Here is a 56,250-nt window from a genome sequence, read left to right on the forward strand (position 1 = left end):
TCGCCGGGCACGCCGCCCGTCGCCGTGCCCTTGACCTTGAGGTCGGGAGCGTACGAACCGTGCAGCTCCGCCGCCCACGACGTGGCCTGGCCGCCCTGCGAGTAGCCCATGATGCCCACCGGCGAGTCCTTCGACAGGCCCGCCTCGGGCAGCCGGATCGCGGCGCGCGCCGCGTCCAGGACCGCGTGGCCCGCCGACCGGCCCACCGTGTACGTGTGGTCGCCGGGCGTGCCGAGGCCCTCGTAGTCGGTGACGGCGACCGCCCAGCCGCGCAGCGTGAGCTGCTGGATGAGGTTCGCCTCCATGGTCGTGCCCCGGGGGAAGCCCGCGCTCGGCGCGCAGTGGTCGCCGACGCCGACCGTCCCGACGGCGTACGTGACCAGCGGGCGCGGGCCCGTGCGGCCGTCCTGCGGGACGATGACCGTGCCGGAGACCGTGTTCGGCGTGCCCTTCGCCGTGGTCGAGCGGTAGTGGATCTTCCAGGCCTTGGTGTTCGTGGGCTGGCCGGGCAGCGGGTGGAAGGCGCTCGGCTCGGAGCTGACGACGTCTCCGGGCGCGGCGGCCGCGACCCGGGCCCGCGCGTCCTTGCCGGCGCCGGTGTCCTCCGCGTGCGCGGCGGTCGTCAGCGTCGCGGCCGACAGGCCTGCCGCGGCCACCAGGGCGAGTGCTCTGAAGCTGGTGCGTACGTGCATGCGGCTCTCCCAACGGTTCATGGGGGATGGGAAGTTGGTGCGTGGGGATGGGACGTTCGGATGTACGGGGTGATGTGTGTACGGCGTGATGTCTGTACGCGATGACGTGCAGGCGTCGACCGTAGTGACTCGTGAGTAAGGTCCGTGCTGACGCGGATGCTCAGCTTTGTTGACCTGGTGTACCAGTCGCCGCCGAGCGGGGCGGTGAACCCGCGCCGCGTCCCTCCAACGAGTGGGCGCCCCGCCCGTCCGGCACCTCCGCCCGGTACGCCCCCGGCGTGGTCCCCGTCCACCTCCGGAACGCCCGGTGGAACGCCGTGTCCTCGGAGAACCCGAGCCGCGCGGCGAGCTGCGCGATCGGCTCGCGCCCCTCCGCGAGCCCCGCGATCGCCGCGTCCCGCCGCACCGCGTCCTTCAGCCGCTGGTACGACGTCGACTCCCGCGCGAGCCGCCGCCGCAACGTCGCCGGGCTCATCGCGAGCCGCGCCGCGATCTCCCCGAGCGACGGCAGCCGCGGCGAGTCCCGCAGCGCCACGGCAAGCGCCCGCCGCACCTGTTCGGCGACCGTCGTCCCGTACTCCCGCCGCGACAGCAGGTCGAACGGCGCCCGGCGCAGCATCGCCGCCAGCGCGTCCTCGTCGCGCACCAGCGGCGCCCGCAGCCAGTGCGGGTCGAGGCCGGCCCCGGTGCGCGCGGCGCCGAAGCGGACAGGGCAGCCGAAAAGCAGCTCGTACTCGTCCTTGTGCGGGGGCGGCGGATGGCCGAAGTCGGCCCAGCGCAGCGTGATGCGGCGGCCGATCAGCCAGCTGCACAGCCGGTGCCAGATGATGACCAGGCACTCCGCGAGGAAGAAGTCCTGATCGAGGTCGTTGCGTACGGTGAAGACGACGCCGTCGTCCGTGTGCTTGAGGACGAGGTCAGGGCCGCCGGGGAAGAGCCCGTAGAACGTCACCCCGCGCTCCATCGCCGCCCCCAGATCGCGGCAGCCGAGCACGGCGTAACACATCATCGCGAACGTCCCCGGCCTGCTCGGTGACGACCCGAGCCCGAGGAATTCGTCATCAGTCGCCCGATACAACTCCCTGAACAGCCGGGCGAACTGCGCCGCCGTGATGCGCGCCCGGTCGTCCCCGAGCAGCAGCGGCGGGATCTGCGCGGCCTGCAGCAACGGCACGGTGTCGACACCCCCGCGCTCCGCCCCGCGCAGCACCGCCCGCACATGCTGCACGGTGATCGTCCGCCTGGCCATGACCATGACGTTAGCCGCGCGTGGCGGCCACCTGAAGGGTGTGTCCGTAGCTGATCAGAGTTGGCCCAAAACACCGCGTGACAAGGGGCCTTGAGGCACTAGGGTCGTAATTCCGGCTTCTCGGGCCGGACATGTTGAATGCGGCACATCTGGTTCTTTCTCGTACCATCGAATGGAAGGCCGATATATGCCAGACATCAATCTCGACAAGGCAGTCAGCGGTCCCTACATGTTCGTGCACGAGGTCACGGGGACCTACCTCGAGACCGACAACTACGGCGACGCCGTCGAAATCTGCGTCCAGACCTGGAACCTCGACCCGACGCAGAAGGACAAGGGCTGGCTCGGCCACCTCTGGTACGTCGAGTCGACGTCCACCCCCGGGATCGCCCGCATCAAGAGCTACGAGAACGGCCGCTGTCTCACGGCGGGTTCGGACGCCAAGGACTACCCGCGCCTGAAGGAGCCGAACGACAGCCGCCTCCAGGAGTGGATCATCCGGCGGGTGCACGGAAGCGACACGGTCGCCCACGACGCGGACAGCTACGCCCTGATCCCCCGGGCCTACGACACCCACGCCCTCGCCATCCGCAGCAACTACGTCGGCAACGACGCGTACGTCGTCCCCATGTCGATGTGGGGCGGGCCGCCCTCCCTCTCCCAGTACTGGAAAGCCGTCCACCAGGGTGACGTGAAGGCGGGCGGCGGCGCGTAGCCGCTGAGCGCGGCGGCCAGCGGCGCTGACGTTTCGCGTCATCCCTCCCGGCCGCGGGCGCTGCCTAGCGTCGTACGCATGACGCAACGGCCAAGGACCCTGTCCGTTCTCGCGGAGTGGGCGGCGGACCGCCACGGCGAGCTGCCCGCTCTGCGCTTCAAGCGTGCCGAGAAGGACAAAGCCTGGCAGGAGGTGTCGTACGACGGTCTCCGCGCGGCGGTACGGGACGTGGGGTGCGCCCTCGTCCGGCTCGGCGTCGAGCCGGGCGACCGGGTGGCGATCCTCGGCGAGACCCGCGTGGAGTGGACGTACGCGCACTTCGGGGCCTTCGCGGCGGGCGCGGTGGTGGTGCCGGTCTATCCGACGGCCGGGGACGACGAAGTGGCCTGGGTGCTCGGCGACTCGGGCGCGTCGGTCGTGGTCTGCGAGGACGCGGCGCAGGCGGGGAAGGTGGAGCGGCTGCGGGGGAAGTTGCCGGGGGTGCGGCGGGTGGTGGTGATGACGGGGGCGGAGGCGTACGTCGACGTCGAGGCCGGGCCCGTCGCGGTCGACGCGCTGCTCGCGCGGGCAGCCGCCCGCGCCCCCGACGACCCCGCCACCATCATCTACACCTCCGGCACCACAGGCCCGCCCAAGGGCTGCGTCCTCACCCACGGCAACATCGGCGCCGTACAGGACGCCTCGCTGCCGCTGATCGAGGGCGGTCCGGGCGACGCCACGTACCTGTATCTGCCGCTCGCCCATCTCCTCGCGCAGCTCATCGAGTTCACCACCCTCATCGAGGGCGGCACGCTCGTGTACTTCGGCGGCCGGATCGAGAACGTCGTCGCCGAGCTGGCCGAGGCGCGCCCCACCCATCTGCCGTCCGTGCCGCGCCTGTTCGAGAAGGTGCACTCGGTGGTCCTTTCGCTCGCGGAGTCGCAAGAGGGCGGGCGCGAGCGCTTCGAGGAGGCGGTACGGATCGGGGTGCTCGCGGCCGACGGGGTGCTGCCGGACGAGCTGCGGGACGCGTACGAAGCCGCCGACAAGACGCTGTACGGGCCGGTCAGGCAGGCGCTCGGCGGGCGCGTGCGGTGGGCGCTCACCGGTGGCGCGCCGATCGCCCCGCACGTTCTGGACTTCCTGCGGGCCTGCGGGATCCAGGTCTTCGAGGGGTACGGAATGACCGAGTCCGGCGGCGTCATCAGCCTCAACCATCCGGGGGCCGTGCGGTACGGGACCGTGGGGCGGCCCATCGCGGGCTGCGAGGTGCGCGTCGCCGACGACGGCGAGGTCCTCGCGCGCGGCGCCAACGTCTTCCCCGGCTACCACGCCGACACCGCCGCGACCCGCGCCGCCCTCGACGACGACGGCTGGCTGCACACCGGCGACCTGGGCTCCCTCGACGAGGACGGCTACCTGCGCATCACCGGCCGCAAGAAGGACCTCATCATCACCTCGGCCGGCAAGAACCTGACCCCGTCCCTCTCCGAACTCGCCCTCCAGGCCTCACGGTTCGTCTCCCGCGCGGTGATGGTGGGCGACCGGCGGCCGCACCCCGTCGCGCTCATCACGCTCGACGCGGAGGAGGTCGCGGGGTGGGCGGCACGGGGCGGCCACGCCCTCACCGGGCCGGTGTCGGCGGACCCGCGCGTCCGCGCCCTCGTGCAGGAGGCGGTCGACGCGGCGAACGCGCAGGTCTCGCGCCCGGCCCGCATCCGCGCCTTCGCCGTCCTCGACGAGGACTTCACGGTGGAGGACGGGCTCCTGACGCCGAGCCTGAAGGTGCGGAGGCGGGCGGTCACGGAGCGGTATGCGGGGGTGGTGGAGGCGTTGTACGAGGAGGGCTCACCGGAGTGAGAGGGGTTAACTCGGCGAAATGGTCTGGGAGTTAGACCCTCTCACCCACGAAAGCCGCACCCTCCGACCCGCGAAAGTAAGCCCCTCTCACCTACGAAAGCCCCGCGAGCCGCAGCAATGCCGTCGCCCCCGCCGCCCCCACCACGACCACCGCGAACGGCGCCCGCCGCCACGCGAGCACCCCACCCACCAGCACACCCGCCGGACGGGACCAGCCCGCGAAGTCCTGCCCCTCCATGAGCGCGCCGGTGGCGAGCAGCGCGACGAGCAGGACGGTCGCGCCGACGGTCAGCAACTCCTGTACGCGGACGGTGAGTTCGACGCGCCCGTGCAGGAGGGGTCCGGCCAGGCGGAAGACGTAGGTGCCGGCGGCGAGGGCGAGGACACAGGCGAGGTAGGCGTTCATGAGGGGGTCCCGGGGGAGGCGGGGGTGTTGGCGGGGGCAGGGGCTTCGGCGGGCTCGGGGCCTTCGGCGGTCGTGGCGGCCGCCGCCGCGCCTTCGGCGCCCCGGCCCCGCACCGGCCGACGCCGCATCGCCACCAGACCGACCAGCGCGAGCAGCACCGGCGCCCCCGCCGGAAGGACCGGCGTGGCCGCCACCGCGACCACCGCGCCGAGGGCCCCGGCGCGACGGGCGTTCCCGTCGTCCCGTACGGCGGGCAGCACCAGTGCGAGCAGCACCGCGGGGAACGCGGCGTCGAGCCCGAAGCGTCCGGTGTCCCCGAGCGCCGACCCCGCAAGCGCCCCCGCCAGCACACTCACGTTCCACACGGCGAACAGCCCGATCCCGGATATCCAGAACGCGGCCTTCCGGCTCCTCCGATCCGGCTGGGCGAGCACGAACGCGGCGGTCTCGTCGGTGATCAGGTGCGCGCCGATGAGCCGCGCCGCCCACGACCGCCCGAGGCTGTCGGCGACGGCCAGACTGAACGCCGCCGTACGGGAGTTGAGCAGCAGCCCGGTCGCCGCAGCGGCCACGGCGCCGCCGCCCCCGGTGAGTACGGCGGCCGCGCTGAACTGGGCGGAGCCCGCGTACACGAGCAGGGACATGGTGACCGGCACCCAGAGCGGCAGCCCGCCCGCGACGGCGATCGCGCCGAACGAGACGCCGACGACGAGGTCGGCGGCCCAGACGAGCGCGATGTCGCGCAGGACGCCGGGGGGCAGGTCGGAGAGGCGGACAAACCCCGTCGTTCGGTCTGCGGGGTCATCCGTTCGGTGTGGCGAACGCATGGTCGTAGCATGGGCAGACCGTTCCGCGTTCGTCAAGTCGAACGATTGGTATCCTGTACCGAACGAATCGACTGGACCGCGAGCGCGGGAACCCGGAGCGCACCGCATGACCGAAGATGACGGCATGACCGAAGTCGACGCCAAGGCCACCCCCTCACGGTTGCCCCGCGAGTGGATCGCCGCCGCGCTGCGCCGTGAGCGCACCCGGGCCGGCCTCTCCCTCTCCGAGCTGGCCAAGCGCGCCGGTATCGCCAAGTCCACGCTGTCCCAGCTGGAGGCGGCGACGGGCAACCCGGGCATCGAGACGGTATGGGCGCTGGCCGTGGCGCTCGGCGTCCCGTTCAGCGTGCTCGTCGAGTCGCCGGACCCCGGGGTGACGGTGATCCGCGCGGGCGAGGGCCCGACGATGCGCGCCGAGCAGGCTTCGTACGCGGGCACGCTGCTGTCGGCGGGCCCGACCGGCGTGCGGCGCGACATCTATCACGGCGCCATGGAGCCGGGCTCTGTACGCGAGTCCGAGCCGCACATTCCCGGCTCGGTGGAGCACCTGGTCGTCAGCACGGGCCGCATGATCGCGGGCCCCGCCGGGGGGACGGTGGAGTTGGGCCCCGGTGACTACATGTCGTACCGGGGCGATGTCCCGCACTCGTACGAGGCGCTGTCACCGGGCACGACGTTCGTGCTGGTGATGCAGCACGTGTAGCCCGCCGCCCGCCCTGGTCAACACCCTTCTCCTGCCGGGCACTTGACCCGAACAGACAGGTCTGTCTAGTCTCATCCCTATGAGCAGACAGACCTGTCTGTTCGCCATTACGTCGGTACGCCGCCCAGTCGGTACGCCACTCCGGCCGAAGGAGCTCTTCGCGATGACACGCACCCTGGTCCTCCTCGCCCACCCCACGCTCCCCGAGTCCCGCATCAACTCCGCGCTCGTCGAGGGCATCCGCGACCTGCCCGGCGTCACCGTGCACGACCTCTACGCCGCCTACCCCGACTTCCGCATCGACGTGGCGCGCGAGCAGGAACTCCTTCGCACCCATGACCGGGTGGTGCTGCAGTTCCCCTTCTACTGGTACTCCGCGCCGCCGCTGCTCAAGAAGTGGCTCGACGACGTCCTGGAGTACGGCTTCGCGTACGGCTCGACCGGCAAGGCGCTGCACGGCAAGACCCTCACCGTCACCGCGACGGTCGGCGGCGCGGAGGAGCTCTACCGGCCCGGCGGCCTCAACCGCTTCCCCGTCCGCGACCTGCTGCTGCCCTTCGACGCCACCGCCCACCTGACCGGGATGAGCTATCAGCCGCCGTTCCTCGTGCACGGCACCCGCACCGTGAGCGGCGAACTCCTCGCCGATCACGTACGGCGCTACCGCGCGCTGGTCACCGGCGCCATGGAGGGCCAACTGGCCGCGGCCGCCTGACCGGAGGAAGGCTCAGCCCGCCGCCCATCGCACCCCGCCCACCACCCCGCACCCCCATCCCGCATCCCGCATCCGGCGAGGAGTCCCGCATGAAGATCGTCGTCATAGGCGCGACCGGCACCATCGGTTCCGCCGTCGCCGCCGCGCTGGAGAAGAACCACGAAGTCGTCCGTGCCTCGCGAAGCGGCCCCGTCCGGGTGGACATGGACGACCCGGCCTCCATCGAGGCGCTGTTCACGGCCGTGTCCGGCATCGACGCCGTCGTGTGCTGCGCGGCGAGCGGCAAGCTGACCCCGCTGGACTCCGACGACGACTACACCCAGGGACTGCAGGGCAAGCTGTTCGGCCAGCTGCACCTGGTGCGCCAGGCGATCGGCCGGCTGCGCGACGGCGGATCGATCACCCTGACCAGCGGCGTCTTCGAACGGCCCACCCCAGGAAGCTCGTTCGGCGCCCTCGTCAACGCGGGCCTCGACGCCTTCGTCGGTGCCGCCGCGATCGAGATGCCCCGCGGATTGCGGGTGAACACCGTCAGCCCCGGGTGGGTGGCCGAGACCCTGGAGGCCATGGGGCTCGACGGCGCCGAAGGGACCCCCGCGGCGGACGTGGCACTCGCCTACACGGAAGCCGTCGAGGGCGACGCGCAGGGCCGCACCCTGCGCCCGGCGCGGCGGCGGCGTCCGGGCGTTCCGGTGGGAGGATCGGTCTCATGACCCGTACCGCACAGGGCGCCGCCAAGGCTCCGCGCCCGCCCGCCCGCGAGCGGATCCTGTCCACCGCGACCACGCTCTTCTCCGAGTACGGGATCAGGGGCGTCGGCATCGACCGGATCATCGCCGAGTCGGGCGTGGCCAAGGCCACCCTGTACACCCACTTCAAGTCGAAGGACGCCCTGGCGCTCGCCTTCCTCGCGGGGGTGGACGTGGCCTGGCGCGAGATGCTCACCGACGCCGCGGCCGCCGCGGGGGACGACCCCGCGGACCAACTGGTCGGCCTGTTCGACGCGATCGACGCCGCGTCGGAGAACGGCCGCTTCCGCGGCTGCCCTTTCCTCAACACCGCGAGCGAGTCGGCGCCGGGCAGCCCGGCCCACCGGGCCACCGTGGAGCACAAGCGGGCGGTGCGCGCCTGGACGGGCGGACTCGCCGAGGCCGCGGGCGTGCGCGAACCGGCGCTCCTCGCACGGCAGTTGACCGTCCTGCTCGACGGCGCGATGGCCGCTGCCGCCCTGGAGCCCACCGACGACGTGCTGCCCGCGGTGCGCCAGGCGGCCCGGCACCTTGTCGAGGCGGCCCGCCCTTCCAGTGCGTCCGGCGATTGAACCCTCACCCCTTCCGCGGCCGAGCCCCACCCTTGGGCCCCAGCAACTGCTCCCGCAGAGCGGTGAGTTGATGCGACGTATCCACGGCCCGAGCCTCGTCCAGCGCAGTCAGTGCCAGCAACAGCACATCCGCGACCACAAGAGCCGTGAGCGCCTCGGTAGTTATCCCCGTGGGCGTATGCGGAGCAGTCAGCACCGCGTCCACCCGCCCCCCGTAAACCTCCGCCAACTCGTCCGTCACCAGCACGACCCGCGCCCCCACGGCCCGCGCCCGGTCGATGAGTACGGCCAGCTCCGGCAGGGCCCGCCCGGGCTGGAAGATGACCACCGCGTCCCCCCGCCGCAGGGCGAGCAGATCGTCGGCGAGGGCGAAGCCCGTCGCCCCCACATGCCGGGCCCGCCGCCCGATCCGGCCGAGCGCCAGCGTCAAGTGCCGTGCGGCCAGCTCGGACGCGGCCACCCCGAAGCAGTGGATCCCGTCGGCCCCGGCGAGCACGCCGACCGCCGTGCGCAACGCCTCGTCCGAGGTGAGGCGGCGGGCGTGCTCGATGCGCTCCTGCGCCTCGTCGAAGACCTCGTCCCAGATGCCGCCGAGGTCCCGCCCCACATGCGCGATGCGCTGGGCGAGCCGCACCTCCGGGGCGACGCTGGAGGTGAAGTCCGCCGTCAGGTCGCGCTTGAGCGCGGGCAGGCCCGCGTACCCCAGCCGCTGCAGGGCCCGGACGACCGTTGCGTTACTGGTCCCGCTCGCCGACCCCAGCTCCTGTGCGGACGCGAAAAGGAGGGACTCGGCGGGCGCCCCCGCCAGATACTGCGCCACCGCCCGCTCGGACGCTGACAACGTCTCCCACTGGTCCCGCACAGCGGCCCGCAGCCGCGCCAGGCCGCCCCCTGGCGCACCGTCCCCGCCCTCCGGCGGCTCTGAAATCTGCATTACAGCTATTGACTCCCGTGTGGTGCCCGTTACTCTCCTGGACAACGCATTCCAAGAGGAGAGAGTTCCGTAACCGACGTTACAGGAAGCCGGTCGCGGGGACCTCTCCATCGCGAGGAGAAGCATGGCACCGCGCACCAGAACCCTCCCGGTAGTCGAGATATCCGGCACCCCCACCGCCCGTGGACGCCAGTACGGCGAAGCCGTCCGCCCCCAACTGCACGCCGCCCTCGGCTACTACGAGGCCGCGTTCGGCCGGTCGGCCGGGCTGACCTGGGACCAGGTGACCGACCGCGCCGCCCGCTGGCTCAAGCCGGTCGAGGACTACGCGCCGCACCTCGTCGAGGAGATGACCGGCATCGCCGAGGGGGCGGGCGTGGGCCTGATGGACGTCCTCGCCCTGAACGCCCGCGGCGAGGTCATCTACGACCGGTCGTTCAAGGACATGGTCACCAGCGCCACGCCGCGAGCCACCCCGGAAGCCGCCCCACAAGTCACCGCACAAGCCACCGCCGAAGCCCCCGACGGCTGTACCTCCTTCGCCGCCTACGGCGAAGCCACCGGCGACGGCCACGTCTACGCGGGACAGAACTGGGACTGGCGCGCGGGCGTCGCCGACACCGTCGTCATGCTGCGCATCGTCCAGCCCCCGAAGCCCACCCTGATCATGCAGGTCGAAGCGGGCCAGGTCGGCCGCCAGGGCGCCAACTCCGCCGGGATCGCGCTCAACGCGAACGGTCTCGGCGGCCGCTTCAGCGACGCGGTCGGCCTGCCGCAGACCGTCGTACGCCGCAGCGTCCTGGACCAGCACGCGATCACCGACGCCGTGGACGTGCTCTGCCGCACCCGCGCCCACATCGCCTCCAACGCCCTGCTGACCTGCCGCGAAGGCTTCGCGCTCGACCTGGAGACGACGCCCGCCGGGCACGGCTGGATGTATCCGACCGACGGCCTCCTCGTGCACGGAAACCACTACCAGGCGGGCATCCCCGCCGCCCTCGCCGACGGCTACCGCCCGCTGTCCCCGGACTCCCTCGTCCGCGTCCCCCGCGCCGAACAGGGCCTGCGCGCCCTGCGCGCCGCCACCGGCCCCGACGAGTCCCTGAAGATCATCAAGCAGGCCATGTCCGACCACCTGGGCCACCCCGAGTCGCTGTGCACGCACCCCGACCCGCGCCGCCCCGACATCGAGCACTGGGCCACCCTCGTCTCCTCCTGCGTGGACCTGACGACCGGCGACTACCGCGTCACCGCGGGCACCCCCTGCGACCGCGACTACCAGCACCTTCCGTGGAACCTCTACGACGGCCCGTACGGAGACGCCAGATGACACGGACGCACCGGACGACCGGCACGGAACACCGGCGCCGCCGCGCCGCCGGAGCCGCCCTCACCGCCACCGCCCTCCTCGCCGCCGCCGGCTGCGCCGGAGCCGACACCTCCGCCCTCGGCGGCAAGCCCGCCGACGCCGCCAAACTCAAGCTGTCCCCGACCACGGCACCCGCCCGCGGCCAACTCGACCGCGCCGACTGGCTCCTGGAGGACGAGCCCGACTCCCTCGACCTCGACACCCAGGGCACCAGCGCGGGCCGCGTCGTCCTCACCAACGTCTGCGAGCGGCTCTACCAGCTGCAGCCCGACATGAGCGTCAAGCCCTTCCTCGCCGAGAAGGCCCGCACGCCCGACAGCCGCACCCTCGTCCTGACCGTCCGCGACGGCGTCACCTTCCACGACGGCTCCAAGCTCACCGCGGCCGACGTCCTGTGGAGCCTGAAGCGGCACGCCGACCCGGACATGGAACAGGCCGACGAGTTCGGCAACGTCATGAAGATGGAGAGGACCGGGCCGCGCGACATCACCGTCCGCTTCAAGCGGCCCGACGCCCTGTTCACCAAGGCGCTCGCCGGTGACGCGGGCATCGTCTGGAACCCGCGCCAAGTCAAGGCGGCGGGCAAGGAGTTCGGCACGCCGGGCCAGGGCGACGCCTGCTCGGGTCCGTACCGCCTGAAGAGCTGGAAGTCCGGTGATTCGATCGGCATCGAGGCGTACGAAGGGTATTGGGGCAAGCAGCCGCTGACCCGTCGCGTCGACTTCCGCTGGGCCTCCGACAGCGCGCTCGTCAACGCCCTGAAGACGGGCGCCGCCGACGGCGCGTACGCCGAATCGCCCAACACCGCCGCCGCCCTGCGCACCACCAAGGGCCTCAAGCAGTACTACGGCCCCTCCACCGCCTCCCTCGTCCTCATCCCGACCGCCCGCGGCGGCCTCAAGGACCCGGCGATCCGGCGCGCGCTGTCCCTCGCCCTGGACCGCAAGGGCATCGCCAACTCCGGTTACGGCGGGCTCGTGCAGCCGTGGGCCGCGCCGGTCGGCGCGGGCGCCTGGGGGTACGAGAAGCAGCACTTCGCCGCCGCCCAGCGGAAGTTGGCGTCGGTGGCGCCCGCCTCGCCCACCGCCGACGACATCGCCGAGGCCAGGAAGCTGGTCAAGGAGGCGGGCGCCCCGGGCGACCCGATCGTCATCGGCACCGACAGCAGCCAGGGCCGCACGGTCGTCGCCAACGCCACTCGCGCCGCGCTCCAGCGCATCGGCCTGAAGGCGCAGATCAAGACGGTCCCGCCCGCCCAGTTCGAGGAGTTCTACAGCGACCCCGGCGCCCGCGCCGACATCGACGCCCTCGTCGGCGACTGGTACATCTCCAAGTCCGACCCCATGGGCTTCTACGACAACGGCCTCTCCGACTCCCCCAACAACTGGGTCGGCTTCAAGGACGCGACGTACGACCGCCTGGTGGGCCGCGCCCTCGGCACGCTCGAAGACAAGCGCCGGGCCCGGCTCGCGACCGACATCCAGCGGCGCTTCGTGGCCGCCGCCGTCTGGATCCCGGTGGCGCAGGTCCCGACGGCCCTCGTCCTCAGCGACAAGCTGACGGGACCGCCCGCCTCGCAGGCGTACCTCTACTACCCGTGGGCGGCCCAGCTCGGCCCGCGAAAGGCCGGGTGAGCACCGTGACACGGGCAATATCGAGGGTCCCGCGGGCAGTGACGGCCGTACTGAGACGGCTCGCGGGCGTCCTCGCCACCCTCCTCGCCGCCTCCTTCGTCATCTTCGCCGCCGTGTACGCCGCGCCCGGCGACCCCGCCGTGTTCCTCGCGGGCGGCCGCGACAAGCTGACACCGGAACGCCTCGCCCAGGTGCGCGCCGAGTACCACCTGGACGAGCCCCTGTTCGAGCAGTACGGCCGCTGGCTGTGGGACTGCCTCCACCTCGACCTCGGCCGCTCCTTCAAGTACAGCGACCAGGTCGCCGACCTGGTGGCGGCCCGCTTCCCCACCACGCTCCAACTCGTCCTGTACGCCACGGTCCTGTTCGTCGTCCTCGGCGTCGGCGCGGGCATCCTGGCCGCCGTGAAGCGGTCCACGTGGGTGGACTCGGCGGTGGTGGGGGCGACGACCCTTGCCGCGTCGGTGCCGTCGTTCGTCGCGGCGATCGCGCTGGTGTCGTTCTTCGGGGTGCGGCTCGGCTGGTTCCCGGTGACGGGCAGCGGGTCCGGGTTCTTCGGCACGGTCCGCCATCTCACGCTGCCCGCCCTGTCGTTGGCGCTCGGCGCGCTCGCGCTCGTCAGCCGGGTCACCCGGCAGGCGATGGCGGACGCGGCGGCCTCCGACCACGTGGAGGCGGCGCGGGCCTCGGGCGTGCCCGAGCGCGACATCGTCCGCCGCCACGTCCTGCGCAACGCGCTCGGCCCCATCGTGACGATGTGCGGCCTTGTCATGGCGGGCATGCTCGCCGGCACCGTCGTCGTGGAGACCGCCTTCGGCCTCAGCGGCATCGGCTCGCTGCTCGTCGGCGCCATCAACACCCACGACTTCCCCGTCGCCCAGGCCGTCCTGCTGCTGATGGTCACCGGATACATCGTGGTCACGACGCTGGTGGACGCCGTCCACCCGCTCCTCGACCCACGCGTGAAGGGAGCGGCCCGATGACCGCGATCCTGACGGAGTCACCTTCTTCTCCTGCTTCTCTTGTACGCCCCCGACGCCGCCGACGCCCCGTAGGCGTCCTGGTGGCCGGCACCGTCCTCGGCCTGGTTGTCATGGCGGCCGTCTGCGCGCCCCTTCTCGCGCCGTACGCCCCCGACGCCATCGACCTGTCGTCCTCCCTCGTCGGCACCGGCCGCGACCACCTCCTCGGCACCGACTCCTCCGGGCAGGACCTGCTCTCGCGCGCCCTGTACGGAGCCCGCAGCAGCCTCATCGCCCCGCTGGCGCTGCTCGCCGTGGCCGCCGTCCTCGGCGTGACGCTCGGCGTGCTCGCGGCCTGGCGCGGCGGCTGGGTGGACGCCCTCGTGTCCCGCCTCACGGACGTGATGTACGCGTTCCCGGGCCTGCTGTTCACCGTCCTGATCATCGCCGTGTTCGGCGCGGGCATGACGACGTCGGTCCTGGCCCTGGGCCTCGCCTTCACCCCGACGATCGCCAAGTACACCCGCTCCCTGGCGATTTCGGAGGCCCGCAAGCCGTACGTCGACGCGTACCGGATCCAGGGCATGGGCGGCGTACGCATCTGCGCCCGGCACGTCGTCCCGAACCTGGCCCGCGCGATCCTCGGCTACCTGGTGGTCCTCTTCGGCGAGGCCCTGATGTCGCTCGCGACCCTCTCGTACCTGGGCTTCGGCGCCCAACCCCCGTCCTCCGACTGGGGACTGATGGTGCAGGAGGGGCAGGCGGCGATCGTGCAGGGCGCGATGCTGCCCGCCCTCGTGCCCGGTACGGCCATCGCCCTGGTGGTCGTGTGCTTCAACGTCGTCGGCGTCTGGGCCGCCGACCGCCTGGGGAGGCAGTGATGACCGAAGCACTCCTGGAAGTGGCGGACCTGAGCTTGCGGATACCGGGCGCCGCCCGCCCGCTCCTCGACTCGGTGTCGCTGAGCGTCGCCCCCGGCGAAGTCGTCGCCCTGGTGGGGGAGTCGGGCTCGGGCAAGTCCACGACGGCGAAGGCGGCACTCGGCCTCTTCCCGTCCGGAGCCTCGGTCTCCGGCTCCGTACGCTTCGACGGCACCGAAGTCCTCGGCCTCACCGGCGAACGGCTGCGCGCCCACCGCGCGGGCTCCGTCGCGATGGTCCACCAGGACCCGCGGGCCGCACTCAACCCGGTGCGCCGCGTCGGCGACTTCCTTGTCGAACGCGGCGCGAGCCGCTCCGGCGCGGTCGAACTCCTCGCCTCCGTGGGCCTGCCGGACCCCGAACGCCGCGTACGGCAGCGGCCGCACGAGCTGTCCGGCGGCATGCTCCAGCGCGTCGTCATCGCGGGCGCCCTCGCGGCCCGCCCGCGCCTCCTCCTCGCCGACGAGGCCACCAGCGCCCTGGACGTCACCACCCAGGCCGACATCCTCGCCCTGCTCCGCGACCTGCGCGCCGAGCACGGCCTCGGTCTCCTCTTCATCACCCACGACCTGCACCTGGCGGCGGCGTACTGCGATCGCGTGTACGTGATGTACGCGGGCCGGGTCGTCGAGTCCCGCACGGCCAAGGCCCTCTTCAGCACCCCCGCCCACCCCTACACCCAGGGCCTGTTGACCTGCTCGCCCACCCTCGACACCCACACCCCGCTCCACCCCATCCCCGGCCGCCCCCCGTCCCTGTCGGACACCCACCCGGGCTGCCCCTTCGCGACGCGCTGCGACCAGGCACTGCCGAGCTGCGAGACGTGGCACCCGGAGCAGATCCCGCTGCCGGACGGAGGCACGGCGGCGTGCGCGCTGCTGTCTTCCGAGGCGCCCTCAGAGGCGCCTTCAGAGGTGCCTTCCAAGGACGAGGTGAACCACGCATGACCACCGCTACTGCCCTGCTGGAAGCAGCGCACCTCAGCAAGACCTACGCCCTCCCGGGGGGCGGCGCCCACACCGCCGCGGGGGACGTGAGCTTCACGGTCCCCGAGGGCGGGGCCCTGGGCATAGTCGGCGAGTCCGGCTCGGGCAAGACGACGGTGGCCCGCATGCTCGTGGGCCTGGCCCGCCCGGACCGCGGCCGGATCACGGTGGCGGGCAGAGAACGCGAACCCCGCCCGCCAAGGGGCAAGAAGGCCCGCCTGACCAGGGCGAGGGAGATCCAGATGGTCTTCCAGGACCCCTACGTCTCCCTGGACCCACGCCTCACCGCGACCCAGTGCCTGCGTACGGCCCTGCGCCTGCACGGCAAGGAGGAGTCCACGGCCACGGACCTCCTGGACCGCGTGGGCCTGGGCAAACGGGAGGCCGACGCCCGCCCCAGGGACCTCTCAGGCGGCCAGCGCCAGCGCCTGGCGATAGCCCGAGCCCTGGCGGTGGACCCCAAGATCCTGGTCCTGGACGAGGCGGTGGCGGCCCTGGACGTATCGATCCAGGCCCAGATCCTGCAGCTCCTGGCAGAGATCAGAAGGGAGACAGGGGTGGCCCTGGTCTTCGTGAGCCACGACCTGGCAGTGGTCCAACACGTGACGGACGAGGTCCTGGTGATGCGCACGGGCAAGGTGATCGAACAAGGCGCCACGCGCAGGGTCCTGACGGCACCCACGGACCCGTACACCCGCAAGCTCCTGGCCTCCGTACCCACAGCAGACGGCTGGGACCCGGCAGCCGCAGCGGCCGTCTGAGCTCACCCGGCAGGCATCTTGAGCCCGTCCGGCGTTTGAGGACGAGGCCGAAGGCCGATAAAACCCACCCCCGGCGGAAAGCCAAAGAACAACGGAAAGCGACACAGACGGCACAAGGCGCCCACGCCAGGAAAAGGCAGGAGCCCCGCTGCCCCCGCGCATGATTGCGGGGGTGCGGGGCACCTTGGGTACTGCTTCCGTTCCGGATCAACCCCGTGTTATGCGGGGGTGACGTTCTCCGCCTGCGGGCCCTTCGGACCCTGCGTGACGTCGAAGGTCACGGCCTGGTTCTCCTCAAGGGAGCGGAAACCGCTGGCATTGATCGCGGAGTAGTGCACGAAGACGTCCGGGCCTCCGCCTTCCTGGGCGATGAATCCAAAGCCCTTTTCGGCGTTGAACCACTTCACGGTTCCGGTAGCCATAAGCCCTCCTTGGGCCAAAGGGTTGCCCTGCTCCAGAACCTGCGATTGTTGAAACAACTGCAAAAGTCTGAAAACGACGAGAGCCCGCGGGTCACATGCGCTCCGCAGGCTCTGTACTGCAAGGGAAACCAAACTGCAACTTGCGGCGAGCTTAGCACGCAGGCACCCGGAAGCAATAGGGATCAAGATCACGTCACCCGGAGGTTTGACGTGATCTTAAGGAGGGTTGACGGAAGGCCCTCCGAGGGCCCCGGCGCCCACGCCGTACCGCGACAGGTCTAGCCTCACCGATGTGGACAATTCTCCCGCAGACACCTCGGACGCCGCCGCCCAGGACGGGGCCGGCTCCGGCCGCACCGCACGGCCGCGCGTCGGCCACATCCAGTTCCTGAACTGCCTGCCTCTTTACTGGGGCCTCGCCCGCACGGGCACGCTGCTCGACTTCGAGCTCACGAAGGACACCCCGGAGAAGCTCAGCGAGCAGCTGGTGCGCGGCGAGCTGGACGTCGCGCCGGTCACCCTGGTCGAGTTCCTGAAGAACGCCGACGAGCTCGTCGCGTTCCCGGACCTCGCCGTGGGCTGCGACGGCCCGGTCATGTCGTGCGTGATCGTGTCGCAGGTCCCGCTCGACCGCCTCGACGGGGCGCGTGTGGCCCTTGGCTCCACCTCGCGCACCTCCGTACGCCTGGCGCAGCTCCTGCTGGCCGAGAAGATCGGCGTGCGGCCCGACTACTACACGTGTCCGCCCGACCTCGGCCTGATGATGCAGGAGGCGGACGCCGCCGTGCTCATCGGCGACGCGGCGCTGCGCGCGAACCTCATCGACGGCCCGCGGCTCGGCCTGGAGGTCCACGACCTGGGGCAGATGTGGAAGGACTGGACGGGTCTTCCGTTCGTCTTCGCGGTGTGGGCGGCGCGGCGCGACTACCTCGCGCGCGAGCCCGAGGTCGTACGCGAGGTGCACCAGGCGTTCCTGTCCTCGCGGGACCTGTCGCTCGACGAGGTCGCGAAGGTCTCCGAGCAGGCGGCGCGCTGGGAGGCCTTCGACGCGGGCGTCCTGGAGCGGTACTTCACGACGCTCGACTTCCGCTTCGGCGGCGCGCAGCTCGCGGGCGTGGCGGAGTTCGCGCGCCGGGTCGGGCCGACGACGGGGTTCGCGGCGGACGTGACGGTGGAGCTGCTGCAGCCGTAGGCGATGGGCCCCGCCGTGGGTGACGGGGCCGACCGTTTCACCCGCCGTCGGCCACCGGCCCCTTCATCTTCTGGCTGATCCACTGGATGGGCCCGTTCCCCATGCCCGGAACGTAGGAGTGGGCGCTGTGGCGGCCGCCCTGGATGACGTTGAGGCGGGTCTTGACCGGCCCCTTCCCGTACTTCTTCATGAAGGCGCGCAGGTTCGGCTGGAGGCGCTCCTGCGTGCCGACCTGGAGGGCGATGTCGACCTCGGGGCCCTTGCGCGCGATGAGGCGCTCGGCGAGCAGTCCCGGGTCGTTGGCGAGGCGCTCGGCCTCGTGTCCGCGCCACAGGGGCGAGTCGGGCACCGTGTCGGGGCCGCTCGCGATGACCGCCTTGAACCGGTCCGGGTACTTCAGGACCGACTTGAGCCCGACGAATCCGCCGGACGAGGAGCCCATGAAGCCCCAGCCGTCGCGGGACTTGAAGGTCCGGAAATTCGCCTTCACGAAATCGGGTACGTCGTCCGTCATCCAGGTACCCATTTTCGGCTGCCCCGGTATGTCACTGCCGTCGTAATAGAACTTGTCGTCCGGATTGAGCACGGGCATCACGACAATGAACGGGAGGCTCTTTCCCTGCCGGGACCACTTGGCGATGGAGCTCTCCAGCTTGAGGTCCGTGCCCATCCAATAGTTGTCGGGATAGCCGGGCCCGCCGGGCAGCGCGATGAGCACGGGGAAGCCGCTGTGTGCGTACTTCGGGTCGAAGTATTGCTTGGGCGCCCAGACCCAGACCTTTCCGGTGAACCCCGACTTCTTTCCCTTGAGGGTGGTCACGCCGATCTTCGTGCCGTCCTCGAGGGTGTTCTGCGTGGTGAATGCGGCGCGCGGTCCTGTGGGCAGCCGGGTTCCGCTGTGTTTCACCTGGCCGCCTGCGGCGCTCGGGCCGCCGGCGGACGCCTTCGGGTTGTCGAAGGTGACCGGCTCGGGCTTTTCCTTTTCGGAGGAGCAGCCGGTGAGGAGTGCCGCCGCGGTGGTCGCGGCGAGGGCGGCGGCGGTGAGTCCGGTCAGGCGGGTCGAGCGGAGGTTCATGGCGCTCCAACGAGACGTACGGGGCAATTTGCTCATTTTACGAAGAGATAGAGGGCGTCGGAGCGCGACCCGTTCCACGTGTACCGCGCGCACCGCCGCCCGCGTCCTCGCATACGCTGGCCGTCAGCACTGGCATGCGACGGACGCCGGGGGAATCGGCGGACAACCATAGGCGGCATGCGGTCTGCGCATCTGGGGGAGGCCTTCGCCATGCACCCGCTCGAACCGGACGAACCCACCACCATCGGGCCGTACCGCCTGCTCGGCCGGCTCGGTTCCGGCGGCATGGGCCGGGTATATCTGGGCCGCAACGCGGGCGGCCGCACGGTCGCCGTGAAGATCGTGCACCCGCACATCGCCCTCGACGAGGAGTTCCGCGCCCGCTTCCGCCGCGAGGTCGACGCGGCGCGGCGGGTCGGCGGCGACTGGACGGCCCCGGTCCTGGACGCGGACCCGGAGGCGTCGGTGCCGTGGGTGGCGACGGGGTACGCGGCGGGGCCTTCGCTGACGGAGGCGGTGCGGGACGCGGGCCCGCTGCCCGAGCACTCGGTGCGCGCACTCGGCGCGGGCCTTGCGGAGGCCCTCGCGCACGTCCACGGCCTGGGCCTGGTGCACCGCGACGTGAAGCCGTCCAACGTCCTGCTGACCCTGGACGGCCCCCGCCTGATCGACTTCGGCATCGCACGGGCGACGGACGGCACGGCGTCCCTCACGTCCACCGGTGTCTCCATCGGCTCGCCCGGCTACATGTCCCCGGAACAGATCCTCGGCAAGGGCGTCACCGGCGCCGCCGACGTCTTCTCCCTCGGCGCGGTCCTGGTCTACGCGGCCACCGGCGGCTCCCCCTTCCCCGGCGACTCCTCCGCCGCACTCCTCTACAAGGTCGTCCACGAACAGCCCGAACTGCACTCACTAAGCGGCGACTTGCGCGAACTGGCGGCGGCGTGCCTGGCGAAGTCGCCCGACGACCGCCCCACCCCCGCCGCCGTGGCCCACCGCCTCGCCCCCGCCGGGGCGGCCGCGCTGGTGTCGGCGGGCTGGCTGCCGGGGGCGCTCGTGGAGCGGGTGAGCAGGAGTGCGGTGCGGTTGCTGGATCTGGACACCTCCCCCGAGCCGGTGCCTGCTTCCGGGCCGGTGCCGTTCAGCGAGCCCGCGGTGGGAGTGTTCGGGCCGCCGGACGCGTCTTATGGGGCGAGGGCCGGGGCCGCCGTCGCAGGCGACGTACGCAACGTACCGACCCAGGCGCCGAACCAGCCCCGGACACCGACCGACGCCCCGCAGCCGACCGACGCCCCGCCCCCCGGCGGGCTCTCGCTCTCCGTCGCCGCGACGTCGGCGCCCGCGGGTCCCGACGGCCGTGGCCGCAGGGTGAGTTGCACGCTGGCGCTCGCGGTGGCCGGTGCGCTGGCGGCGGTCACGGTGGGCTCGCTGTTCGTGTTCAACCTGCTGCCGGGCGGGGACGGGGGCGGCGGTGCGAACGACGCGGCGGACCGCCCGCCGAGCGCGACGGGGGGCGCGCAGACACCGAAGGACGGCGCCGTGCCCGCGCGCTACCTCGGCACATGGCGCGGCAAGGCGACCGCGCAGAAGGGCCTGGTGCCGCTCGGCACGTTCGACGTGACCATCCGCCAGGTCCCGGCCCCCGGCAAACGCATCGGCACGGTGACGCAGACGGACCCCATCGGCAACAAGTGCGTCGACATCCTGACCCTCAAGTCGGCCACGTCCAAGGTACTTGTGGCGACGGGCGTGGGCGCCGAGAACAACGACAGCCAGTGCTCCCAGGCGTCCCACACGGTGCGGCTGCGCCCGGTCGGGCCGGAGCTCCAGTACACGTCGCAGGACCCGAAGGCGGGGGATCCGGAGGCGCGGCTCTCGAAGGTCGGCTGAATGCCGACATGCCGACTGAATACCGGGGGACATGTGCGGCTCTGCAGCGGTATGGGGGATTCGCAAATTGTGCCAGTCATGCAACAGAGCGGCGGGCGGTAAACCTGGGATTGACAGGTGCGGTAGCGTCCCACGTGCCAGTTGAGAATCTTTACTTTCGTGATACGGGGAGGTACCGATGGCTGACGACATCGACCGCGGTGCAAAACTCGAGAAGCTCCAGAAGCTCTACGAGGCGTTCCAGAAGAAGGAGACCGAGGTCCGCGACCTCATCCACCTCCTGGACGGCCAGGCCAACGACAGCCACGGCTTCTGGAAGGGCCCGGGCGCCGACCGGTTCCGCGACGACTGGCGTGAGTTCAAGCCGCAGCTGAACCGCCTCGCGGACTCGCTGGGCGACGCCTACAAGTCGGCCAAGAACAGCCACGACAGGATCGAGCAGGCGACGTCCGTCTGACGTGACCGACCTGGCTGACGCGGCGTTCTGAACTCCGCGGCACACAGCGGTACATGAGTGCGGGGAGCCACCGGAAACGGTGGCTCCCCGCACTCATGTCGTCAGGTGTCCCCGGCCTCGCCGGGTCACGCGTCGAGGATGGCCTGCACGGGCATCATCTGCCCGCTGCGCACGAGAATGCCGCGGCCGACGGGTCCGCCGCCGGATCCTGTCGGCACCCGGACGTTGAAGATCTCGCCGTCCGACGCGCTCTGCGGCGAGAGGATCATGCCCTGCCGTGAGCGCCGCGCCTCCACCACGAATCCGCGGTACTGCGAGCTCAGCGTGTCCGTGGCGCCGGCAGCGATGACCGCGATGCCGCCGTCCCTGCCGTTCTGCGCGACTTCCTCCAACGGCCGGTCCAGGGACCCGTCGTAGAGCATGTCCGCGTCGTCGGCCACGACGGCGAACTTGCCGTCCGCGCGCTCGACCAGGTCCTTCAGGTCGCGTTCCGAGCTGTCCGCGGTGAGTACGCCCAGTACGCCGGCCTCGTCCTCAAGTGATCGCAACGGCGAACGCCGGGGCGTGACGAGGATCAGCGGCACCTGGTTCGCCAGCAGGCTCCGCGCCGCCACCACCAGGGCCGTCGAGCGTCCCGACTTGGGCGGTCCCGCGATCACGAAGCCCGGTCCCGACTCCTCCAAGTCGATGCCGATCGGCTCCAGTTCGTCACCGCCGACACAGAACAGGGACCACAGCGGCGACGGCGGCACGAACGACGGGTCCAGAGCGCGCACCTGGTCGAGCGTGATCCGCATCGGCAGCTCGTCCACGCGCAGGGGCCGGCGGCTCTTCGGCGGCACCGGATGGACGCGCTGTGCCTCCTGCGCGATCTCACGCAGCGCGGCGACCTGGGCCTGGCCCGACGGATCCGGCGCGAGGAGCGCGATCTGGCTCTCCTGGACACCCTGGTCGGTCAGGCGCAGCGCGCGTCCGGACGGCATGTCCTTGGGCACCTCGCGGGCGGAAAGACCGGCGAGGGAGTACTCGTTGGCGTCCGTGAGCCGCAGGATCAGCTTGTCCGCGAACGACGGGGAGATCTGGCCGCTGAAGCCGCTGCGGTCGGCGGTCATGACGACCTTGACGCCCACCGCGGCGCCCTCCCGGAAGATCTTGGTGATCATGTCGATGAGCTTGCCGTAGTCGATGCCCTCCAGAGCGGCGACATAGCCCTCCCAGTTGTCGACCAGCAGGACCATCCACGGCAGCCGGTCCTCGGGGGTGGCCATGGCCCGCTGCTCGGCCGCGCTGGACAGCCCTTCAAGGGCCAGGAACTGCTGTCGTCGGGCGATCTCGGAGGTCAGCCGGTCAAGGAGGCGGCGTACGCGGTCCGGCTGGTCGCGCGTGACGATGGCACCGCAGTGCGGGAGGTTGGCCAGCGGCAGCAGGGCGTTCGCGCCGCAGTCGATGCCGTACAGATGCACGTCGGCAGGTGAGGTGTTGGCCGCGAGCGAACCGGCCAGGCTGCGCAGGGCGGTGGAGCGGCCCGAGCGCGCGCCGCCCGCCAGCATGATGTGCTCGCCGTGCACCAGGTCGAGCGCCAGCGGCGCCCGCCGCTGCTGCGCGGGCAGGTCGGTGAGGCCGATGCGGATGGGCGGGACCTCGCCCGCCGCGCGCGGCTGCTCCTCCGTCACGTCCGGGAGCTCGCCCAGCCACAGCAGGTCGGGCAGCGGCGGCAGCCAGGGGCTGTGCTGTGCGCCGAAGCCCATCAGCTCGGCTCCCTCACGGATGGCGCCGACGAGCACGCTCAAGTCCGTGACCAGCGTGCCGTCGTCGTCGCTCGTCGCGAGGCGCGGTGCCGGGCGGCCGAACGCCGACCAGTCCACGGGGAACGCGGTCGCCTTCGGCCGGTCGGCGTCGTTGCTGGGCCTGCGGCCACCGATGCGCGCCGACTGCACGGCCACGAGCGACTGCGCCCCGGACCTGACATAGGCGCGTCCGGGGGTGGACTTGGCGATGGCACCGGCGTCCGGCGCGTCGATCACGTCGGAGGACTCGCCTCCGTCGGTCACGCGGAGCGCGATGCGCAGGTTCGTGTTGGCGCGGATGTCGGCGCTCACGACACCGGCGGGCCGCTGCGTGGCCAGGATGAGGTGGACGCCCAGGGACCGTCCTCGGCGGGCGATGTCCACAAGTCCCGCGATGAAGTCGGGGAGTTCGGCCACGAGCGAGGCGAACTCGTCGATGATCAGGACGAGCCGGGGCATCGGCTCGAGGTCGGGGCGGATCCTGCGGGTGTCGTTGTAGTCCTCGAGGTCCTTCGTGCCCGTGTCGAAGAGGATCTCCTCGCGCCGCTTCAGCTCGGCGGCCAGTGAGGCGAGGGCGCGCTCGGTGAGGTGGGCGTCGAGGTCGCTGACCATGCCGACGGTGTGCGGCAGCTTGGCGCAGTCCTGGAAGGCGCTGCCGCCCTTGTAGTCGATGAGGACGAAGTTCAGGGCGTCGGGCCGGTTGGCGAGGGCCAGCGACGCGATGATCGTCTGCAGCAGCTCGGACTTGCCCGCGCCGGTGGTGCCGGCGACGAGGGCGTGCGGTCCGTCCTTGCGGATGTCCAGGACGAACGGTCCGTCGGCGGCGACGCCGATGGGCGCGGCCGTCGTGGAGCCGCCCTGGCGCCAGATCTTGGCGACGTCTGCGCCGGTGGGGTCCGGCATGCCGAGCAGGGACAGCAGGCGGGCCGCGGTCGGCAGGGCGGCGTTCGCGTCGTCCTGGCTGACGTCGCGTACCGGCGCCAGGGATCGCGTCACCAGCTCGCACCAGGGCGTGGACACCTGGTCGGCCAGCACGTCGCCGACGCCCTCCAGCTCGCCGCCACTGATGCGCACATGGTTCGGCCGGTCCGGAAGGCCGATGACGGCCGCCTTGCACTCCTCCGGCAGCAGCCGGTCGTCCTCGTCGATGCACACGGCGAAGATGCCGTGCTGCGGGCCTTCCTGGAGCAGCTGCGGTACGCCGGGCATGCGGCGCAGCAGCCGCGCGCCGTCCAGGACGACGAGCGTGAAGGGGTCAGGGCGCAGCCGGTTGGAGGAGCCGAAGTCGCTCGCACTCGCCTTGCGGCGCTCCAGCTCGGCGAGGAGCTCGTTGATGCGGCGCGCCACGACCTCGGGTTCGGAGCCCACCAACGACAGGCAGTCCTGGCCCAGTTGGGGGTCGGTGTGCGGCAGCCAGTGCGCCCAGTCCCAGGCGTCCCGGGCGTCGGCGGCCGCGGAGAGCACGACGAGGGAGAGGTCGCGCGGGCTGTGCAGGCCGGTGGCCTGGGCGAGCAGCCAGCGCGAGACGGCCAGGCCGAGGGCGCGGTGTCCTGCCACGCCGATCACGCCCAGCTCCGGCAGGGGCAGCACCACGGGGACGTCGGCGACGACGGGCGGCTCCGGCGGCTCGTCGAAGCTGCTTCCCTTGGCGGCCCGCAGCTCGATGTCGGCCGGCAGTCCGGCCAGTCCGACCCGCAGTTGGAGGACGTCGGGGTCGACGAGGCGGCGCTCCCAGAGGCGACGGCGCGGTCCTGTCGCGTACAGCAGGAGCTCCGCGGGGTCGGGGTGGGCGGCGCGCCGGGCCCGCTGGTCGGCCTTCCCCAGCTCGACGAGCTGCGCGTCGAACTCGACGAGCGCCCTCTTGTACTCCTTCAGCTCCTGCTTGTACTTCTTGCGCGTGTGGCGGGCCTCGCTGAACCAGTACCCGAGCATCATCAGCGGGCTCATCGCGCAGAACAGCAGCGTGTAGACCTGCCGGGTCATGAAGTACATGCTCAGGCCGAACAGGGCGGGTATGAACGACGTGATCAGCTGCAGCCTCGGGCCCTCGCCCTTCACGGGCTCCGCGGGCACGGTCATCCGGGGGCGGTGCCGCAGCGGGGAGAACCGCGGCGGGCGGTTGTAGGCGTAGCCGCCGTCCTCGGTGGGCGCCAGGTGCGCGTCCGGGGCCTCGGTCTCGACGAGGACGAGGCGCGTGTCCCCGACCCGGACGAGCAGTCCCGTGGTCCAGGGGCAGTCCCCGGTCACGGGGGAGTCGTCCAGGGTCAGCGGTACGCCGTCCTGTGGGTGCAGCGTGACGTTGCCGTCCACCGCGACGGAGAGCCGGAAGGCGAGACCGGGGACGGTCGGGTCGGCCACGGGCAGGGTGCAGGTGGCGTCGGAGCCGACGCTCGCGGTGCCCGCCTGAACACGCGTGACGCGGCCGGTGTCAGGACCGCCGCACACCCGTAGCTCGAACCGGCCCACCGGCTCGCCCGCACGCAGGAAGGGGCCGATGGCGTCGTCGGTGGTGACGCGGACGCCGTCACGCAGCGCGCCGGAGGCGGGGGCCGCCGGATCGTGCAGGGTCCCGTCCACCCAGAGGCTCGGCGCGCGCCCCGGGCCGGAGGGCTTGGGAGCGCCGAGCCCGTTGCCGGGTACGCCGCTCCCTGTACCGCGGACGTCGAGGAAGGCGGGGAAGCGTCCCGTGACCACGTTGCTGGAGTCGGCCGCGACGGTGAGGCAGGCCGCGGCGTCGGCGACGGTCGCGTCCTCCTCCACGCTCAGCAGGACGTCCTGCGGCGCGGCGCCCTCCCGTACGGCGGTCACCATGACCTGCATACCGGCTATTCCTCTCGACCCTGGCGAGTTGACCCGTGCGAGGGCCACTCCTGTTGACCCGTACGAGGGCCAATCCTGCTGCTCGCGCGGAGAGCGAATCCGCGCGTTACATGTATCTCTCGGCGCAAAGCCTCACGCGGCGCAAAGCCTCACGAAATGCTTTGCCCGGCCCGCAACCGGCAGTTCAGGATTTGTCCTTTTTCGCGTCCTTGACCGCCTGGTCGCAGGAGCGGGCGACTTCGCGCAGCGCCTCGGCGACGTTCTCGCATTTGGTCTTCCAGCTCTTCAAGTCGCCGCGCACATCCTCCGCGTGCGGTCCTGCCCACTGCTTCATCTGCGCGGTCGAGAAGTCACGCGCGGCTTTCGGGATGTCCTCGATGTGGTCCGCGAGACTGCGCAACTGCGTGGCCCTCTTGGTCTGTTCCTGCAGCTCTGGATCCGCCACCGCGACTACCTCCCCGTTGAACCGGCAATACAGGCCTGCCGGGCGAGGCGGGGGCTGCCCCCGGGTCGCCCAGGATCTGAGTGAGGCCTGGAACGAGAGTACTCAGGGGGTGTCAGGGGTGTCGAAGGACCTGGACTTCCGGGCCGTCGCCATTGATGGAACTGTGGCCCCCGTCGATAGCGTCAACCAGTCGGACGCGTCCCGAAACCAGCGGTGAGGAAGCATGCATTACGTCGAGAAACCCACAAAAACGTGGTCCGTCATATGCATAGCGGTGTACTTGGTCGGCATCGCGTACATGGGTGTGGGGACGCTGCCCAAGGACCTCGGTATCTGGCTCGGCATGTGCGCGCTGTTCCTGCTGCCGCTGCTGATCTGCCTGCTCGTCCCGCTGTCGAAGTGGATCTACCACCGCATCGAGCTGGACGCGCAGACGCTGCGGGTGGGCCGGGAGCGCATTCCGCTCGTGGCCATCGACCCCCGCTCCGTGCAGGCGGCCGCCGGTGAGGCCCTTCCGGGCGCGGCACAGCGGTACGCCACCTCTCTGAACACGGTCGACGCCCCGCTGCCCGGGTTCCGCGCGGCCGACCACGGCAACCCGCGGCTCGTCGGCGGTGCCTGGGGTCTGCCGATGGGCATGGACAGCGTCGTGATCGGCACCCGGCAGGGCGAGCGGCTCACCATCGCCACCCGGGACCGGGCGGCCTTCCTCGCCGCGCTGTCCCACGCGACCGCCGCCCCGCATCATCAGCTTTAGGGTGGCCCCGCCCGCCCCATACGCCACACACTGTGCGGCAAGCTCGTACAGGTTCTGAGGGAGTAGAACATGCCTGCCATGGATCCGGCTCGGCGACGGTTGCGGCTGTCGGACGCGCACATCAGCGTGCTGGGGCTGCTCGTAGAGGAGGGAGCGCTGCCGGACGAACTGTCGCAGGCGCACTCCGAACTGCGGGCCGTGGGAATCATCGAAGAGGACGACAAGATCTCGGCGGAACTCTTCCCGCTCGTCTCCACCTTGATGGAGCCGCACGTCATCGCCCGCGTGGAGACGACGGGCCCCCACGGGGTCACGAACAGCGGCGCGGTGGTCGGCAACGACTTCGTGTTCGCGCACGAGGGCTGGCCCGGGGAGGAGGAGTCCGAGTACGTCCCCGTGCAGCCGGAGATGCTGGTCTTCGCGCTCTCCCGGATGGTGGACCTGCACCAGGACAACACCGACGCCGCCGACGTCGGCGAGGAGATCGTCTCGACGATGGGCCTGCTCGACGCCGTCCTCGACCGCATGGAGGCCGAGGGCGCCGACGAGCCCGCGGCCGTCGCCGAGGACGTGGACGCCCCCGTCCGCCTTGCCGAGGTCCTCTCGCAGCTCAACTGCATGTGGCGCATGACCGTGGTGTGGCCCGGCGCCAAGGGCACCGCGGACGACCTCGGGATCTCCGCGCTGGCCGTCTGGGACTGCGGTCTTGAGGGCTACTGGGTCCGCGAGGCCCCGGCGGAGCCGGTCCGCGAGGGGCAGGTGGACGCGAGCAGCGAGCTGAAGGTGCGCCGCGTCACGGCCAAGGAGCTCTGGGAGCGGATCACGGACCTCCTTCCCGACCAGGACCAGCTCCTTGTCGACCAGGGGGACAAGTGACCGACGAATCCCTGCGCCTCGCCAAGCCGGCCGATCTCGAGCAGCTCGCCAAGCTGATCGAGGGCAAGGGCAATCTGCAGGACCGCCTGGACGAGGCCTTCACGCGTGCCTCGACCCTGGGTGTGCGGGACAAGCTCGCCCCGATCAACCCGATGACGTCATGGGTGACGAAGACGGGTCCCGACCTGCGCAGGCGGGCGGCGATCATCAGGGCGGGCGACGGCGACCCGCTGGCCGCCGCGCTCTACGCGGGGTGGACGCCGGAGCAGTTGAAGGACGCGAACCTGCCGCCGGACATCATGCTGATCGCCAACGCCTCGGTGGCCAACGGCTCGAAGTTCGACCCCAGTTGGCTCAAGAAGCAGGACGGCGAGACCCTCAGCGACTGGATCACCCGCATCAAGGGCGACGCCGTCGCGAAGGTCACGAACAACGAGAACCTCGGCGAAGTCGTCAGCGACTACATCGAGCTGACCGCGCTGGCCTCCACGGTCCCCGAGGCGTTCAAACTGACGGTCACCGGAACGCTCGGCCTGTACAAGTACTTCAAAAAGGGCGAATTCCTCAAGGCGCCCGGCACGACCATCGCGCAGATCCTCAAGGGCAAGGCACCGAGCTACATCCCGGCGGGCATCGCCAGGCAGGGTGCCGCGATCGGCGCCCGGACGCCGTCCGCGATCCTCAACGTCTTCACGGGAGCCGACAACTACGCCGCCCTCGCGGGCAAGCAGTGGGCCTGGGAGGCCAGCCTGCTCAAGGTCGGCAAGGGCGCGGCCGCGCTCAAGACGGCCACGGGCGGCAGCAGGCTCGCGGCCTTCGCCTCCGGGGCGGGCGCGGCGGCGAAGACCGCCGGCTGGTGGCGCGCCGCCGGTATCGGAGGCAGCATCGCCGCCACGGGTATCGGCGCGTTCGACCTGGTCCAGCAGGGCAACCCCATCGAGGCCTTCAAGAAGGACAAGGCCGGCTACATCGCGGACGTGTCCGGTGTCGCCTTCAACGCCTCCCTGACCGCCGCGATGATCGCACCCAACCCGGTGACCATCGGTGCCGCCGCGGTGACCGGCTTGGTCTACGGCGTCTCCTCCATCGTCGACAACTGGGACAAGGTGAAACAGTTCCCGGGCAAGGTCGCCGACGCCGGGCGCTGGGCGGGGGACAAGGTCAAGGAAGGCGCCGGGAAACTCGTCAGCGGCGGCAAGAGCCTGGCGAAGAAACTCAATCCATTCGGTTAGCCGCACCAGCGGCGTCGGTTTCAGAAGCGGAGAAGATCGCGTAATGGTGAGCAGCGGGTTTTCCTTCGAGCTGCACCGGGCCGAACCCGGCGCCCAGGTCAGGGCGCGCGACCGGGTCTACTGGTGGACCGGTGACGTCGCGGGCCTGGGCACCGTGGAACTCGCCTACCCGGCACGCGAAGTGGTGCCCGTCGCCGACCAGGGTCTCTACGTCGGAACCGCCGTACGCGGCGACAGCATCCCGCCCTCCACCTTCCGCGGCCTCGGCTACACCGTGCAACCGCGCCTGGCCAGAGGCCTGCTGACCGTCGCGGGCCAGACCGCGTCGCTGTCGCGGAGCGCGTGGAGCACCGACAAGCGGGCCCGTGGCCTGCGCATCTCGGCGCTCGGCCGGGAGTACACGTACGTCGAGGAGCAGAGCAAGCGGCACCACGCGCTGGAACGCGCCGGCGCCAAGGTCGTCGTGTCGCGCTCCAGCTGGAAGAACCCGAAGACCATTTCCGGTACGACCGCCGGGGCCACGGATTCGGTGGACCTCAGCCTCGCGATCCTCCTGGAAGGCGTCTACACCCGCAATCTCTCGCTGCGCGGCGCGATGATCTCCGCCCCCGGAAGGATCTTCTCCCGCGTCGGATCCTGAGCCCGGGGCGCACCCCGCCACGGACCGCTGGATCTGTGTAAGCAACACTGGCCGGCATGCCTTCCTTCGACAGCTCCCGCGGCCGGTTCAAGCTGGCCGACCGCCATCTCGCCGTCTTCTCCCATCTCCTGGACAAGGAGACGCCGCCCGCCGAACTGCGCCATTCGCTCGGTGAGCTTCAGCAAATCGGTCTGGTGGGTCCCGAGGGCGAACTCTCCCCGCTGCTCCGGGAGTTCCTCACCACCCTGGCGAGCCCGCTGGTCATGATCCAGGCCGAGGTGACCGGTCAGCACGGTCCCCTCGCCCACGGTCTGGTCGTGGGGCAGGACGCAGTGTTCTCCCACGACGCCTGGCCGGGCGAGGAGGAGTCGGAGTACGTACCGATCGAGCCGCAGACCCTGGTGTGGGAGATGGCCCGCAAGGTCAAGCTGCGGCGGGGCGAGCGCGACGGGTCGGGGATCGCGGGGGTCTCCGAGAACGCACAGGTCACTGACAGCGCACAGGTCACCGAGAACGCGCGGGTCTCCGAGATCACGACGACGATGGGCGCGCTGGACGCGGTCTTCGCCGCCCTGGAAGGCGTCTCCGACGAGACGGCGGACCTCCGGGCCGTGGGCGTCGCCGCCCTCTCCGCCGCGAGCGACCTCGCCGAGCCCGAGCTCACCGCGCTCGTCGACCTGACGCTGTCCCTGGACGCCACCTGGCGCATGACGACGGCCTGGGGCGCGGAAGGCGCCCAGTCGGTGCGCAGCATCGCGGTGTGGGACTGCGGGGACCAGGGCCACTGGCTGCGGGTGCAGCCCGAGGAGCCCATCGAGGAGGGCCAGGTCGGCCCCGAGAGCACGCTGCGGCTCGTCCGGTCCAACGCCGGAGAGGTCTGGGACAAGCTCGTGGACCTCCTGCCGGACAAGGCGGACCTGGTCGCCGCCGGCGCCGCTTCGTAGCACCTGCGGAACCGCGTCGTAGCACCTACAGCACGGGGGAATTCAGAATGCGGAACGTCAATCCCGACGACCTGGATCAGCTCGCCAAGCTCATCGACGGCAAAGGCGGCATGGCGGACAAACTCGACGAGGCCTTCACGCGTGCCTCCACGCTGGGCGTCACCGACAAGCTGGCCGGCATCAAGCCGGTGCGCTCCTGGGTCACGACGACCCCGCCCGACCTTCGGAAGCGCGCGACGCTCGTGCGGGGCGAGCAGCTCTTCAAGCGCGGTGACCGGGAGACGTACAGCGACTGGCTGGCCCGTATCGAGGCGCACTACCTGGCGAAGGTGCCCGGCCTGAAGGAGGTCGGAGAGAAGGACATCGAGACGTTCCTGAACGACGTCAGCGATGTGCTGACCATGACGAAGATCGGCGGCATTTCGCTCGTCGCGGGCACCGCCATGGGAAACGTCTTCCTCAAGAACTCATGGAAGCAGGGCCTGCTGCGGGCGGCGGTGGAGTCGTCCTGGCTGAGCCGTCCGGGCACGTTCCGTGCCTTCGTGCAGCGCGGTCTGCTGCGCATCCCCGCCGGCGAGCTGCGCTCCCTCGCGGCTCCGGGAAGCTGGCTGCCGGGTCAGCTGGGCAACCACTTCGCCCGCAGCAGGCTCTACCAGCAGGCCAGCCGCGTGCCGTTCACCGCGGGCCTCCGGGCGGACCTGCTGTCGCGGGGCTGGGACGGGTTCCGGGCGCTTCCCGGCGTGCGCTCACCGCTCGTCACCAGGGGCGTCAACTTCTTCGTCGGTTCCGACGCGCTCGCTGCCCGGTACGGCGGAGCGACCCACTCCGGGGCCCTGGTGACCCGCGCCGGGCAGGCCAGCCTGTGGCGTGTGGGCCGCACGGCCTCGTACTTCCAGAAGCTGAACAATGCCCGGCCCAGTGTCATCGCCGCGGGCAGGACGGCCTCCCCGTTCCTCAAGGGCCTCGGCGCGGCGAGCAAGGCGGGCGGTTTCCTGCGCGTGGCCGGTGTCGGCGCGAGCGCCGTGGCCACCGGCGTCAGCGCGGCCAATGTCTGGGCGCAGGGCAATCCGGTCGAGGCGTTCAAGAAGAAGGGGGCCGGATATGTCGCGGATGTGGCGGAGGTCGGGTTCAACGCGTCCTTGACCGCCGCGATGGTCGCCCCCAACCCGTTCACGATCGGCGCCACCGTGGTCACCGGCGCCATCTATGGCGGGGCCAAGGTGGTCGAGCACTGGGACGACATCAAGAAGGGCGCCGGGGAGGCGAAGGACTGGGTCGGGGACAGGGCCAAGGACCTCGGGAAGGGCATCGCCAAGTCGAAGCTGAATCCCATGAACTGGTAATGAGGAATCATGGCGGAATTTCAGTTTGAGCTGGAGTGGTACCGCGGCAGGAAGCTGCCCGGCCACGCCGCGAAGGTGCACGGCCTCGCGGGGACGGTGGGCCCGTTCGGCGACGTCACCGTGGAGGTCGAATGGCGCAAGCCCGGCCTCAAGGGCGGTCACCGGCAGTACGAGGTGCGGTTGTTCGGGGAGCGGATGCCCGACGTGGTGTTCCGGACGGTGGGGCCTCCTCGGCCCTGCCTGAAGAACGCGCGCTTCGACGTGGCCGGTGAGCGCGTGCGGCTCGACTTCAACGCGAAGGCGCTGCGGAACAGCTCACGCGCGCTGCGGATGACGTGTCAGGGCCGTGAGTACGAGTATGCCGTGGCGCGCTTCGAGCGGGGAGCGACGCTGAGCCGTCCCGGGGTCGAGATCACCATGACCAACGGCAAGGGTTCGCGGGGCAAGGAGAGCGCCAGTTTCGGCGCCGTGACGGGGGACGCGGACGCGGTGGACCTGGCCCTTGCCATCGTCTTCGAGCACATCGAGACCCGCGAGCTCACGGCGTCGGAGCGGGTGTCCGGGCTGCTCGGCAAGGTGCTCGACCCGCGCCCCGGAGAGTCCAGCCACTAGCGGGCGGCCCGCCCGGAGACACCTCGCCACCGAGCAAGGCGCCTCCGGGCGGCGAGACCGCTCTCAGTCCGTGCTCAGCACAGGGGTACGCCGTCGAACTGCGCCGCGAGGCCGCGCTTGGTCTTGAACTTCTGCCCCGGCTTGAGGGTGTTGCAGCCGGAGTCGGGGGCGAAGGACCACCTGACCTTGACCCGCTTCGTCGTGGAGCACCGGTTCGTCACGTAGGCGGTCTGCGAGATGATGCCCTTGTCGACCTTGACCTTGACGCACGAGGGGGCGGCGGCGCGCGCCTGGGCACCGCCCTGGGACGGCGCCGCGTGGGCCGTGCCGGTCATGGCGAGCACGGCGAGGCCGGTGACGCCGACGGCTATGGATCGCTTCACAAGCGAGAACGTGCGCAACTCGATGTCTCCCATCGGTGAACGTACTCCGGCGCTGTCCCGGGGCCGAAAGGGCCGTAGCCCAGGACACACAGACCGGCACTGGCACCGGCTGACTCTACTGGTGCGAATTCTCGCCCCACGCCCGCGGTGCGCGGGCGCACCGACGTACCGTCTCCCCATGCTCCTCTGGCTCAACGGCCCCTTCGGCGGCGGCAAGACGCAGACCGCGTTCGAGATCCAGCGGCGGCTGCCCGGCAGTGTCGTCTGTGATCCGGAGTACGTCGGGTTCGGCCTGCATCGGATGACGCCGCCCGCGCTGCGCGGTGACTTCCAGGATCTGCCGGTCTGGCGGCAGGCGGTGTACGACGTCCTCGATCTGGCCCTGACCAAGCACGAGGGCACGGTGATCGTTCCGATGACGGTCGTGGAGCCCGCGTACTTCCAGGAGACCGTCGGGCGGCTGCGTGAACGCGGGCACGACGTACGGCACTTCGCGCTGCTCGCCGACCGGCGCACCGTACTGAAGCGGCTGCGCGAGCGCGGGCTCGGGCACGTCGTGCGGGTCGTCGGCGGACGCGAGGCCCCGCTGCGGCGCGAGAGCTTCGCCGTGTCCAAGCTCGACCTGTGCCTGGAGCGGCTGCGGCGGCCGGAGTTCGCGGAGCAGCTGTGGACGGACCGGATCACGGTCGCCCGGGCCGCGGACCACATCGCCCGGTCCGCGGGACTCACCCTCGTACCGAATACGGACAGTGCGGTGCGGGGGCGGGTGCGGCGGGCCTGGACCGGGGTCAGGCACATGCGGTTCGACTGAGGTCGGCCGGTCGGGAGACCGTTCGACTGAGGTCGGCCGGGCGGGAACCCCTGTGCGTGCCCCCGCCCGGCCTCGGCTCACCGTCGGCCCAGCGTCCGCTTCAGCCGCTTGCCGGACGGCGACTCGTCCAGCGTCTTCCACAGCTGCGCCGAGCTGGTGGACGCGTAGACGCCGGGAGCGCCCTGGTCACCGCAGCCGTCGCCGTAGCTGACGACGCCGATCTGGATCGGGTCCTGGCGGCCGGGAACGGTGCGGAAGATGGGGCCGCCGCTGTCGCCCTGGCAGGAGTCCTTGCCCTCGACGCCGGCGCAGAAGTTGACCTTCGAGCTGTAGCCGTCGTAGCTGACCTTGCACTCGTTGTGGGAGAGGATCGGGACCTTGACCTGGCGCAGCCGGTCCGGCGTGTGGGTCAGGGCGGTGTCCGTGTTGCCCCAGCCGGTGACCGTGGCCTTCTGGCCGGGGCGCAGGAGGGAGTCGGTGCCCTGCGTGGGCAGCTTCACCGGGCTGATGCCGCGGACCGGCTTGCTCAGCTGGATGAACGCGACGTCGTACGCGTCCTTGCCCTTGAGGTAGCGGGGGTGGACGACGATTCCGCTGCGGCTGCCGGTGCCCGTCGTCTTGGCGTTGCGTATCTGGCCCTGCCCGCTCTTGGAGAGGACGGTGCGGCCGACGGCGACCTGCACGGTCTTCGCCTTGACCGGCTTGCCCGCGTCGTCGACGAGGCAGTGCGCGGCCGTCATGACGACGTCCGGCGCGATGAGGCTGCCGCCGCAGAACTGCCGGTCGAGGGCGCTGCCCGAGCCCTTCTCCAGGACGGCCACCATGAACGGGTAGGCGTCGTTGGAGACTTCGGTGCCGCCGATGATCGCGTTGGCGGCGGGGGCGCTGGTGGCTACCAGCGCGAGGGCGGTCGCGGCGGTCGCGCCGGCGAGGGCGGCACGGGGAGGAAAGGAAAGTCTCATGGGGGTTGAATTTCTCTTTCGTCTGGCTTTGTTGAGCGTGTGCTGAACGCGTGTTGAACGTGTTGCGCCGTGTGAGATGGCTCGTGGTGAGTGCCGGTTCACCGGAGACGGCATTGATTACGGGCAATAGGGCGCGCAATAGGGGCAGTTCGGACGTACGTGCCAGAAGGTGCGAGTGAGTCGCAAATTTGTGCGGAGATTCTGCGGAGGTGTGGCGCGCATCCGGTGTGCCTCCTCGCCCACCGGGCCCCTCCCTCCCGACGGCCCCTGACATCGCACGTCGCCACGGGAACCGCTCCCGCCCCGCTCGGCGTCGTCCTGGTGGTCGAAGGGGTGCGGGAGGGGTGCGGAAGGGGTGCGGGCGCCCGGTCCGGGTGGCGGGAAGTCGTCGTACGGTCGCCGTGCGCGCAAAGCCAGTTGGTTCGCGAATGCGTAGACGTATTTCCGGAACCGGGTACTCAAAGGCCTCGGAACCGAGCGCCTCGTATTGCGCGTGAATAACGATGAACCGCCTGGGCTTCGCGTTCCATAACGCGCCTTGAGGGCCTTATGTGCTGCTGATACGGTGCGATGGCTTGACACTGCGCCTGGGGCTGACGGGCCAATGGAACCCCGGCCGAGGCGGACGTAAGTGTCTCAAATGACGGTTTTTTCTTGGTCGTACGGGGAGCGGTTGCGTGAAGATCCAAGAGCGTACGGGGGCGGGCAACAACCGTTCCGGCGTGCCGGCTCCGGCCGGGGTCGGTGAACGTCTTCCCACAGCACCTCGCGAGCGCAAACCCGCGCTTGCGGCGCTGGCCGTTCTGCTCATCCTGGTCGGGGCGCTCGGCGCCACGGTGCTCGTGCTGCGCGCGGGGGACCGGGTCGAGGTCGTCAAGGTGACGAAGCGGATCGCGCCGGGCGAATCGGTCAACACGGGCAACTCCACCTCTGTGATGGTCGCTGCGGACTCCGACGTGCACTACATCAAGAAGTCGAAGCTCTCCGCGCTGTCCAAGCTGAAGGCGCGGACCACCATCTACCCGGGCACCGTCGTGGTCGGCGAGATGTTCGACGACAAGGGCGGCCTGCCCACCGGCAAGGCCTCCGTGGGCCTCGCACTGAAGGAGGGGCAGTACCCCTCCACCCTGAAGCAGGGCGACACCGTCGCCCTCTACCGGGTCGCCGCCAACGGCTCCTCCAGCTCCAACGACAACGACAAGGGAACGGGCGGCGGCAGCTCCGCCAGCCGTACGCCCCTGGTCGCCGACGCCCGCGTCGGCCTCGTCAACAGCAAGGAAGACGCCACCATCAGCACCGGCAACCTGAGCATCACCGTGCTCGTCGACAACGACGACGTCGCCGCGGTGACCAGTGCCGCGTCGCTCGGTGAAGTCGCCGTGGCGGTCGTCCCCACCTCCGCCAACTAGAGGGCGGACACCACACACATGGCCCTCATCGCTCTCGCCGCCGACAAAGGTTCCCCCGGCGTCACCACCGCGGCCGTCGCGCTCGCGGCGGTGTGGCCGCGGCGCGTGCTCGTCGCGGAGACCGACCCCGCGGGCGGCGACCTCGTCTACCGCAGCGCCGCCGCGCACGGCGGACCGCTGAACCCGAACACCGGCATGCTCTCCATAGCCGCGACCGCGCGCCGCGGCCTCGTCCCCGACCAACTCTGGGACCACACCCAGCCGTTGTCGGGTGGGCTCGAAGTGCTCGTCGGCCTCGGCATCTCCGAGCAGGCCGCCGGGCTCGCCGGGATCTGGCCGACGCTCGGGCGTGCCTTCGCCCAGCTCGCCGACTCCCCGCACGCGCCCGCCGACGTCATAGCCGACTGCGGCCGGATCGCGGGGGACAGCCCGGCGATCGAGCTGTTCCCGCACGCTGCCCTTGTCCTGCTCATCTCGCGTACGGAGCCGGAGGCCATCGCCCGCGTGCGAGACCGCGCCGCCGCCCTCGCCGCCAAGCTGCACGGCGGCTCCCGCGGCGTCGCCTCGCTCGCGACGCCCCTCATCGGCGTCGTCCTCATCGCCGACCCGGCCAACTCCGGCAAGCTGATACACCAGGTCAACGACATGCTCGTGGCCGCCCAGACCGGCGCCCGCGTCATCGGCACCCTCGCCGACGACCCGGCGGGCGCCGACCAGTTGGCAGGGCGCAAGCGCGGGCGGCTCGACAAGTCGATGCTCATTCGGTCGGCCCGGAAAGTCACCGTCGACCTGTCGCAGCAGTACGGCGCCGCCTGGGCGAATCCGACCGCGGGTCCGACCGCAGGACCGACAGCGGGTGCCGGGCGATGAGTGCCGTCGACCACCAGCTGGTGAAGCGGTTCCGGCAGGACGCCGGTGACCGCATCGCCGAGCAGCGCCGCCTCGACCAGGTCTCCGGCGTCACGCCGATGTCCAGCGAGGACGAGCGGCAGTACGCCCGCGCCGTCATCGCGCAGATCCTGGAGGAGTACGCCCGCGGCGAGATCAACGCCGGGCGCACCCCGCTGGACGCCGAGACCGAGGAGCAGTACGCGGCCGCCGTGCACGCCGCGCTCTTCGGCGTCGGCCGCCTCCAGCCCCTCCTGGACGACCCCGAGGTCGAGAACATCGACATCAACGGCTACGACCAGGTCTTCGTGGGCTACGCCGACGGACGGGAGGCCAGGGGCGAGCCGGTCGCCGAGACCGACGAGGAGCTGATCGAGCTCATCCAGATCCTCGGCGCCTACTCCGGTCTGTCGTCGCGGCCCTTCGACTCCGCCAACCCCCAGCTCGACCTGCGGCTCCCGGACGGCTCCCGGCTCTCCGCCGTGATGGACGTGACCCGGCGGCCCGCCCTGTCCATCCGTCGCGCCCGCATGGGCAAGGTCTTCATGTCCGACCTGGTGGGGAACGGCACGATCGCCCCGGATGTCGCGCACTTCCTCGCCTGCGCCGTACGGGCCCGCAAGAACATCATGATCGCGGGCGCCACCAACGCCGGAAAGACCACGCTCCTGCGCGCCCTCGCCAACGAGATCCCGCCCCACGAGCGCCTCATCACCGTCGAACGCGCCCTGGAGCTCGGCCTCGACACCTTCGCCGACCTGCATCCCAACGTCGTGGCCTTCGAGGAGCGGCTGCCCAACTCCGAGGGGCAGGGCACCATCTCGATGGCCGAGCTGGTACGGCGTTCGCTGCGCATGAACCCCTCCCGCGTCATCGTCGGCGAGGTACTCGGCGACGAGATCGTGACCATGCTCAACGCCATGTCGCAGGGCAACGACGGCTCGCTCTCCACGATCCACGCCAACAGCTCCAGCGAGGTCTTCAACAGGATCTCGACGTACGCGCTCCAGGCCTCCGAGCGGCTGCCCATCGAGGCAAGCCAGATGCTCGTCGCCGGAGCCGTGAACTTCGTCGTCTTCATCCAGCGGCGCAACAACTACCAGACCGGCGGCAAGCTCCAGCGCATGGTGACCTCCGTCCGCGAGGTCAACGGCGTCGACGGCAGGGTGCTGTCCAGCGAGGTGTTCGCGGAGGCGCCGGACGGCCGCGTCGTCGCGCACGCGCCGATCGCCTGCATGGACGACCTCGCCGCGTTCGGCTACCGGCCCGCCGGGCAATGGGGGTGAGCACGACATGAACTCACTCGGCTCCATGGGGGGTCTGTTCTCGCTGCCCGTGCTGTACGGGCTGGCCTGCGGCGTCGCCGTCGGCGGCGGCCTCGCGCTGCTCGCGGTCGCGGTGCGCGGTCTGCCCGCCAAGCCGGCCCACGAGAAGCAGCGCGCCAGCGAGCGGATGAGCGAACTCGTCCGGTTCGCCGGGCAGCGCGGCTCGCTCGCCGCCGGCGTCGGCCTGGTCGTCCTGCTGCTCTCGCGCTGGGCGGTGGCCGGCATCGCGGCCGGCGTCCTCGTCTTCTTCTGGGACAAGCTGTTCGGCGGTGCCGCCGAGGAGCGCCAGCAGATGCGGCGCGTCGAGGCCCTCGCGGCCTGGACCGAGTCGCTGCGCGACACCATCGCGGGCGCAGTCGGCCTGGAGCAGGCCATTCCGGCGTCCGCGCGGGCCGCGGCGCCCGTCCTGCGGCCCCATCTCGACGCCCTCGTCGACCGGTTGCGGGCCCGCACCCCGCTGCCCGAGGCCCTGCAGATCCTCGCCGACGAGATCGACGACGCCTCGGCCGACATCATCGTCGCGGCGCTGATCCTCAACTCCAAGCTGCGCGGTCCCGGCCTGCGCCAGGTCCTCGGCGCGCTCGCCAAGTCGGCGCGCGAGGAGGTCGACATGCGGCAGCGCGTGATGGCGCAGCGGGCCTCGACCCGGCGTTCGGTGCAGATCGTGGTCGCGGTCTCCATCGCCTTCGTACTCGGACTCTCGATCTTCAACCGCGAGTTCGTGTCGCCGTACGGCACTCCCGTCGGGCAGCTCGTCCTGGCCTGTGTGTGCGGTCTGTTCGCGCTCGGCTTCTGGTGGCTGCGCAAGCTGTCGACGGTCGAGACGCCGGACCGTTTCCTCGTCCGGGACGAGCCGGGGGTCCAGTTCGTACGTCCCCGGGTGCCGGGCGCCGAACCGGGCGCGGGCCAGCAAGTGCTGCCGCCGCACACGAACACCTCTGAGGGGGTACGTCGATGAACCTGACCATGCCGATCGTCATCGGCGCCACCCTGGGCCTCGGCATCTTCGCCCTGGTCCGCGCGCTGATGCCGGCCAAGCGCAGCGCGGTCGCCACGGTCGCGCGCATCGACGCGATGCGGGCCCGCGGCGCGGCGTACGAGTCCTCGCACCGCACGGCGGACGCCGAGGACAAGGGGCGGCTCGGCACCGTACGCAGCCGCGTGGGCGTGCGCGTCGCCGAGTTCTACGTCCAGCAGGGCTGGGAGATGCGGTCGCTGCGGGCCGACCTGGCCGTGCTCGACCGGAGTTGGGAGAAGTTCCTGGCGACGAAGGTGCTGCTCGCGGCCACCGGTGTCTTCTTCGGCCCGTTCCTCTTCGTGGTCATCTACACCCTCAACTTCGGCCGCAGCCCCATCATCCCGGTGTGGCTGGCCCTGATGTTCGGCGTGCTCTTCTTCTTCCTGCCGGACCTCGAGGTGCGGCGGGACGCGCAGGACAAGCGGCGCGACCTGCGGCGCGTCATCGGCGCCTACCTCGACCTGGTCTCCATGAGCCTCGCGGGCGGCCGCGGCCTGCCCGAGGCGCTGATGGCGGCGGCCGAGGTGTCCGACGGCTGGGCGACGCAACGTATCCGCAACGCCCTGGCCGACGCCCGGATCACCGGCATCAGCCAGTGGCAGGCGCTCGGCTCGCTCGGCGAGGAACTGGGCGTCGAAGAGCTCAAGGACCTCTCCGCGTCCCTGGCCCTGGTCGCGGACGACGGCGCGAAGGTGCGCGAGTCGCTCGCCTCCCGCGCGGAGACGATGCGCCACCGCGAGCTCGCCGAGATCGAGGGCAGCGCGGGCGAGAAGTCACAGTCGATGCTTGTGGCACAGCTGTTGCTGTGTGCGGGATTCCTGGTGTTCCTCATCTTTCCGGCGGCGATGCGCGTGTTCCAGGCCTGAACCCCTGAACCCTCCGACGGGGACACGTCGAACGCGATCCACAGACCCGTACATCCCCCCACAAAACTCTGTTTCGAGAGGACAACTCACCATGAACGGACGGAACTTCAGCACCGGCATCCCGGCGGTCGACTTCCTCGTCACCTTCCTCCAGGGGCGTGTGCAGCGCGCCCGCTCCGGCGAGCTCGACCGCGGCGCGTCCGCCGTCGAGTGGGTGATCATCTCGGCGGTCGTCGTGGCGATCGTCGGCGTGGTCGCCGCGATCATCAACAACGCGCTCAAGGGCGGCGCCGACAAGGTCAGCGACTGCATCGAGGGCGCCGACGCCAGCAAGACCTGCTGAACCGATGAATCGTGACCGGATGCCGGGATTCGTACGCCGAAGGGTGGAGGCCGCCTCCGCCCGCGGCGAATCCGGCATGACCGCGATCGAGTTCGTGCTGCTCACACCGGTCCTCTTCTTCCTGATCTTCGCGACGGTGCAGTTCGCCCTGTACTTCTTCGCGGACCACGTCGCCCAGGCGGCGGCCCAGGCCGGCGCGCGCAAGGCCCGTGCCACGGCCGACGACAACCCGGGCGGCTGGCGGGGCGAGGCGACCGACGTCGTCGACGCCTACATCCGCCAGCTCGGCCCGAAGCTGGTGCTCGGCCCGGACGTCAAGACCATCCAGCCGCAGCAGAACACGGTCGGCGTGGAGATCACGGCCGAGGTGCCCTCGGTCTTTCCCGGGCTCGACCTGACGGTGCACGCACAGTCGTCGGGGCCGGTGGAGCGGTTCGTGGAGGAGGACGGCTGATGCGGGGGGTACGGGGGATGCGGGGGGTACGACGCTTGGCGGCCGGGGTCGCGAGACGCCGCCGCAGTCGCGTCGCGGCTGACGATCGGGGGCTCTCCACCGTCGAAGTCGTCATCCTGGCACCGGTGATGATCCTCTTCATCCTGGTCCTGGTGGCCTTCGGGCAGCTCGTCGACGGCCGCGGTGCCATCGACGGCGCGGCCCGCGACGCCGCCCGCGCGGGCTCGATCCAGAAGGACCAGGGCACGGCGATGGCCGAGGCCCGCAAGGCCGCCAAGGCCGACCTGGAGGACGTCTGCTCGGGACCGGTCACCGTCGTACAGAAGAGCGCGGGCTTCGAGCCGGACACGCTCTTCACGGTCGAGGTGAGCTGCGAGGTGCGGGGCCTCGCGATGCTCGGCCTCGACATCCCGACGACGCTGGAGGCCAGCTTCAGCTCCCCGCTGGATCCTTACCGGAGGTCGGCGTGAGAGCGGGAGCGGTGGGGGTTGTTCGCGGATTTCGTGTCGTACGGGACTTTCCGGGCGTACGAGGGTGGGTCGGCGCACGCCGGGCGCGACTGGACGACCGGGGCTCGGGCGCGGGCGCCGTCATCGTCTTCGCGCTCGTCTTCCTCACCCTGACCGCGTTCGTGATCGACGGCGGCCTGTCCATCTCCAAGCGCGAACGCGCCGCCGACATCGCCGAACAGGCCGCCCGCTACGCCGCGCAGGACCTCGACACCGAGGGCCTGTACGAAGGCGCGGACGGCGCCCCCATCAACTACGAGAACTGCGGCGCCCGGGTCAAGAAGTTCGCCCGCGAAATGGGCCTGAACGGCCCGGACGTGTCCGCCACCCACTGCGTCACCGCCACCGCCGAACAGGTCGAGGTCGAGGTCCAGATGACGTACAGCCCGGTGTTCACCGGGATGTTCTTCGGCGGGGACGTGACGGTGCGGGGGCGGGCCGCGGCGGAGAACCGGGTCGGGTAGGCGGTCACCGAGTTGTCCACACGGAGTTATCCACAGCCTCTGCGCGGGCGTTGGCACCTTCCGTAACATCGCCCGAGTACGCAGATACGCATCCCACACACAAGGATCAGGACCAGGACACCCGCCATGGCGCGACGTACCACCCCAAGCTCGACGGGTCCGCGGAACCGGACGCCTCAGCCCCTGCCGGGGCGTCGGCGCTCGGCAGGGGACTTCGTCAAGGCGTTCATCGCCTTCGTGGCCCTCGCCGCGCTGGTCTTCGGCGTGCCCGGTGCCCTCGCGTACTTCGTGGGGTGGCCGCTGCCCGGCGGGGCGCCGTCGATGGACTGGCTGCAGCAGGAGATCACCGTCGGCACGTTCATCAACGTGCTGACCGTCGTGGTCTGGCTGGCCTGGGCGCAGTTCACCGCGTGCGTGCTCGTCGAGGTGAAGGCGGCGCTGTCCGGCGTCGGCATGCCGGGGCGGGTGCCGGGGGCCGGACCGAGCCAGGTGCTCGCGCGCCAGCTCGTCGCGGCGCTGCTGCTCGTGGGTGCCACGGCGGCCAGCTTCGCGCCGGGGCTCTCGCAGTTCGGGCAGTCCCTGGAGGGCAACCAGAAGCCGGCCGCGGCCAGCGCGCAGCAGACACCCGGCGTGTTCGGCCAGGACCAGCAGTCCGCGGCGGCGAGTGCCGCGGCCGCCCTCGCCGAGCAGGCGGGCCAGGCCGGGGCCAAGGCGGGCACGGGGCAGGACGGGGACACGAAGTTCTACCGCATCCAGCCCCCGGAGGGCCGCCACCACGACTCCCTGTGGGAGATAGCGGAGCGCCACCTCGGCGACGGGCGGCGGTACAAGGAGATCTACCAGCTCAACAAGGACCGTGAGCAGCCCGACGGTTCGCGCCTGTCCGAGGCCAGCCTGATCCGGCCCGGCTGGATCATGGAGATGCCCGCCGACGCCCACGGCGGCGAACTGGTGGAGATGCCCGACGAGGCCCCCAAGGTGTCGGAGGAAGTGCGCGAGCAGATCTCCGACTACGCCAAGACGGGGGACCAGCGCCAGGGCGGCGGCGCCCAGGAGAGCGGCAACGACCGCCAGGGCGGCGGCGGTTCCGTCGACCGGGACACGACGCACATCACGATTCCCGAGCAGCGGCCCGACGGCGGGGCGCGGGGTGACGGGCAGGACCGACAGGGCGGCCAGGGCGACGGCAAGGAGACCGGCCGGGAGAGCGGTACGCCCGCCGCGGCCGAGTCCGACGACTCCGGCTTCGGGCTGCCCGAGGCGCTCATCGGGGCGCCGCTGCTCGCCGCCGGACTTCTCGGCGCCCTCGGCAGGCGCCGACGGCACGCGCTGTGGCAGTCGGCGATGGGCGCCGTCGGCCTGCGTCGCGGCATGGAGCCGCCGACGCCGACCGGCTCCGCGGCCGACGCCCAGGACGCCCTGCTCGTGGGCGCCGACCCCGAGGGCGTCCGCCTCCTGGACCGCTCCCTGCGCGGCCTCGCCGCCGCGCTCACGGAGGAGTCCCGCCCGCTGCCGACGGTGTACGCGGCCTGGCTCAGCAACGGCGACCTGCACCTCCAGCTCGCCCAGCCGTCCGGACGCCCGCCCGCGCCCTGGCAGTTGGGCCAGGACGAGACCTTCTGGATGCTCGCCCGCACGGACGCCGGGCGGTACGAGGACGTGGACACCGCCGCGCCCTACCCCGGCCTGGTCTGCCTCGGCACCATGGACGACTCGCGGCTGCTGCTCAACCTGGAGGCCGTGCCCGGCATCGTGTCGCTCGCCGGCACCGAGGCCGACCGGGCGGCCGTGTTCGCGTCCGTCGCCGCCGAACTGGCCACCAACGGCTGGTCGGACCGCATGACGATCACCCTCGTCGGCTTCGGCGACGACCTCACGCCGCTCGCGCCGAACCGGCTGCGCCACCTCGAGGACGTCGACGCGCTCATCGAGACGATGGAGGCAGAGACCCGGCAGCGCCGTGGCGCGCTCGGCGCGGCAGGACACGACTCGGTGCTCACCGGCCGCACAGGACCGGCCCAGCACACCCGCTGGGCCCCGCACCTGGTGCTGCTCGCGGCCCAGCCGAGCGCTGCCGACGCCGTCAAGCTCGCCGAGCTGGCCGCCGACGCGAGCCGCCTCGGCATCGGCTACCTGGTCGGTTCCGAGTCCGGCGACCTGCCCGGTGCCGCCTGGGAGATGCAGATCACCGGCGAGGGCAAGCTGCTCGCCCCGCTGCTCGGCCTCGAACTTCAGGCGCAGCGGCTGCCGGACGCGCTGCGGCGCGCGGTGGTCGAGCTGTTCGTCGACGCCGACCCGCGGCCCGGGGGAGGCGGCGACGGCTCGGACGGCGGGCCCGCGTCCGCGCCGCCGTTCCTGGTGGACGTCACCGAGCAGGGACGGCCCGCGGTGTACGCACGCCTTGTCGGCTCCTACGAGATCATCGGCCTGGAGACCCCGGACGGCGAGCGCAGCCCGCTCCTGCACGAGGCGCTCGCGCTGCTGCTGCTCCACCGCGAAGGGGTGCACCCGCGGGTGCTCGCCTCCGCGCTGTGGCCGCGCGGGGTCACCGACGACGTGCGCGACGCCCTCCTCGACCGGCTGCGGGACTGGCTCGGCAGCGAGCCCGACGGCTCGCCCCGGCTGCGGGCCGACGGGACCGGCCGCCTCAAGCTCGCCAAGTCCGTGGTGTCCGACCTGGACGTGCTGCGGTCGCTGTACCACGAGGCGACGCAGGGCCGCGGATCCGGCAACCGTGCCGTGCGCGGGCGGATGCTCACGGACGCGCTGGTGCTCGTGCGGGGTCCGCTGCTCGCGGACCGGCCGCAGGGGCGGTACGGCTGGCTCACGCACGAGATCGTCGACGCCCAACTCCCGCTCCTCGTCGCGGACATCGGGCTCGCGCTGTCCGAGTTCCACCTGGAGAAGGACCGGGCCGAGAAGGCGATGGAGGCGCTGAACGCGGCGCTCGGATCCGCGCCGGGCGACGAGCGGCTCTGGAACGAGCTGCTGCGGGCGACGCACGCCGTGGGGGACCCCGCGCGCTTGCGGACACTCGCCGCGGACCTGGTCGCCCGCAGCGGCGCCCGCGGGCTGCCGCCGCGCACGGAGGCCCTGCTCGACGAGCTGCTGCCCGCGTGGCGGGCGGGGGCCGCGTCGTCGGCCGGATGACACCGCCCCCGCGCCCGACCCTGCCCGTCTGAACGTACGAACCCGAACCGGAGCACACCGTGCAGCAGACCCTGATCACCCTCGGGGCCGCCCTCCTGGGCGCCGCCGCGGGCCTGCTGCTGCCCCGCGCCGCGTACCGCTTCTCCGCCCCGGCCGGAGAGCCCTGGCACACCCGCTGCCCGGACGGCGAGCACGAGGTCAAGGGCTGGCTCGGCGGCCACAACGAGTGCCCGGACGGCAGCCGGTACGGGCCACGGGCCGTGACGCTCGCGCTGGTCACGGCCGCGGCCTGCGCCTGGCTCGCGGCCGCCACGGGCCCCCGGCCGGAACTCGCGGTGTGGCTGCTCCTGACCCCGCCCGCCGTCGTCCTCGCGGTCGTCGACTTCGCCGTGATGCGGCTGCCGGACGTGCTTACGCTGCCGATGGCGGCCGTCGCCGTCGCGCTGCTCGGGGTGGCCGCGGTGCTTCCGGAGCAGGGCGGCTCCTGGACGACGGCGCTGCTCGGCGCCCTGATCCTGAGCGGCGGGTACTTCGTGCTGTTCCTGATCAACCCCAACGGCATGGCGTTCGGCGACGTCAAGCTCGCGCTGGCGCTCGGCGCGGCACTCGGCTGGTACGGCTGGGGCTTCCTGCTGCTCGGCACGTTCGCGGGCTTCTTGTTCGCGGCGGTGTACGGGGGCTGGCTCGTCGTGGTCCGCAAGGCGGGCCGCAGGACGGCGATCGCGTTCGGCCCGTTCCTGCTCGCCGGGGCGTTCGCCGGGGTCCTGCTGGGGGCGTACGCGGCGTGAGTGAAGGCCTGGCGTAGGCTGAAGAGGTTCCGCGCTCCGCTGTCTGGACCTTACGAAAGGCGCCCCGGTGACCGAGAAGGCCGACCTCCAGTCCGTCCTCGACCGAGCCGCCGACGGCGGGCGGATCAGCGCCGAAGAGGCGCTCGACCTGTACCGCGACGCCCCGCTGCACGCCCTCGGCGCCGCCGCCGACGCCGTCCGCCGCCGCCGGTACGCGGGGGTCGAGCACATCGCGACGTACATCATCGAGCGGAACATCAACTACACGAACGTCTGTGTGACGGCGTGCAAGTTCTGTGCCTTCTACGCCGCCCCGAAGGACACCAAGAAGGGCTGGACGCGCGACCTCGACGACATCCTGCGCCGCTGCGCGGAGACGGTCGAGCTCGGCGGCACGCAGATCATGTTCCAGGGCGGGCACCACCCGGACTTCGGCGTGGAGTACTACGAGAAGCACTTCAGCGCCATCAAGAAGGACTTCCCGCAGCTGGTCATCCACTCCCTCGGCGCGTCCGAGGTCGAGCACATGGCCCGCATCTCCAAGGTCTCCGTCGAGGAGGCGATCCAGCGGATCAACACCGCCGGGCTCGACTCCTTCGCGGGCGCGGGCGCGGAGCTGCTGCCCGAGCGCCCCCGCAAGGCCATCGCCCCGCTCAAGGAGTCCGGCGAGCGCTGGCTGGAGATCATGGAGACGGCGCACAACCTGGGCGTGGAGTCGACGTCCACGATGCTCATGGGCACCGGCGAGACGAACGCCGAGCGCATCGAGCACCTGCGCATGATCCGCGACGTACAGGACCGGACGGGCGGTTTCCGCGCCTTCATCCCGTACACGTACCAGCCCGAGAACAACCACCTCAAGGGCCGCACGCAGGCCTCGGTCTTCGAGTACCTGCGCATGATCGCGATCGCCCGGATCTTCCTCGACAACGTCGCGCACATCCAGGGTTCCTGGCTGACCACCGGCAAGGAGGCCGGCCAGCTCACCCTGCACTACGGCGCGGACGACCTCGGCTCGGTGATGCTGGAGGAGAACGTGGTCTCCTCGGCCGGCGCCAAGCACCGCTCCAACCTGGCCGAGATGATCGACATGATCCGTACGGCGGACCGGGTCCCGGCCCAGCGCGCCACGACGTACGAGCACCTCGCCGTGCACGACGACCCGGCGAACGACCCGGTCGACGAGCGCGTCGCCTCGCACATCTCCTCCACCGCGATCGAGGGCGGCACGGCCCACCCGGAGCTCAAGCTCCTCTCCGCGAACTAGCCGGCCCCCGCCGCTTTGCTGACACTCCACCGCGTACGCGGCGTCACGGCCGCCGACGGCACGATCGCCCTGGGCCACGCGGTCGTGGTCGACGGCGCCCGCTTCGCGGCGATCGCTCCGTACGAGGACCTGCTGGCGACATACGGAGACCGGGCCCGGGTCCGCGACTGGGCAGACGGAACCCTGACCCCCGGCCGCTACGAGCCGAACGCGGTGGCCCTCCTGGAGTCCACGTACTGGCCGGACCCCCGGGAGTCCGAGGCCCTCGGCACCGAGCCCCTGACCGGCCCCGCCCTCGCGGCCCTGGACATGCCGGACACCCGCTGGGGCGCGAGCGCGAGGCGGGGCGTCCAACGCCTGCTGGCAGCGGGCACCACCGCCTTGGCGGGCCCGTTCACCCACCCTGCGGTCCGCACCGCCGTCGCGCGCTCGGGGCTGAGGGACTGCCCGGTCGCCCCGCCCGTGCCCGGGGGAGGAGCGGACTTCGCCGTGCTGACCCCGGACGGCACTTGCCTGGCAACGGCGATCGCCGGCCGCCTGCTGTTCCGCCGCCGCTGACGGCACCAATACGCTCCCCGAGGCAGGCGCCCCTTAAGGGGCGCGGGGAACTGCGCGAGCAACCAAGAACAACCCGCGCCCGCCAGCAAACATCACAAGGCAGACGCTCCCGCGAAGAGCCCGCCGCAGGCGAAGGCCCCGGCCAAGGAAGAAGACCGGCCTGACACAATAGGCCGGGTGACCCGAGCCTCCCTGGACAAGCAGCCGCACGAAGTCGCCTCCATGTTCGACGACGTCGCGGAACGGTACGACCTGACCAACGACGTGATCTCGCTCGGCCAGGCCAGGCTCTGGCGCAAGGCGGTCGCGCAGGCGGTAGACGCGAGGCCGGCGCAGAAGGTCCTGGACCTGGCCGCGGGCACGGCCACGTCGTCGCAGCCCTTCGCGCAGGCGGGCGCGTACGTCGTGCCGTGCGACTTCTCGCTCGGGATGCTGAGCGTGGGCAAGCAGCGCCACCCCTGGATGCCGTTCACGGCGGGCGACGCGATGAGGCTGCCGTTCAAGGACGACACGTTCGACGCGGTCACGATCTCCTTCGGCCTGCGCAACGTGCAGGACACGGACGCGGCGCTGCGCGAGATGTACCGGGTGACGCGGCCCGGCGGACGCGTGGTGATCTGCGAGTTCTCGGAGCCGACGTGGGGGCCGTTCCGCACCGTCTACATCGAGTACTTGATGCGCGCGCTGCCGCCCGTCGCGCGGACGGTCTGCTCCAACCCGGACGCGTACGTCTACCTCGCGGAGTCCATCCGTTCGTGGCCGAACCAGCCGGAGCTCGCCGCGCGGCTGCAGGGTGCGGGCTGGTCGAAGGTGGCCTACCGGAACCTGACCGGCGGAGTGGTCGCGCTGCACCGGGGGTTCAAGGCGAACTAGCCTCTTCGCCAGGGAGTTGACGGGAACCGTTTGCCGGAGAAGATGTGTCAGTTGATATGTCCCGGCCACTTGCCGTGGTCGGGGCGTGACGGTCGGCACACGCTGATCACGTCCCCTGATACATCTCCCCATAACGGAGCGTCCCGATGGCGTCGAACTGCCCCGACTGCGGGGCTCCAGCTCCCGACGAGGCCCGATTCTGCATGAGATGCGGGCGCGAACGCGATCCCGTTCCGGCGGCGGTGCCGGAGGACGCGGTACCGCCGGAGTCCGGCGGGGCCTCCAAGTCCCTTGAAATGTCCAAGCCTTCGCCGTCCTCGGACGCGTCAAAGTCCCCCGCGGCTCCCGCGGCCCCTGCGGCCTCCGCGGCCGCCGAGGATCCCAAGGAGCCCGAGGCCGCCCCCGAGGAGCCCGCCGACAAGGCCCTCACCCCCTCAACGCACCCCGCCACCCTGGTAGTTCCCCCACCTCCAGCGTCACCGGCCACCCCGCCGCCCCCCGCCGCCGCTCCGGTCGCCGCCCCCGCGCCCCCGGCGTCCGCCCCCGCTCCGGCGCTCGCTCCCGCCGCACCCCCACTCGCATCACCCCCACCTCCGGGCTTCACCCCCGCCCCCTCACCCGTAGGCGCCTACCTCGGCCGTGCCCTCCGCGGTGACTGGGCCGGGTCCGCCCAAGCAGCCCTGTGGCCGCTCGCGTTGCTGCTCATCACAGCCGTGGGCTTCGCCATCCCCTCGTACGGTCAGGACGGCGGAGGCGGCGAGGACATCGTCGGGTTCGGCGACCGGCTGCGGATCGCGCTCGCGACAGCGCTCCAGGCGGTCGGCGGCGACGTCACGCTCACCGGCCGCGAGGAACGGAGCTTCGGCGACTCCTCTCCGCTGGACTCCTCGAGCTCGTCGGACGCCGCGATCGACGGCACCGTGTCGATTCACCTGGTCCCGCTCACGGTGACGGCGCTGTTCGTCGTGGCGCTGATCATCGGCGTACGCATCCTCAGGAACCGGCAGCGCGCCCGCGCCGCCGCGTACGGCACGAGCCACGTGGGTACGACGGCGGGGCTCGAAGCGGCCCTGCGCGTCGGTGTGTTGACGGCCGTCGGCGTGCTGGTGCTCGCGCTGTTCGCGCAGCCCGAGATCGAGGGCGTCGAGTTCTCCTCCGCGCCGTTCCTCGCCATGCTCGGCGCGCTTGGGCTCGCGCTTCTCGTGTCCGTCGCCGTGTTGCACGGCGACGACCTCGCGTACTGGCTTGCCGCACGCCCCGGCGCGCAGGCGTTCGTGCGCGCCGCGAGTGTGGCCCTGCGCGCCCTCGCGATCGTCCTCGTGCTCGCCTCGGCGGTCGGCTACTTCGCCCTCACCCAGATCGACGACCTGTCCGACGCGTCCGACACGGAGGACTCCGGCATCTCGCCGTACGTCGTCGCGCTGCTCCTCCTGCCGAACCTGGGCCTCGCGGCCCTGGGCGTCGGCTGGGGCGCGCCGCTCGAGGCGGAGGCGACGGGACGGCGTACGACGTACGGCGACAATCAGGAGAGCCACTCGTTCGGGCTCTCCGAACTCGGTGACCTCTTCAACTCCGGTGCTGTCGTGGGCGCGTTGGCGCTCGGCCTGGTGTGCGCGCTGACGATCGGCGTCCTCGCGGCGCGCCGGTGCGCGGGCCGGGGCGAGCAGATCCTGGCCGCCGGGCTGTTCTTCGGTCTTTTCCTGCTGCTCGCGGCGATCGGCGGCTTCGGCTTCGAGACCTCGGCGCGCGAGGTGGGCTACGGCGGCGACTCGGCCAAGGCCACCCTCGAAGGCGGCGTGAGCATGCCGGACGTGCTGCTGTTCGGGCTGCTGTGGGTGGCGGGCGCGGTGGTGGTGGGGCCGCTGTTGGCGATGATGGCCGGGGGAGGGGTGGGCGGGCCGCCGATGCCGCCCGGACCGCCCCCGCCCGGCGCGGGTCCCGGCGCGGGCCCCGGCCTGGGTGACGCGCACAACGCGCCGACCCAGTACGGCATGCCCCTCCAGGGCGGCCCGGCCCCTGGCGCCCCGGCCCCCGCCCCGGGCACCCCGCCCCACGGCACCCCGCCGCCCCAAGGCCCCACCCCCACCGCGTACGACGTCCCCCACACCTTCCAACTCGGCCACCCGCAGGCTCCGCAGGCCCCGAGGCCCGCATTCCGCAGGCCGCGCGGTCGCGCGGGCGTCTGGGTGGCCACGCTCACCGGAGCCTTCGTCATCGGCGGCGGCGCCGCGGCAGGCATCCTGGTCTGGCAGGACAACGGCGACGACAAGTCGGACGCCAAGGGCAAGGACGACAAGCCGGCCGTCAGCCGCACCGAGGAGCCGTCCCAGCCCCCGTCGGACACCCCGACGGACGGCGCCGCACAGCCCACGCCGACCGATCCGTCCACGGACGCCGGTGTCACGGGCGGCGGTACGGACGCGGGCACGACCGGGGGCACGGACGGCTCGGCCACCGACAGCGCCGACGACGCCCCCGTGCCCGCCGGTTCGCAGCGCGTGACCGACACGATGGGCTTCTCCTTCGCGGTCCCCGACGGCTGGAGCCGCGAGCGCGGCGACAACCCGACGCAGATCACGTACGCGGGCCTCACCGGCCCGGAGAACTTCCAGATCGGCGTCATCGACAACGCCGACTACACCTCGTACGGAAACCTCAAGAACATGGAGGTGCACGCCAAGAAGGACCCGGACAAGTCGGACTACCGGCGCGTCCGCCTGGAGGACACCACCTTCCAGGGGCGCCCGGCCGCGGTCTGGGAGTACACGTACAAGGACCGCGGGGACCGCACCATCCACGCGATCGACCACAGCTACATCGCGGACAACGGCACGGAGTACGCGCTCCAGCTCTCCTGGCGCGAGGACTTCTGGCCGGCCGGGCACGGCGCGAAGACGCACCAGACGGCGCTGGACACCTGGCACCTCACCGGATAGCCGGACAACTCGGGCAGTCCGAGCACTCCGGACTGCCCTCCGGCGGGCGGTAGTTCGAGGCGGCGCACGCCCCAGGCGCGCGCCGCCTCCGTCACGTCCGCTGCGGCTCCGCGACACGCGTCCGGCCGCGGCGGCCCGGGGAACCGCTCCGCGGCCCGCCTGCGCCTCAGCCGCTCGCGACCCCCACCTCCGGCTGCCCCGGCTCGTCCAGCTCCCGCTGGAGCCCGCCGTCGGGCGGCCCCGGGCGCCGCGGCTCGCGCACGCCCGCGCCGCCCCCGCCCTCCTGCGGCCCCACGTCGAACCACACGGTCACGACGGCGCCGCGCGGGATCTCGGCGTCGGGCGGGGGGTATTGGCGTACGACGTAGTCGAGCACCAGGTCGTGGAAGTCGGGCCGGTCGGGCGCGCTGAGCCGCACCCCGTGCTTGGCGGCCGTCTCGCGCGCGTCCATCGCCATCAGTCCGACCAAGCGCGGTACGCGCACTTCCGGCGGCCCGGCAGGCCCGGGTGTCTTCGGCACAGGCGTCACCCCCCAGCGGTAAGGGCAGGGTAGCTTCGCCACGGCGGACCACAACCCCGGCCGACCGCGGCCCTGGCCGACCACAGCCCCCGCCGGGGACAACCCCGGCCGGACAGCGACCCCGCGCCCGGCCGGGGAGCCGCTACAGCGTGAGCCGGTAGCAGTACGCCGTCACACCCGTGCTGGGCGAAGTGAACATCTCCGCGCGCTCCATCCCGAGCCGCCGCGCGACCGCCATCGACCGCTCGTTGCGTATGTCGATCATCGCGACCACCGACCGCACGCCCGCCTCCCGCACCCGCTCCAGCGTCGCCCGCGCGGCCGCGGTCGCGTACCCGTGGCCCCACGCCGACCGCGCCAGCCGCCAGCCGATCTCGATCTCACCCGTCGGCCCCCACTCCCGGGGCCACGGCATGGCTCCGGCGAAGCCGATGGGCTCGCCCTCGGGGTCGAGCAAGGTCCACATGCAGAAGCCGAGTTCGGCGTCGTGTCTGCGCTGTCGCGCGGTCAGCTCCTCGTACGTCGACCGCTCGCCGCTCCAGCCGCCGACGAACTCCATGACCTCCGGGTCGTCGAACAGCCGGTGCCAGACGAAGGCGTCCTCGTCGGTCGGGACGCGCAGCCGCACTGCGGGGCCCGAGGCGCCCGCGTCGTTCCTGGGGCTCGCGTCGGCCATGGGGCCCGCTTCGCTCACGTCGCTCACATCGCTCACAAGTGGCCCTTCGCCTGGTTGATCGGTACCGCCTCATAGACTGCCCATATCCCGTGCCCGTCGGCACAATGATTTCGAGCCTTGGGGAGAACCCGCCGTGACCGAGCCCCTCTCCGAACACACCGCTGACGTCATCGTCGTCGGGGCCGGGCCAGCCGGTTCGGCCACGGCGTACCACCTGGCGAAGTCCGGACTCGACGTACTCCTCCTCGAAAAGACCGCGTTCCCACGGGAGAAGGTCTGCGGCGACGGCCTCACCCCGCGCGCCACCAAGCAGCTCGTGTCGATGGGGATCGACATCTCCGAAGAGGCGGGCTGGCTGCGGAACAAGGGCCTCCGCATCATCGGAGGCGGCGTACGGCTGCAACTGGATTGGCCGGAACTCGCCTCTTTCCCGGACTACGGACTCGTACGCAAGCGCGACGACTTCGACGAGCAGCTCGCCCGGCAGGCGCAGAAGGCGGGCGCCCGCCTTCACGAGCGCTGCAACGTGGGCGCCCCGATCATCGACGACCGCACCGGCCGCATCACCGGCGTGCACGCCAAGATGGGCGAGGAGAAGACGCCGGTCACCTTCCACGCGCCGCTGGTCGTGGCCGCGGACGGCAACTCCACGCGCCTGTCGCTCGCGATGGGCCTGCACCGCCGCGAGGACCGCCCGATGGGCGTCGCGGTGCGTACGTACTTCACGTCGCCGCGCCACGACGACGACTACCTGGAGTCCTGGCTGGAGCTGTGGGACCGGCGCGGTGCGCAGGACCGGCTGCTTCCCGGCTACGGCTGGATCTTCGGCATGGGCGACGGCACGTCGAATGTCGGCCTCGGTGTCCTGAACACCTCCGCCGCCTTCAAGGAGCTCGACTGGCGCGAGATCCTCAAGGCCTGGTGCGCCTCGATGCCGGCGGACTGGGGCTACACGCCCGAGAACATGACGATGCCCATCCGCGGCGCCGCCCTGCCGATGGCCTTCAACCGCCAGCCGCACTACACCCGCGGCCTGCTGCTCGTCGGCGACGCGGGCGGCCTCGTCAACCCGTTCAACGGCGAGGGCATCGCGTACGCCATGGAGTCGGGGCAGATCGCCGCCGAGGTCATCGTGCAGGCCCACGCCCGCGCCACGCCCGCCCAGCGCGAACTGGCCCTGCAGAACTACCCGAAGACCCTCAAGGAGGTCTACGGCGGCTACTACACGCTCGGCCGCGCCTTCGTGAAGCTCATCGGCAACCCGAAGGTCATGAAGATCGCCACCCAGCGCGGCCTCACGCACCCGGTCCTGATGAAGTTCACGTTGAAGATGCTGGCGAACCTGACGGACCCGACGGGCGGCGACGCGGCGGACCGGATCATCAACGGCCTGAGCAAGGTGGCCCCGAAGGCCTGAGACGGTCCCTGAGACGGCCTCTGGGCGCACGAGGAAGGGCCGGAACCCCGCTGGGGGTTCCGGCCCTTCTCGCGTACGTCGTGGACGTACGGGAAGCCGTCAGAGGACGCGCACGGCGCCCGAGGCCGGGTAACCGGAGAGGTCCTGGATCACGACGCCCTTGCCGGGGTTCGCGGCGTCCAGGTACTGGCCGTTACCGATGTAGACACCGACGTGGTACGCGGAGCCCGCGCCGCCCCAGTAAAGGATGTCGCCCACCTGGAGGTTGGAGAGCGAGACGGGGGTGCCGGCCGTCGACTGCGCCTGCGAGACGCGCGGCAGGTCGACGCCGACCTGCTTGAAGGCGGCCTGGACGAGGCTGGAGCAGTCCCACGCGTTGGGGCCCGAGGCGCCCATGACGTAGGCGTCGCCGAGCTGCGCCTTCAGGAAGCTGATGACCGTCGAGACGCTGCCGCTGGAGGGCGCGGAGACATTGGAGGACGGGGTGTCGGCGGAGGAGGAGCCGCCGCCGGAGGGCGTGGAGGCCGTGTTGAGCTGGGTGCGCTCGGCGTCACGCGCGGCGCGCTCCCGCTCGGCCTTGCGCTTGGCCTCGGCTTCGGCCTTCTTCTTGGCCTCCGCCTTCTTCTTGGCCTCGGCCTGGTCCTCGGCGGCCTGCTTGGCGGCCTTCACGGCGGCCGCGTCCTGCTGGGCGCGGGCCTCGTAGCTGTCGGCGGTCTGCGCGGTGGCGTCCGCCGACTGGGCGATCTGCGCGGACAGATCGGCCGTCAGGGTGGGCAGTTCGATGGTCTCAGTCACCGGCTCGGCGGCGTTCGCCGTACCAGCGGCGGCGGCCACTGCCAGGGTGCTGAGGACGCCACCGGCAACTCCGGCGCGCAGAGCCATCTTCGACGCGCTGCGGCGGGGCTTCCGGTGGCTGGGTATGTGAGCGGTGTGGGACATGAGAACAACCGCTATCAGGGACACACGGTTCCCTTCAAGAAACGTGTGCTGCGCCACAGTTGCCCGGCGCGCGACTGAATCTCGGGCGTGTCGCTTCTTATTGACGCCGTAACGGGCAATGCGGACAGTCGTGATCACGCCTGTGATCATGGGTTATCTGTGTTACGTCCGAATTGCCCCCGGACTACCACCAGGTGAGCCGGTTGGCCAAGCCCTGTTGTTCGCCCCCCAGTTCGGGTGTGGCACAGGTCACCTCGGGAGCCCTGTTGCACCTCCCTGAGATCTCACCGAGACCGGGCCGAGATATTCCGGCGGTCGCGACGCCTGCCTCTCCCGTCGAGTGCGTCCGCCTCTCCCGGTGGCCGACTCGTGAATCTTGGTGACCGACTCGTGAATCGGTGCACACGTCCACACCCGTCCACATCTCTGCCGCCAAAGTGTGAACGCGCTCCTCTATCAAGCGGCCGCGTCCAGCACCAATTTGCCTGTAGCGGCCATCTCTTGATAGTGCAACCCCGCCCCGACCAGGCCTGACGCGCCGAGATGTCACCTCTGGTGATCACTCAGGCGCTTCGCGTACGAAGATCACCGCTCATCCGACTTCATGATCCTTCGTCAGGTGGTGGAGATCACAAAGCCGTTGTCGTACCCCGTGTCGCAGATCACAGACCGGCAGGCATAAGATGCGGGGCAGTTGGGCTTGTGACCTGCTTCACATGTAAGCGATCTTCGCGTGTGGGCGGGCTTCGCAAATCCGATGCAACCGCCAGCAGTCAGTGCCGACTGAGAGGAGCGAGGAGCGGTGAACGCGTATGCGCCCATCCTCGTACTGGGAGCCCTCGGGGCAGGCTTTGCGATCTTCTCCGTGGTCATGGCCACGCTTATCGGTCCAAAGCGGTACAACCGCGCGAAGCTCGAGGCCTACGAGTGCGGGATCGAGCCGACCCCCACGCCGGCCGGCGGCGGGCGCTTCCCCATCAAGTACTACCTGACGGCGATGCTCTTCATCGTCTTCGACATCGAGATCGTCTTTCTCTATCCCTGGGCCGTCACCTTCGACGCCCTGGGGATTTTCGGGCTCGTGGAGATGCTGCTCTTCGTGCTCACCGTCTTCGTCGCCTACGCGTACGTATGGCGGCGCGGCGGCCTGGAATGGGACTGAGGAGCCA

Annotated in this window: 54 protein-coding genes and 1 pseudogene (1 of these 55 cut by a window edge); 41 read left to right on the plus strand and 14 right to left on the minus strand. The window is 71.3% G+C overall.

Going from position 1 to position 56,250, the window contains the following annotated elements; all coding sequences use genetic code 11:
* Positions 1 to 692: the 5' portion of a lipase family protein gene (locus IEY91_RS29085; RefSeq protein WP_164321983.1), read on the minus strand. The gene continues 499 nt to the left of window position 1, outside the view; 692 of the gene's 1,191 nt are visible here — the first part of the coding sequence; its start codon is at positions 690 to 692; its stop codon lies off the left edge, out of view.
* Positions 693 to 852: 160 nt separating this feature from the next.
* Entirely contained in the window at positions 853 to 1,941 is a 1,089-nt protein-coding gene (locus tag IEY91_RS29090; RefSeq protein ID WP_189176277.1) for an AraC family transcriptional regulator, read from the minus strand.
* A 187-nt stretch (positions 1,942 to 2,128) separates the two neighbouring features.
* Here IEY91_RS29090 and IEY91_RS29095 point away from each other — a divergent pair, with 187 nt between their 5' ends.
* Entirely contained in the window at positions 2,129 to 2,656 is a 528-nt protein-coding gene (locus tag IEY91_RS29095; RefSeq protein ID WP_189176278.1) for a ricin-type beta-trefoil lectin domain protein, read from the plus strand.
* Positions 2,657 to 2,734: 78 nt separating this feature from the next.
* A complete protein-coding gene (locus tag IEY91_RS29100; RefSeq protein ID WP_189176279.1) occupies positions 2,735 to 4,495 on the plus strand; it encodes an AMP-dependent synthetase/ligase in 1,761 nt (586 codons plus the stop codon).
* A 91-nt stretch (positions 4,496 to 4,586) separates the two neighbouring features.
* Here the strand turns inward: IEY91_RS29100 and IEY91_RS29105 are convergent, their stop codons facing one another.
* Entirely contained in the window at positions 4,587 to 4,901 is a 315-nt protein-coding gene (locus IEY91_RS29105) for an AzlD domain-containing protein (RefSeq protein ID WP_189176280.1), read from the minus strand.
* Positions 4,898 to 5,728, minus strand: a complete 831-nt coding sequence (locus IEY91_RS29110) for an AzlC family ABC transporter permease (RefSeq protein ID WP_229697295.1) — start codon at positions 5,726 to 5,728, stop codon at positions 4,898 to 4,900. Before IEY91_RS29110 ends, IEY91_RS29105 begins: the two co-directional genes overlap by 4 nt.
* A 106-nt stretch (positions 5,729 to 5,834) precedes the next feature.
* Between IEY91_RS29110 and IEY91_RS29115 the strand changes: the two genes are divergently transcribed.
* The 4 genes from IEY91_RS29115 to IEY91_RS29130 all read left to right on the plus strand — a co-directional run bounded on the left by IEY91_RS29115 (position 5,835) and on the right by IEY91_RS29130 (position 8,467).
* Entirely contained in the window at positions 5,835 to 6,431 is a 597-nt protein-coding gene (locus IEY91_RS29115) for a helix-turn-helix domain-containing protein (protein WP_373288044.1), read from the plus strand.
* 163 nt (positions 6,432 to 6,594) lie between these two features.
* Positions 6,595 to 7,146, plus strand: a complete 552-nt coding sequence (locus IEY91_RS29120; protein ID WP_189176281.1) for an NAD(P)H-dependent oxidoreductase — start codon at positions 6,595 to 6,597, stop codon at positions 7,144 to 7,146.
* Positions 7,147 to 7,235: 89 nt separating this feature from the next.
* On the plus strand, positions 7,236 to 7,859 hold the full coding sequence (locus tag IEY91_RS29125) for a short chain dehydrogenase (RefSeq protein WP_189176282.1): 624 nt from the start codon (positions 7,236 to 7,238) through the stop codon (positions 7,857 to 7,859).
* Entirely contained in the window at positions 7,856 to 8,467 is a 612-nt protein-coding gene (locus IEY91_RS29130) for a TetR/AcrR family transcriptional regulator (RefSeq protein WP_189176283.1), read from the plus strand. Before IEY91_RS29125 ends, IEY91_RS29130 begins: the two co-directional genes overlap by 4 nt.
* A 4-nt stretch (positions 8,468 to 8,471) precedes the next feature.
* Here IEY91_RS29130 and IEY91_RS29135 read toward each other — a convergent pair whose 3' ends face one another.
* Complete coding sequence (locus IEY91_RS29135; RefSeq protein WP_189176284.1) at positions 8,472 to 9,401, minus strand: MurR/RpiR family transcriptional regulator; 930 nt, start codon at positions 9,399 to 9,401, stop codon at positions 8,472 to 8,474.
* Positions 9,402 to 9,525: 124 nt separating this feature from the next.
* Between IEY91_RS29135 and IEY91_RS29140 the strand changes: the two genes are divergently transcribed.
* From IEY91_RS29140 to IEY91_RS29165, 6 genes are read left to right on the plus strand one after another with little or no spacing between them, the layout of a single operon-like run.
* Complete coding sequence (locus IEY91_RS29140) at positions 9,526 to 10,731, plus strand: C45 family autoproteolytic acyltransferase/hydrolase (protein ID WP_189176285.1); 1,206 nt, start codon at positions 9,526 to 9,528, stop codon at positions 10,729 to 10,731.
* The gene (locus tag IEY91_RS29145; RefSeq protein ID WP_189176286.1) at positions 10,728 to 12,404 is read left to right on the plus strand and encodes an ABC transporter substrate-binding protein; all 1,677 of its coding nucleotides are present in this window, start codon (positions 10,728 to 10,730) and stop codon (positions 12,402 to 12,404) included. Before IEY91_RS29140 ends, IEY91_RS29145 begins: the two co-directional genes overlap by 4 nt.
* 38 nt (positions 12,405 to 12,442) lie before the next feature.
* Entirely contained in the window at positions 12,443 to 13,387 is a 945-nt protein-coding gene (locus IEY91_RS29150; protein WP_164321962.1) for an ABC transporter permease, read from the plus strand.
* Entirely contained in the window at positions 13,384 to 14,247 is an 864-nt protein-coding gene (locus tag IEY91_RS29155; protein WP_189176287.1) for an ABC transporter permease, read from the plus strand. Before IEY91_RS29150 ends, IEY91_RS29155 begins: the two co-directional genes overlap by 4 nt.
* On the plus strand, positions 14,247 to 15,233 hold the full coding sequence (locus IEY91_RS29160) for an ABC transporter ATP-binding protein (RefSeq protein ID WP_189176288.1): 987 nt from the start codon (positions 14,247 to 14,249) through the stop codon (positions 15,231 to 15,233). Before IEY91_RS29155 ends, IEY91_RS29160 begins: the two co-directional genes overlap by 1 nt.
* Complete coding sequence (locus IEY91_RS29165) at positions 15,230 to 16,033, plus strand: ABC transporter ATP-binding protein (protein WP_189176289.1); 804 nt, start codon at positions 15,230 to 15,232, stop codon at positions 16,031 to 16,033. The genes IEY91_RS29160 and IEY91_RS29165 overlap by 4 nt, the downstream gene beginning before the upstream one ends.
* Positions 16,034 to 16,251: 218 nt before the next feature.
* Here the strand turns inward: IEY91_RS29165 and IEY91_RS29170 are convergent, their stop codons facing one another.
* Positions 16,252 to 16,455: a cold-shock protein gene (locus IEY91_RS29170; RefSeq protein WP_016645643.1), complete on the minus strand. Its 204-nt coding sequence runs from the start codon at positions 16,453 to 16,455 to the stop codon at positions 16,252 to 16,254.
* 379 nt (positions 16,456 to 16,834) lie between these two features.
* Here IEY91_RS29170 and IEY91_RS29175 point away from each other — a divergent pair, with 379 nt between their 5' ends.
* The gene (locus IEY91_RS29175) at positions 16,835 to 17,647 is read left to right on the plus strand and encodes a menaquinone biosynthetic enzyme MqnA/MqnD family protein (RefSeq protein WP_229697306.1); all 813 of its coding nucleotides are present in this window, start codon (positions 16,835 to 16,837) and stop codon (positions 17,645 to 17,647) included.
* A 37-nt stretch (positions 17,648 to 17,684) separates the two neighbouring features.
* On the opposite strand, the gene IEY91_RS29180 is transcribed toward IEY91_RS29175, so the two are convergent.
* A complete protein-coding gene (locus IEY91_RS29180) occupies positions 17,685 to 18,722 on the minus strand; it encodes an alpha/beta hydrolase (RefSeq protein WP_189176290.1) in 1,038 nt (345 codons plus the stop codon).
* Positions 18,723 to 18,932: 210 nt separating this feature from the next.
* Between IEY91_RS29180 and IEY91_RS29185 the strand changes: the two genes are divergently transcribed.
* Positions 18,933 to 20,612 (plus strand): serine/threonine-protein kinase, encoded by a 1,680-nt coding sequence (locus IEY91_RS29185; protein ID WP_189176390.1) that lies wholly within the window; start codon positions 18,933 to 18,935, stop codon positions 20,610 to 20,612.
* 178 nt (positions 20,613 to 20,790) lie between these two features.
* Positions 20,791 to 21,069, plus strand: coding sequence for a WXG100 family type VII secretion target (locus tag IEY91_RS29190; RefSeq protein WP_229697296.1), 279 nt, complete (start codon positions 20,791 to 20,793; stop codon positions 21,067 to 21,069).
* 125 nt (positions 21,070 to 21,194) lie between these two features.
* Here the strand turns inward: IEY91_RS29190 and IEY91_RS29195 are convergent, their stop codons facing one another.
* Complete coding sequence (locus tag IEY91_RS29195; RefSeq protein WP_189176291.1) at positions 21,195 to 25,676, minus strand: type VII secretion EssC family protein; 4,482 nt, start codon at positions 25,674 to 25,676, stop codon at positions 21,195 to 21,197.
* A 184-nt stretch (positions 25,677 to 25,860) separates the two neighbouring features.
* Positions 25,861 to 26,121 carry a hypothetical protein gene (locus tag IEY91_RS29200; protein WP_164321950.1) on the minus strand — a complete coding sequence of 87 codons (261 nt, stop codon included), beginning with the start codon at positions 26,119 to 26,121 and terminating at the stop codon, positions 25,861 to 25,863.
* A gap of 223 nt (positions 26,122 to 26,344) precedes the next feature.
* Here IEY91_RS29200 and IEY91_RS29205 point away from each other — a divergent pair, with 223 nt between their 5' ends.
* From IEY91_RS29205 to IEY91_RS29235, 7 genes are all read left to right on the plus strand, one after another.
* Positions 26,345 to 26,878 carry a DUF3093 family protein gene (locus IEY91_RS29205; protein ID WP_189176292.1) on the plus strand — a complete coding sequence of 178 codons (534 nt, stop codon included), beginning with the start codon at positions 26,345 to 26,347 and terminating at the stop codon, positions 26,876 to 26,878.
* A 69-nt stretch (positions 26,879 to 26,947) separates the two neighbouring features.
* A complete protein-coding gene (locus IEY91_RS29210; protein ID WP_189176293.1) occupies positions 26,948 to 27,754 on the plus strand; it encodes a hypothetical protein in 807 nt (268 codons plus the stop codon).
* Positions 27,751 to 28,986, plus strand: a complete 1,236-nt coding sequence (locus IEY91_RS29215) for a mucin-2 (RefSeq protein WP_189176294.1) — start codon at positions 27,751 to 27,753, stop codon at positions 28,984 to 28,986. Before IEY91_RS29210 ends, IEY91_RS29215 begins: the two co-directional genes overlap by 4 nt.
* 43 nt (positions 28,987 to 29,029) lie before the next feature.
* The gene (locus IEY91_RS29220; protein ID WP_189176295.1) at positions 29,030 to 29,626 is read left to right on the plus strand and encodes a hypothetical protein; all 597 of its coding nucleotides are present in this window, start codon (positions 29,030 to 29,032) and stop codon (positions 29,624 to 29,626) included.
* Positions 29,627 to 29,682: 56 nt separating this feature from the next.
* The gene (locus IEY91_RS29225) at positions 29,683 to 30,570 is read left to right on the plus strand and encodes a hypothetical protein (protein ID WP_164321944.1); all 888 of its coding nucleotides are present in this window, start codon (positions 29,683 to 29,685) and stop codon (positions 30,568 to 30,570) included.
* Positions 30,571 to 30,617: 47 nt separating this feature from the next.
* The gene (locus IEY91_RS29230) at positions 30,618 to 31,913 is read left to right on the plus strand and encodes a PE-PGRS family protein (protein ID WP_164321942.1); all 1,296 of its coding nucleotides are present in this window, start codon (positions 30,618 to 30,620) and stop codon (positions 31,911 to 31,913) included.
* A 9-nt stretch (positions 31,914 to 31,922) separates the two neighbouring features.
* A complete protein-coding gene (locus IEY91_RS29235) occupies positions 31,923 to 32,525 on the plus strand; it encodes a hypothetical protein (protein ID WP_189176296.1) in 603 nt (200 codons plus the stop codon).
* 74 nt (positions 32,526 to 32,599) lie between these two features.
* On the opposite strand, the gene IEY91_RS29240 is transcribed toward IEY91_RS29235, so the two are convergent.
* Positions 32,600 to 32,908: an alpha-amylase inhibitor gene (locus IEY91_RS29240; RefSeq protein WP_164321938.1), complete on the minus strand. Its 309-nt coding sequence runs from the start codon at positions 32,906 to 32,908 to the stop codon at positions 32,600 to 32,602.
* Positions 32,909 to 33,086: 178 nt separating this feature from the next.
* On the opposite strand from IEY91_RS29240, the gene IEY91_RS29245 reads away from it, so the two are divergent.
* Complete coding sequence (locus IEY91_RS29245) at positions 33,087 to 33,719, plus strand: AAA family ATPase (protein ID WP_189176297.1); 633 nt, start codon at positions 33,087 to 33,089, stop codon at positions 33,717 to 33,719.
* Between the two features lie 77 nt (positions 33,720 to 33,796).
* On the opposite strand, the gene IEY91_RS29250 is transcribed toward IEY91_RS29245, so the two are convergent.
* Positions 33,797 to 34,681, minus strand: a complete 885-nt coding sequence (locus tag IEY91_RS29250) for a S1 family peptidase (protein WP_164321934.1) — start codon at positions 34,679 to 34,681, stop codon at positions 33,797 to 33,799.
* Between the two features lie 677 nt (positions 34,682 to 35,358).
* Here IEY91_RS29250 and IEY91_RS29255 point away from each other — a divergent pair.
* The 16 genes and pseudogenes from IEY91_RS29255 to IEY91_RS29325 all read left to right on the plus strand — a co-directional run bounded on the left by IEY91_RS29255 (position 35,359) and on the right by IEY91_RS29325 (position 51,529).
* Positions 35,359 to 36,090 carry a hypothetical protein gene (locus IEY91_RS29255; RefSeq protein ID WP_189176298.1) on the plus strand — a complete coding sequence of 244 codons (732 nt, stop codon included), beginning with the start codon at positions 35,359 to 35,361 and terminating at the stop codon, positions 36,088 to 36,090.
* 18 nt (positions 36,091 to 36,108) lie between these two features.
* Positions 36,109 to 36,960 (plus strand): hypothetical protein, encoded by an 852-nt coding sequence (locus tag IEY91_RS29260; RefSeq protein WP_164321930.1) that lies wholly within the window; start codon positions 36,109 to 36,111, stop codon positions 36,958 to 36,960.
* Positions 36,957 to 38,264: a TadA family conjugal transfer-associated ATPase gene (locus tag IEY91_RS29265; protein WP_164321928.1), complete on the plus strand. Its 1,308-nt coding sequence runs from the start codon at positions 36,957 to 36,959 to the stop codon at positions 38,262 to 38,264. The genes IEY91_RS29260 and IEY91_RS29265 overlap by 4 nt, the downstream gene beginning before the upstream one ends.
* Before the next feature lie 7 nt (positions 38,265 to 38,271).
* Positions 38,272 to 39,261: a type II secretion system F family protein gene (locus IEY91_RS29270; RefSeq protein WP_164321926.1), complete on the plus strand. Its 990-nt coding sequence runs from the start codon at positions 38,272 to 38,274 to the stop codon at positions 39,259 to 39,261.
* A complete protein-coding gene (locus tag IEY91_RS29275) occupies positions 39,258 to 40,187 on the plus strand; it encodes a type II secretion system F family protein (protein WP_164321924.1) in 930 nt (309 codons plus the stop codon). The genes IEY91_RS29270 and IEY91_RS29275 overlap by 4 nt, the downstream gene beginning before the upstream one ends.
* Positions 40,188 to 40,278: 91 nt before the next feature.
* Complete coding sequence (locus tag IEY91_RS29280) at positions 40,279 to 40,530, plus strand: hypothetical protein (RefSeq protein WP_030363318.1); 252 nt, start codon at positions 40,279 to 40,281, stop codon at positions 40,528 to 40,530.
* Between the two features lie 19 nt (positions 40,531 to 40,549).
* Positions 40,550 to 40,984: a TadE/TadG family type IV pilus assembly protein gene (locus tag IEY91_RS29285; protein WP_189176299.1), complete on the plus strand. Its 435-nt coding sequence runs from the start codon at positions 40,550 to 40,552 to the stop codon at positions 40,982 to 40,984.
* Between the two features lie 17 nt (positions 40,985 to 41,001).
* A complete protein-coding gene (locus IEY91_RS29290; RefSeq protein WP_229697307.1) occupies positions 41,002 to 41,454 on the plus strand; it encodes a TadE/TadG family type IV pilus assembly protein in 453 nt (150 codons plus the stop codon).
* A gap of 89 nt (positions 41,455 to 41,543) precedes the next feature.
* Complete coding sequence (locus IEY91_RS29295) at positions 41,544 to 41,957, plus strand: TadE/TadG family type IV pilus assembly protein (protein ID WP_189176391.1); 414 nt, start codon at positions 41,544 to 41,546, stop codon at positions 41,955 to 41,957.
* Positions 41,958 to 42,083: 126 nt separating this feature from the next.
* Positions 42,084 to 45,107, plus strand: a complete 3,024-nt coding sequence (locus IEY91_RS29300) for a BTAD domain-containing putative transcriptional regulator (RefSeq protein WP_189176300.1) — start codon at positions 42,084 to 42,086, stop codon at positions 45,105 to 45,107.
* A 59-nt stretch (positions 45,108 to 45,166) separates the two neighbouring features.
* Entirely contained in the window at positions 45,167 to 45,895 is a 729-nt protein-coding gene (locus IEY91_RS29305; RefSeq protein ID WP_189176301.1) for a prepilin peptidase, read from the plus strand.
* A 67-nt stretch (positions 45,896 to 45,962) separates the two neighbouring features.
* On the plus strand, positions 45,963 to 47,162 hold the full coding sequence (gene mqnC / locus IEY91_RS29310) for a cyclic dehypoxanthinyl futalosine synthase (protein WP_189176302.1): 1,200 nt from the start codon (positions 45,963 to 45,965) through the stop codon (positions 47,160 to 47,162).
* A 15-nt stretch (positions 47,163 to 47,177) separates the two neighbouring features.
* Positions 47,178 to 47,720 (plus strand): hypothetical protein, encoded by a 543-nt coding sequence (locus tag IEY91_RS29315; protein ID WP_189176303.1) that lies wholly within the window; start codon positions 47,178 to 47,180, stop codon positions 47,718 to 47,720.
* 177 nt (positions 47,721 to 47,897) lie between these two features.
* Positions 47,898 to 48,593, plus strand: a complete 696-nt coding sequence (locus IEY91_RS29320; protein WP_164321912.1) for a demethylmenaquinone methyltransferase — start codon at positions 47,898 to 47,900, stop codon at positions 48,591 to 48,593.
* A gap of 146 nt (positions 48,594 to 48,739) precedes the next feature.
* Positions 48,740 to 48,808, plus strand: a pseudogene (locus tag IEY91_RS42015) (zinc-ribbon domain-containing protein); the annotation flags it as partial.
* An 81-nt stretch (positions 48,809 to 48,889) separates the two neighbouring features.
* A complete protein-coding gene (locus tag IEY91_RS29325) occupies positions 48,890 to 51,529 on the plus strand; it encodes a serine/threonine kinase C-terminal domain-containing protein (protein WP_189176304.1) in 2,640 nt (879 codons plus the stop codon).
* Between the two features lie 166 nt (positions 51,530 to 51,695).
* Here the strand turns inward: IEY91_RS29325 and IEY91_RS29330 are convergent, their stop codons facing one another.
* Together IEY91_RS29330 and IEY91_RS29335 are read right to left on the minus strand one after the other, a co-directional pair.
* A complete protein-coding gene (locus IEY91_RS29330) occupies positions 51,696 to 51,986 on the minus strand; it encodes a PASTA domain-containing protein (protein WP_229697308.1) in 291 nt (96 codons plus the stop codon).
* A gap of 205 nt (positions 51,987 to 52,191) precedes the next feature.
* Positions 52,192 to 52,725: a GNAT family N-acetyltransferase gene (locus tag IEY91_RS29335; protein ID WP_189176392.1), complete on the minus strand. Its 534-nt coding sequence runs from the start codon at positions 52,723 to 52,725 to the stop codon at positions 52,192 to 52,194.
* Between the two features lie 133 nt (positions 52,726 to 52,858).
* Between IEY91_RS29335 and IEY91_RS29340 the strand changes: the two genes are divergently transcribed.
* A complete protein-coding gene (locus IEY91_RS29340; protein ID WP_164321910.1) occupies positions 52,859 to 54,142 on the plus strand; it encodes a geranylgeranyl reductase family protein in 1,284 nt (427 codons plus the stop codon).
* Positions 54,143 to 54,241: 99 nt separating this feature from the next.
* On the opposite strand, the gene IEY91_RS29345 is transcribed toward IEY91_RS29340, so the two are convergent.
* Entirely contained in the window at positions 54,242 to 55,081 is an 840-nt protein-coding gene (locus IEY91_RS29345; RefSeq protein WP_229697297.1) for a C40 family peptidase, read from the minus strand.
* Positions 55,082 to 55,883: 802 nt separating this feature from the next.
* Here IEY91_RS29345 and IEY91_RS29350 point away from each other — a divergent pair.
* The gene (locus IEY91_RS29350) at positions 55,884 to 56,243 is read left to right on the plus strand and encodes an NADH-quinone oxidoreductase subunit A (RefSeq protein WP_003992243.1); all 360 of its coding nucleotides are present in this window, start codon (positions 55,884 to 55,886) and stop codon (positions 56,241 to 56,243) included.
* Positions 56,244 to 56,250: the final 7 nt, after the last annotated feature.

Source organism: Streptomyces lasiicapitis (assembly GCF_014646335.1).
Classification (GTDB): domain Bacteria; phylum Actinomycetota; class Actinomycetes; order Streptomycetales; family Streptomycetaceae; genus Streptomyces; species Streptomyces lasiicapitis.

Bases quoted from the DNA above. Each gene is read 5' to 3' on its own strand.
- IEY91_RS29090 (WP_189176277.1), bottom strand. From the start codon at position 1,941: ATGGCCAGGCGGACGATCACCGTGCAGCATGTGCGGGCGGTGCTGCGC.
- IEY91_RS29095 (WP_189176278.1), top strand. From the start codon at position 2,129: ATGCCAGACATCAATCTCGACAAGGCAGTCAGCGGTCCCTACATGTTC.
- IEY91_RS29100 (WP_189176279.1), top strand. From the start codon at position 2,735: ATGACGCAACGGCCAAGGACCCTGTCCGTTCTCGCGGAGTGGGCGGCG.
- IEY91_RS29105 (WP_189176280.1), bottom strand. From the start codon at position 4,901: ATGAACGCCTACCTCGCCTGTGTCCTCGCCCTCGCCGCCGGCACCTAC.
- IEY91_RS29110 (WP_229697295.1), bottom strand. From the start codon at position 5,728: ATGCGTTCGCCACACCGAACGGATGACCCCGCAGACCGAACGACGGGG.
- IEY91_RS29115 (WP_373288044.1), top strand. From the start codon at position 5,835: ATGACCGAAGATGACGGCATGACCGAAGTCGACGCCAAGGCCACCCCC.
- IEY91_RS29120 (WP_189176281.1), top strand. From the start codon at position 6,595: ATGACACGCACCCTGGTCCTCCTCGCCCACCCCACGCTCCCCGAGTCC.
- IEY91_RS29125 (WP_189176282.1), top strand. From the start codon at position 7,236: ATGAAGATCGTCGTCATAGGCGCGACCGGCACCATCGGTTCCGCCGTC.
- IEY91_RS29130 (WP_189176283.1), top strand. From the start codon at position 7,856: ATGACCCGTACCGCACAGGGCGCCGCCAAGGCTCCGCGCCCGCCCGCC.
- IEY91_RS29135 (WP_189176284.1), bottom strand. From the start codon at position 9,401: ATGCAGATTTCAGAGCCGCCGGAGGGCGGGGACGGTGCGCCAGGGGGC.
- IEY91_RS29140 (WP_189176285.1), top strand. From the start codon at position 9,526: ATGGCACCGCGCACCAGAACCCTCCCGGTAGTCGAGATATCCGGCACC.
- IEY91_RS29145 (WP_189176286.1), top strand. From the start codon at position 10,728: ATGACACGGACGCACCGGACGACCGGCACGGAACACCGGCGCCGCCGC.
- IEY91_RS29155 (WP_189176287.1), top strand. From the start codon at position 13,384: ATGACCGCGATCCTGACGGAGTCACCTTCTTCTCCTGCTTCTCTTGTA.
- IEY91_RS29160 (WP_189176288.1), top strand. From the start codon at position 14,247: ATGACCGAAGCACTCCTGGAAGTGGCGGACCTGAGCTTGCGGATACCG.
- IEY91_RS29165 (WP_189176289.1), top strand. From the start codon at position 15,230: ATGACCACCGCTACTGCCCTGCTGGAAGCAGCGCACCTCAGCAAGACC.
- IEY91_RS29170 (WP_016645643.1), bottom strand. From the start codon at position 16,455: ATGGCTACCGGAACCGTGAAGTGGTTCAACGCCGAAAAGGGCTTTGGA.
- IEY91_RS29180 (WP_189176290.1), bottom strand. From the start codon at position 18,722: ATGAACCTCCGCTCGACCCGCCTGACCGGACTCACCGCCGCCGCCCTC.
- IEY91_RS29185 (WP_189176390.1), top strand. From the start codon at position 18,933: ATGCACCCGCTCGAACCGGACGAACCCACCACCATCGGGCCGTACCGC.
- IEY91_RS29190 (WP_229697296.1), top strand. From the start codon at position 20,791: ATGGCTGACGACATCGACCGCGGTGCAAAACTCGAGAAGCTCCAGAAG.
- IEY91_RS29195 (WP_189176291.1), bottom strand. From the start codon at position 25,676: ATGCAGGTCATGGTGACCGCCGTACGGGAGGGCGCCGCGCCGCAGGAC.
- IEY91_RS29205 (WP_189176292.1), top strand. From the start codon at position 26,345: ATGCATTACGTCGAGAAACCCACAAAAACGTGGTCCGTCATATGCATA.
- IEY91_RS29210 (WP_189176293.1), top strand. From the start codon at position 26,948: ATGCCTGCCATGGATCCGGCTCGGCGACGGTTGCGGCTGTCGGACGCG.
- IEY91_RS29220 (WP_189176295.1), top strand. From the start codon at position 29,030: ATGGTGAGCAGCGGGTTTTCCTTCGAGCTGCACCGGGCCGAACCCGGC.
- IEY91_RS29225 (WP_164321944.1), top strand. From the start codon at position 29,683: ATGCCTTCCTTCGACAGCTCCCGCGGCCGGTTCAAGCTGGCCGACCGC.
- IEY91_RS29230 (WP_164321942.1), top strand. From the start codon at position 30,618: ATGCGGAACGTCAATCCCGACGACCTGGATCAGCTCGCCAAGCTCATC.
- IEY91_RS29235 (WP_189176296.1), top strand. From the start codon at position 31,923: ATGGCGGAATTTCAGTTTGAGCTGGAGTGGTACCGCGGCAGGAAGCTG.
- IEY91_RS29245 (WP_189176297.1), top strand. From the start codon at position 33,087: ATGCTCCTCTGGCTCAACGGCCCCTTCGGCGGCGGCAAGACGCAGACC.
- IEY91_RS29250 (WP_164321934.1), bottom strand. From the start codon at position 34,681: ATGAGACTTTCCTTTCCTCCCCGTGCCGCCCTCGCCGGCGCGACCGCC.
- IEY91_RS29260 (WP_164321930.1), top strand. From the start codon at position 36,109: ATGGCCCTCATCGCTCTCGCCGCCGACAAAGGTTCCCCCGGCGTCACC.
- IEY91_RS29265 (WP_164321928.1), top strand. From the start codon at position 36,957: ATGAGTGCCGTCGACCACCAGCTGGTGAAGCGGTTCCGGCAGGACGCC.
- IEY91_RS29270 (WP_164321926.1), top strand. From the start codon at position 38,272: ATGAACTCACTCGGCTCCATGGGGGGTCTGTTCTCGCTGCCCGTGCTG.
- IEY91_RS29275 (WP_164321924.1), top strand. From the start codon at position 39,258: ATGAACCTGACCATGCCGATCGTCATCGGCGCCACCCTGGGCCTCGGC.
- IEY91_RS29280 (WP_030363318.1), top strand. From the start codon at position 40,279: ATGAACGGACGGAACTTCAGCACCGGCATCCCGGCGGTCGACTTCCTC.
- IEY91_RS29285 (WP_189176299.1), top strand. From the start codon at position 40,550: ATGCCGGGATTCGTACGCCGAAGGGTGGAGGCCGCCTCCGCCCGCGGC.
- IEY91_RS29290 (WP_229697307.1), top strand. From the start codon at position 41,002: ATGCGGGGGGTACGACGCTTGGCGGCCGGGGTCGCGAGACGCCGCCGC.
- IEY91_RS29300 (WP_189176300.1), top strand. From the start codon at position 42,084: ATGGCGCGACGTACCACCCCAAGCTCGACGGGTCCGCGGAACCGGACG.
- IEY91_RS29325 (WP_189176304.1), top strand. From the start codon at position 48,890: ATGTCCAAGCCTTCGCCGTCCTCGGACGCGTCAAAGTCCCCCGCGGCT.
- IEY91_RS29330 (WP_229697308.1), bottom strand. From the start codon at position 51,986: ATGGCGATGGACGCGCGCGAGACGGCCGCCAAGCACGGGGTGCGGCTC.
- IEY91_RS29335 (WP_189176392.1), bottom strand. From the start codon at position 52,725: ATGGCCGACGCGAGCCCCAGGAACGACGCGGGCGCCTCGGGCCCCGCA.
- IEY91_RS29345 (WP_229697297.1), bottom strand. From the start codon at position 55,081: ATGTCCCACACCGCTCACATACCCAGCCACCGGAAGCCCCGCCGCAGC.